Origin of the sequence: Nannocystis bainbridge (genome assembly GCF_028368995.1) — a bacterium.
Lineage (GTDB): Bacteria > Myxococcota_A > Polyangia > Nannocystales > Nannocystaceae > Nannocystis > Nannocystis bainbridge.
The window spans coordinates 1,843,940-1,901,610 of the sequence record NZ_JAQNDL010000003.1; the positions used below are offsets into that span (position 1 = coordinate 1,843,940).

30 protein-coding genes (2 of these 30 running past the window's edge) are annotated in these 57,671 nt (G+C 68.3%); 12 read left to right on the plus strand and 18 right to left on the minus strand.

What is annotated here, in order from left to right:
• Both POL25_RS45165 and POL25_RS32555 read left to right on the plus strand, forming a co-directional pair.
• Positions 1-675: the end of a M36 family metallopeptidase gene (locus tag POL25_RS45165; protein ID WP_308477907.1), read on the plus strand. It extends 798 nt beyond the left edge of the window; 675 of the gene's 1,473 nt are visible here — the last part of the coding sequence; its start codon lies off the left edge, out of view; its stop codon occupies positions 673-675.
• Between the two features lie 234 nt (positions 676-909).
• Entirely contained in the window at positions 910-1,095 is a 186-nt protein-coding gene (locus POL25_RS32555) for a hypothetical protein (RefSeq protein WP_272090188.1), read from the plus strand.
• A gap of 18 nt (positions 1,096-1,113) precedes the next feature.
• Here the strand turns inward: POL25_RS32555 and POL25_RS32560 are convergent, their stop codons facing one another.
• The 3 genes from POL25_RS32560 to POL25_RS32570 form a co-directional block, all read right to left on the minus strand.
• On the minus strand, positions 1,114-2,226 hold the full coding sequence (locus tag POL25_RS32560; protein WP_272090189.1) for an STAS domain-containing protein: 1,113 nt from the start codon (positions 2,224-2,226) through the stop codon (positions 1,114-1,116).
• A 1,350-nt stretch (positions 2,227-3,576) separates the two neighbouring features.
• Positions 3,577-4,746: an McrC family protein gene (locus POL25_RS32565; protein ID WP_272090190.1), complete on the minus strand. Its 1,170-nt coding sequence runs from the start codon at positions 4,744-4,746 to the stop codon at positions 3,577-3,579.
• 10 nt (positions 4,747-4,756) lie between these two features.
• Positions 4,757-6,823: an McrB family protein gene (locus tag POL25_RS32570; RefSeq protein WP_272090191.1), complete on the minus strand. Its 2,067-nt coding sequence runs from the start codon at positions 6,821-6,823 to the stop codon at positions 4,757-4,759.
• A gap of 307 nt (positions 6,824-7,130) precedes the next feature.
• Between POL25_RS32570 and POL25_RS44645 the strand changes: the two genes are divergently transcribed.
• On the plus strand, positions 7,131-12,728 hold the full coding sequence (locus tag POL25_RS44645) for an AAA family ATPase (protein WP_272090192.1): 5,598 nt from the start codon (positions 7,131-7,133) through the stop codon (positions 12,726-12,728).
• Positions 12,725-14,623, plus strand: a complete 1,899-nt coding sequence (locus POL25_RS32580; RefSeq protein ID WP_272090193.1) for a hypothetical protein — start codon at positions 12,725-12,727, stop codon at positions 14,621-14,623. Before POL25_RS44645 ends, POL25_RS32580 begins: the two co-directional genes overlap by 4 nt.
• A 74-nt stretch (positions 14,624-14,697) precedes the next feature.
• Here the strand turns inward: POL25_RS32580 and POL25_RS32585 are convergent, their stop codons facing one another.
• From POL25_RS32585 to POL25_RS32650, 14 genes are all read right to left on the minus strand, one after another.
• Positions 14,698-15,006, minus strand: coding sequence for a hypothetical protein (locus tag POL25_RS32585; RefSeq protein WP_272090194.1), 309 nt, complete (start codon positions 15,004-15,006; stop codon positions 14,698-14,700).
• Between the two features lie 217 nt (positions 15,007-15,223).
• Positions 15,224-18,001 carry a DEAD/DEAH box helicase gene (locus POL25_RS32590; protein ID WP_272090195.1) on the minus strand — a complete coding sequence of 926 codons (2,778 nt, stop codon included), beginning with the start codon at positions 17,999-18,001 and terminating at the stop codon, positions 15,224-15,226.
• Positions 18,002-18,004: 3 nt separating this feature from the next.
• Positions 18,005-20,968 carry a pentapeptide repeat-containing protein gene (locus POL25_RS32595; protein ID WP_272090196.1) on the minus strand — a complete coding sequence of 988 codons (2,964 nt, stop codon included), beginning with the start codon at positions 20,966-20,968 and terminating at the stop codon, positions 18,005-18,007.
• A gap of 3 nt (positions 20,969-20,971) precedes the next feature.
• Positions 20,972-22,336, minus strand: a complete 1,365-nt coding sequence (brxD, locus tag POL25_RS32600) for a BREX system ATP-binding protein BrxD (RefSeq protein ID WP_272090197.1) — start codon at positions 22,334-22,336, stop codon at positions 20,972-20,974.
• Positions 22,336-24,909, minus strand: a complete 2,574-nt coding sequence (gene pglZ, locus POL25_RS32605; RefSeq protein ID WP_272090198.1) for a BREX-2 system phosphatase PglZ — start codon at positions 24,907-24,909, stop codon at positions 22,336-22,338. Before pglZ ends, brxD begins: the two co-directional genes overlap by 1 nt.
• Positions 24,906-28,445, minus strand: coding sequence for a DUF6079 family protein (locus POL25_RS32610; protein ID WP_272090199.1), 3,540 nt, complete (start codon positions 28,443-28,445; stop codon positions 24,906-24,908). Before POL25_RS32610 ends, pglZ begins: the two co-directional genes overlap by 4 nt.
• Positions 28,442-32,035 carry a BREX-2 system adenine-specific DNA-methyltransferase PglX gene (gene pglX / locus POL25_RS32615; RefSeq protein ID WP_272090200.1) on the minus strand — a complete coding sequence of 1,198 codons (3,594 nt, stop codon included), beginning with the start codon at positions 32,033-32,035 and terminating at the stop codon, positions 28,442-28,444. The genes POL25_RS32610 and pglX overlap by 4 nt, the downstream gene beginning before the upstream one ends.
• The gene (locus tag POL25_RS32620) at positions 32,032-36,117 is read right to left on the minus strand and encodes a protein kinase domain-containing protein (RefSeq protein WP_272090201.1); all 4,086 of its coding nucleotides are present in this window, start codon (positions 36,115-36,117) and stop codon (positions 32,032-32,034) included. Before POL25_RS32620 ends, pglX begins: the two co-directional genes overlap by 4 nt.
• A gap of 3 nt (positions 36,118-36,120) precedes the next feature.
• Positions 36,121-36,867: a hypothetical protein gene (locus tag POL25_RS32625; RefSeq protein ID WP_272090203.1), complete on the minus strand. Its 747-nt coding sequence runs from the start codon at positions 36,865-36,867 to the stop codon at positions 36,121-36,123.
• 195 nt (positions 36,868-37,062) lie between these two features.
• Complete coding sequence (locus POL25_RS32630; RefSeq protein WP_272090204.1) at positions 37,063-40,296, minus strand: peptidoglycan DD-metalloendopeptidase family protein; 3,234 nt, start codon at positions 40,294-40,296, stop codon at positions 37,063-37,065.
• Positions 40,297-40,315: 19 nt separating this feature from the next.
• Positions 40,316-41,671 (minus strand): formylglycine-generating enzyme family protein, encoded by a 1,356-nt coding sequence (locus POL25_RS32635; RefSeq protein ID WP_272090205.1) that lies wholly within the window; start codon positions 41,669-41,671, stop codon positions 40,316-40,318.
• 240 nt (positions 41,672-41,911) lie between these two features.
• Positions 41,912-42,535, minus strand: a complete 624-nt coding sequence (locus POL25_RS32640; RefSeq protein WP_272090207.1) for a peptidoglycan-binding domain-containing protein — start codon at positions 42,533-42,535, stop codon at positions 41,912-41,914.
• 18 nt (positions 42,536-42,553) lie between these two features.
• Complete coding sequence (locus POL25_RS32645; protein WP_272090208.1) at positions 42,554-43,156, minus strand: hypothetical protein; 603 nt, start codon at positions 43,154-43,156, stop codon at positions 42,554-42,556.
• A 129-nt stretch (positions 43,157-43,285) separates the two neighbouring features.
• Positions 43,286-45,466, minus strand: a complete 2,181-nt coding sequence (locus POL25_RS32650) for a type VI secretion system Vgr family protein (protein WP_272090209.1) — start codon at positions 45,464-45,466, stop codon at positions 43,286-43,288.
• 337 nt (positions 45,467-45,803) lie between these two features.
• Here POL25_RS32650 and POL25_RS32655 point away from each other — a divergent pair, with 337 nt between their 5' ends.
• From POL25_RS32655 to POL25_RS32670, 4 genes are all read left to right on the plus strand, one after another.
• Positions 45,804-47,468, plus strand: a complete 1,665-nt coding sequence (locus POL25_RS32655) for a serine/threonine-protein kinase (protein WP_272090210.1) — start codon at positions 45,804-45,806, stop codon at positions 47,466-47,468.
• An 11-nt stretch (positions 47,469-47,479) separates the two neighbouring features.
• Positions 47,480-48,730: a vitamin K epoxide reductase family protein gene (locus POL25_RS32660; RefSeq protein WP_272090211.1), complete on the plus strand. Its 1,251-nt coding sequence runs from the start codon at positions 47,480-47,482 to the stop codon at positions 48,728-48,730.
• Between the two features lie 8 nt (positions 48,731-48,738).
• Positions 48,739-49,752: a hypothetical protein gene (locus POL25_RS32665; RefSeq protein ID WP_272090212.1), complete on the plus strand. Its 1,014-nt coding sequence runs from the start codon at positions 48,739-48,741 to the stop codon at positions 49,750-49,752.
• Positions 49,753-49,906: 154 nt separating this feature from the next.
• Entirely contained in the window at positions 49,907-51,130 is a 1,224-nt protein-coding gene (locus POL25_RS32670; protein WP_272090214.1) for a TlpA family protein disulfide reductase, read from the plus strand.
• Here the strand turns inward: POL25_RS32670 and POL25_RS32675 are convergent.
• Entirely contained in the window at positions 51,127-52,167 is a 1,041-nt protein-coding gene (locus POL25_RS32675) for a hypothetical protein (protein ID WP_272090215.1), read from the minus strand. The genes POL25_RS32670 and POL25_RS32675 overlap by 4 nt on opposite strands.
• 304 nt (positions 52,168-52,471) lie before the next feature.
• On the opposite strand from POL25_RS32675, the gene POL25_RS32680 reads away from it, so the two are divergent.
• From POL25_RS32680 to POL25_RS32695, 4 genes are all read left to right on the plus strand, one after another.
• Positions 52,472-54,019, plus strand: coding sequence for a DUF4215 domain-containing protein (locus tag POL25_RS32680; RefSeq protein ID WP_272091148.1), 1,548 nt, complete (start codon positions 52,472-52,474; stop codon positions 54,017-54,019).
• Between the two features lie 334 nt (positions 54,020-54,353).
• Positions 54,354-56,657 carry a serine/threonine-protein kinase gene (locus POL25_RS32685; protein WP_272090216.1) on the plus strand — a complete coding sequence of 768 codons (2,304 nt, stop codon included), beginning with the start codon at positions 54,354-54,356 and terminating at the stop codon, positions 56,655-56,657.
• A gap of 2 nt (positions 56,658-56,659) precedes the next feature.
• Positions 56,660-57,601, plus strand: coding sequence for a hypothetical protein (locus POL25_RS32690; protein WP_272090217.1), 942 nt, complete (start codon positions 56,660-56,662; stop codon positions 57,599-57,601).
• Positions 57,602-57,626: 25 nt separating this feature from the next.
• Positions 57,627-57,671 carry the 5' end (the start) of a hypothetical protein gene (locus tag POL25_RS32695; protein WP_272090218.1) on the plus strand. Its footprint extends 1,569 nt past the window's final position, so only the first 45 of its 1,614 coding nucleotides appear in the window; its start codon is at positions 57,627-57,629; its stop codon lies beyond the right edge, outside the window.

The following is a 57,671-nucleotide window of genomic DNA, read 5'->3' on the forward strand; positions in this document are numbered from 1 at the left end:
CTGCAGGAGCTCCACACCGACGACCTCGGGTTCGAGGCCGTGCGGTGCGACGAGGACGGCATCCTCGACGACGAGGAGACCGGTCGCGTCGCGTTCGAGGTCTACAACAGCGGCGCCGTGAAGATCGCCGCCGGAGCGACGGTCGAGATCGTCGATCCGCCGCCGGGCCTGGTGTTCCCCGACGGCCCCGTCGTCACCCTGCCCGAGCTCGCGCCGCAGCAGACGAGCGCGCATACGATCACCGTCACGCTGGACCCCAGCATCACCGAGCCGACGCGGGCGGCGCTGCGCGTGCGACTGACCACCCGGCGGGTGCGAGGGGCCGAGCCGGCGGTGTGGGCGCGCGAGCCCGCTCTATCCCGACGGGGACCCGCGCGCCGCCGCCCTGCTGGCCGCGGCCGCCGAACACGCGCCGCGCAGCCCGCGGGTCCGCGCGATCCAGGCGATCGTCGACGCCATGCGCGACGCCGGCCGCGAGCACCCGAACTTCGACGTCGGCCTGGTCGCCCTCGGCGCCGCGCTCGGCCTGCCCCCGCGCACCACCGTCGCCATCTTCGCCGTCGGCCGCGCCGCCGGCTGGCTGGCCCACGCCTTCGAGCAACGCGCCGCCGGCTTCCTCCTGCGCCCGCGCGCCCGCTACGTCGGGCCCTGATTTACAACATGCCCAAAAGGTAATGTTTATATAAACATGTTCTAAAACGCATGTCCTTCGCGACATGCTGGCGCTCGGGTGCAAGACGCGGCCCCCCGGACGATGACGCTGGCCCGACCCTGCCGAGATCGAAGCAAGCCTGCTCGCGCGCGAGAGGCGGCAGTACAGCTCCCCGGTGAGACGACGACGACGTGGCGGTCCGTATCGCCTCGATGCGCGCCGCTCGAAAGCTCACTTCGCCGCGCGCGGGCCCGGTTGTGCCCGCGAGGCCGTCGCGGCTACGCTCGGGCCCCGAGGAGCCGACGCAGGGCATCGAGTGCAACGCCGACCTCTGCGTCTGCCTCCTGGACGACGTCGACGTCGGCCAGTGCCCGTCGGACGGCGTGTGCATGGACGGCGGCGCCATCTTCGACAAGATGGCGAGCTGCTGCGACTTCGGCTGAGGCCGCGCGCGCGTCCCGTCACGCGCGGCGCTTCTGCTCGCCGAGTCGGGCGATGCAGTGCTGCAGCGCGTCGCGCAGCCGACCGTGGACGGTCACGTACGACAGGTCGACGCCGAGGGACACCATCGTCTGCGCGATCATCGGATGAATGCCGGTGACGACCCCCTCGGCGCCGAGCAGACCGATCGCGCGGATCATCGCAATCAAATGGCTGGCCGTGCCGGTGTCGACGACCTCGACGCCGGTGAGGTCGAGGATGGCGAAGCGGACCCGCAGGCGGCCGACCGCCTGCAGCAGGCTGTCCATGATCTCGGCGGTGCGCACGCTGTCGACGAGGCCGAGGATCGGCACGGTGATGATGCCGTCCCAGACCTCGATGATCGGGGTCGAGAGCTCGCGGATCACCTCCTGCTGCTTCTCGATCAGGTCGAGCTTGGCCTGCAGCTCGGCCTCGCGGCCGCGCGCCTCCGTCATGTCGAGCGAGACGGCGACCAGCGCGGCCTCGCCCGGACCGGCGTCCGCGACCGGGATGTACCAGTTCCTCCACGGCACCCCGAGCACCTCGACCTCCTCGCCGAGGCACGCCTCGCCCGCGAGCGCGCGCCGCACCCGGCCGTGGCCCGGGTGATCGCCGAACGCCTCGAAGATGCTCAGACCGACGAATTGCTGCGAGCGGAGCCCGGCCGCGCGCATGCCCTTGCCGTCCTGAAACAGATAGACCCCGTCCCGATCGAGCGCCCACACTGCGGTCTCGAGGTTCTCGATGATCACGCCGAGCATCTTCTCGGCCAGCGCCGCGCGGCGATGGGCGGCGACCCGCTCGCTGACGTCGTGGCCGTGGATCGTCGCGCCGGTCGCCTCGGCGTCGCCCGACAATTGCCACCACGCCTCGAACTGCAGCGCTCGTTCGCCGCGAGCCACCGCCAGCACCTGCGGCGTCTCGTTGTCCGCGACCAGCAGGCCGGACCAGCTGCCGGCGACCAGCGGCACGACCTCGCCGAGGTCCCGCCCCAGCACGTCCGCCTCCGTGGCCCCGAACACCTGCTCGGCGCGACGGCTCCAGCCGGTCACCCGCAGGACATCGTCCACTTCGATCACCACGTGCGGGGCGCGCTTGCTTCGTGCATCCATCGCCCCGTTTCTTATCATGCGCAGGAAACCCCGCGGCGACCGACAGGACCCCGTTTAAACGGTGTCCCGGATTTCCCGCACACACCGCCTCGCGGTCGTGGCACCCCGCCGCCCCCGGCCCCACATCGGCGGTGAAGTCTGTGTCGCCGTGCAACGCTCGGCTCGCCGATGCAGACAGCTCGCCTTCGCCCGCCCGTGGCGCCTGGCGAAAAGGACATGTCCACAACCACCGTAGATTCATGACATGTCCCTTCGGCCATCCTCACCCCGGCCGGAGACCTGCGCGAAGATGTCCTGATCGCCCCACGGTCAGCGCGGCAATTCCTCGCCGCAGCGCCGCAGCAGCGCGTCCGCCGGTGGCGTGCGAGTTTGTGGCTCGGCATCAGACGTTCCGGATCAAGGTGCTTGTGGACAAGGAACCGCCAGAGGGCGAGCGAGCTCCATCCTCGGCCGCTTGATCAAGTTCTTCCAGACACTCGTTGAGCTTCTCGGGGATGTCGGTGGCGGGGGGCGTGCTCCCCGCGGTCGTCGAGGACGTCTTGGTCGACGACACACCCGCGGGAGCTTCCTGGACGTGGGTACTGCTGTGCTTCCCGGCGTCGTTGTGGTCAGAGCTGCCGTGCCTCCACGGCTCGGCAGAACAGGAATCTGGCCGAGCGGGGGTGCAACGAGGGCAGGCTGGTTCGTCAGATGGCGCAGGAGCGGCCCCCAATCCCGGGGCAACCTATAGTGTGTGAACGGCTTGAGGATTGCGGGGACTGTGGACCGGCCTGACGTCTGGCAGCTCGTTGTCGACCTGCGCAACGCGGGGATCGACGCCCGGTCCGATCACAACGTCCCTGCGCCGCATGAGGGCTGGCCCCGGTGAATGGCATTCTCGCGCTCAATGGCGCGCAGAGCGGATCTAAACCACACGCACCGTATTGGCGATGTCGTCCGCGTACTGATTCCAGACCCTCGGTCGGACCTTGGACACCTGGTCGCTGTCGCGCAGACCTGGAGCGTCTCCACCAGCTCTCCAAGACACAGGTCGAAGCCCGCGAGTCCTGGGGACTCGCGGGCTCTCAAGTGTCAGCAGGATTTCTGTGCCAGGACGCGGGCTTGGGGCGAAAGGCGAGCGCGATCAGGTGGTTGGCAAAGTCCGTGTCCTACTGCTCGAAGCACTAATCAGCGGACTTTCTCAACCCTTTGATCGCACTCGCAATTTCGCCAAAGCCCGCGTAGATGTTCAAGAATTGGCTCCTGTCTCGAGAGCCCGCGAGTCCCCAAGGCTCGCGGGCTTCGACCTGTGTCGTGGAGACGTCGGGGAGACGCTCCAGGTCCACGCAAAGCCGCTCGGGCTGTCGGCACTCATCCAGCCGGGGCCCGGATCGTCTCCGCAAGCCTGTCGAGAGCGCCCTCGACCTCGCTCCAGGGCGCGCCGAGATCGAGCCCCTGTGTGGCGATCGCGTTGGCTCGATCATGCGTTAGGTGCTCCTGGATCCCCGCCGGGCGATCGGGAAACACCAACATCGCTCGTTGGACGCCGTAGCGACGCGCGTAGGCGAGGGCTTGAAAGGCGTCGTCCGACGCTGGCGCGCCACCGCGCCGGAGCTTGTACTTGGCGTCGATCACAGCCATCGCCTGGTCGTCGCGATACACGACGATGTCCGGCCGGATCTCTATCACCGCCGCCGTGTCCAGGCTGGTCCGTTCTTGCAGCGAGACCCGCCACGGCGGCCCCAGGCGCGCGCGGAGCGACGCCGACACGAAGCGCTCGAACAGCGGGGCCATCTCCACCACGAAGCTCGCGCCGGGCGCAGCGCCGTCGCCCAGCCCGAGCGCCGTGCCCTCGAGGATCAGCCGGCACAACGCGTGCACAGGCCGATACGGCTCGGTGAAGCGGTCATAGCGAAACTGGGCGATCTCGGGGGGGCGCAGCCGTGAGAGCGGTAAAGAGGCGAGGCGGTGACGCAGCTGCGACAGACGAACGGCGAGCGCCGGGCTGCGGCTGCGGCAGATCTCGGTGGTCTGCCTCAGTACGCCGTTAAACAGGGTATCGAACGTGTATTCCTCGTGACGGCAGCTGAGCTCCGTGACGAGCGCTTCGGGACGGCGCAGGTGGACCGGGAGGTCGAGGCGGCCGCGCAACGCGGCTAGCCGCTCGTGATGTTCGACGTAGTCACGCCGTAGACCGGCGGCGACGAGGGCCTCGGCGCGGCTCACGAACGCAGCGACGAGCAGGTCAGGCAGCGCGCCCTCGCCGAGCGTGGTTACGGGTTCAAGCAGGCGAGGCAACTCGGAGGCGGCGGCGAGCATCCGACACAGGTTGGCCACGGGGTACTTCGGGAGCAGCTCCAGCGTACCCTCGTGCAGCTCCAGGCGCCCGACGACGCCCTTGGGGCTCACGATCCACCGGCCTCCCGCGGCCGGGCGGACATCGACGAGGCGACCCAACTCGGCTAGGCGGCGCAGGGAGCTCTCCGAAAGCAACAGCGGCGCGCTGGGCGTCCATTCACGCAACCGAGCCAGCGTGCTCATCGCCCGCGCCCTATAACCCACTGACCAGGCGCGGCTCTACGAAGGCCTCGTAGTCGAACGCGCGGTGCAATTCTTCGCGCCCGTGCAGCAGCTCCTCGACCAGGGGGACGACGCTCGCGCGCCAGATCAACGCCAGGGCGTCCTCATCGAGACCAGGCCGCATAAAGTGACTGTGTCCGATCAGGCGCTCACGGCTCACTCCGTGGCGCCTAAGCTCTAGATTGAGCGCCCGCATCACGGCCGCGACGGACTTCATGCGCGGCGCGTGACGATCGAGCCAGCGCTCGAGCCGTTCGGGCTCGGGCTCGAGCTTGAAGAAGTGGAAGCGCCTCCGCAGCGCCATGTCCAGCGGGGCGATCGATTGGTCCGCGGTGTTCATGGTGCCCAAGAGCACGAGGTTATGCGGCACCCGCAAGACGCGCCGCGACTGCGACAGCGTGACGGGCTCGCCGCGCCGCTCAAGGGCGAACAGCAGCTCTCCGAAGATGCGGGGGAGGTTGCCGCGGTTGATCTCGTCGATCACGAGCACGTGCTCTCGCCCGAGATCGCTAGCCGCGCGCTCACAGAAGTTCAGGAACACGCCCGGGACCACCGGATAGGTCATCTGCCCGCCTACGGGGGTCGGGCGGATGCCTTCGATGAAATCCTCGTAGCCGTAGCTGGGATGGAATTGCACGACCTCGATCCGTGAGCGGTCGCCGCCGCTGCGCAGGCGGGCGAGGCGCTCGGCGATCCATGTCTTCCCCGTACCGGGGGGGCCGCAGAGCATGAGCTGTGACCGGTCATGCAGGAGGCGCTCCAGATCTGTCAGGTCGGCGTCCTCAAACAGGGTCTCGGCCAAAAACTGCGCGCGGTCGTAGGCTTCGGAGCCCGGGGGCGTCGGGGACTCGGCGTCGTCCGGCGTCGGGTCGGGCGAATCGACGTACTCCGGGTGGTCGGCGAAGTAAGCGACGATGTCCAGCCCGACGACCGGTAACTCGTGCTCCACGACGAGGGCCCGCAAGCGCTCGCACGCGCGGATGTACGAGGGGCCGTCAGTCGGCGCGACGCCGGTCAGGCGCACGTAGCCGCGGGCCAGCATGCCCGACTGCGCGGGGAACCAGCGCTCGGGAGCCTTGCAGTGCAGCACCATGGTCGGGAACGACATCCCGGCGTTGGACAGCGGGGAGTCCCTGCGCAGACGGTCGATGGTCGCGGCCGCGTCCGCGTCCGACTCGCAGGCCCACAAGGTATCGATCCAGTGGTTGGCTGCCTCGGCTTGGTCGACGATCCGGTTGCGCGAATGACCGCCCATCGCTTGGCCGAAGCGGGTCATGCGCTCGCGCCCATTCTCGAGGTCGGTGTTGAAAAGGCGCATCAGCTGGATCAGGTCCTCGGCGGACAACGAGCGCCTGTTGGCCGCGATGAGCTGCCGAGCCTCGGCCAGCGCCCGCTGCCGGACTTTGATTCGCGCGGGCGGAAGGTCTCGTCGAGCGCGTGCGATCACTGCCGTGATGTCCGGCTCCTCGCGGCGTCGAGTAGCCGGACGCGGCAGCGAGCGCCCGAGCTCCGTCTCGAGAGCGCCGAGGAAGCCAGGCGAGTGCGAGCGGTAGAACGAGGTGTCGCGTGACGCCGCCGCGGCGATGAACGCCTGCGAGGCCGCGCGGACCCGGGGCCACAGCGCCGCGACGTCCTCGGCCGGGAGGTAGAGCACCGCCGCCGGGCCGGTGGATTTGAAGGTCCACGTCCCCTTGAGGCGAGGCCCGAGCGCGGTCCGCGTCTCGTCATCGAGCCTGGCCGGATCGACCAAGAGAAACAACATCTCGTGCAAGATCACCCCCACATACACCAAGCCGACGTTGAGGGTTACGCGCTCCGTGAAGAGGGTGACGGCCCACTTGCGGTCCCCGTGTCCGTGAGCCGGTTCGATGAGCTCGGCGAACACTCGCAGGACCTCGATCCTCGACTCGGGATGCGGCAGCAGCCGCGCGACGATCTCGGTCGCCGCCGACGGGTCGTCGCGGTCCTTCGGGCTGGCGCTCGCGCGCTCGTGCTCCGCGACGGCCCCTGCGATGCGAGCTTCGAGCTCCGTCTCCATGGCAGTCATGATTAGCCGATGCGAAGCCCGGCCGTATATCAGGGCCGAAGGGCTGAGCGCTTCCGCGCGGCGCTCGCCGATGCGCGAACCTGGGCTCTTGCAGAAGTGCCCGGCCCTGTGAGCCCCGCCCGACCATGGCCGAGGCCGACCTCCGCGGCGGCACTGTCCCGCGGCGAGGGCTGATCGTCCCGAGCGACCCGAACTCGCCTGGTCATTCGGGGGGCGAATGCCGGGGCGAGAGACCCCCCCGATGAAGATCGCGTCAGAGCGCGACGCGAGGAGTGGTAGAGTCGGTATGGAGATCGAGGTGAGCGCGGAGCTTTCGTTCCCCTGGACGCAGCAGAACGGCCTGGCGGCGATCCTGGACGACGGCCAGTTGTGGGCCATGGTGCTCACGTTCGGCACCGCTCCGCAGCGCGTCCAGGACCTGCGCAAGGGCCTGAAGCAGTTGATGAAGCGTATCCGGCGCGGACGCATTGACGTCTCGGACGACGCGAGCTTCGGTCGCGCGATCGCCATGTCGCTTCGCTCCGCCCGCGATCGCCAGCGCCTCACCGACGAGATGTCGCGGGCCCACGCCGGGTCGCTGACCGACTTTCTCGGACGTCAACTGCTGGCGTGGCTGCTGTCGGACGCGCACCGCCACGACATGCTCGGGGCGATCGGCGATGAGCCGGCGCAGGTTGAGCAGGTCCTGCGCGCCGGGTCTATGGATGCCCGGCTGTGGCCCGTCGCCTGCTTCGCGGCCGCGCGGGCGCTGCTCGAGCCCTCGCGCGGGCGCGACTGGGCCGACGCGCTGCTCGCGGCGCATCCGCAGTTCGCGAAGTTCGTCGCGGCGGGGCAATCCGACGAGGACGGCGATGTCGGCGATGCCGCAGTCGATGATCCTCCGATCCAGGAGCCGGCGGTGCCGGCGGCGAGCGAGCCGGTCGAGGAGCGCGACGAGCGAGTGGAGGCGCTGCAGCGGCTGCTGCAGCGGTACAGCGAGTGGACGACGCGGATGTCGCCGGCGGAGCTCGAGCGCGCGCTCGAGTTGCTCGCCGGACTCGCCGAGGGCCCGCGCAGCGCCTTGCGCGACCTCGAGGCGGCCAGACAACGTTTGCAGAGGCAGATCGACGATCTGCCCGACCACCCGATTCTGCAGCTGCTGCGGCACGAGCTCCCCGGCGCGACAACGCAGCAGAGCTCGCTCGCCGCGCTGCGGGTGGGAATCGAGCGGCGCGCGGCGGCGCTCGCCAACGTGCGGCAGGCTGCCGACCGTATCGAGGTGCTGTGCGAGCGCCTCGCCGTCGAGCCGGAGTGGCCGACGATCCCGGGCGGCGTGCTCGACAGTCCGATCGACGAGCGGATCGCGGCACTCGAGCGGATCCTCGACGAGCTCGGCGGCGAACTACAGGCGAGGCTCGCGCGGGTCGACGCCGAGGAAGAGGCCGCCGACAGGTTGCTGTCCGAGTGGTCGCAGCTCGACCGCGGCGGCGAGCTGGCGCTCGATCTCGACGCCGAGCTCGCGCCGGCCCTGCACCTGTTGTTGCAGGGATGCTTGCGTACTCACCGACGCGAGCGGCTCGCGCCGCTCGTCGCCGATCGGAGGCTTCTGGTCGTGCTGTTCGCCGTGCTGGCGGCACGCGACCGCCCGGCGGCGTGCTCGTTGCTCGTCGAGCTGGCGCACGGGCTTCGCGCGGAGCTAGTCGCGCCGCTGCTCGCAGCGCTCGATGACGCCACTCTCCACGAACTCGCGGCTGATCCGAAGCTGCCGGTCGAACTCGGCGAGCGGCTGTTCTCGCTGGCGCTGACCTCGGGGCGCGGCGATCTGCTCGCGGAGCTCGCGCCGCACTTCCACGGCGAGCCGGCGATCACTGAACTGTTCCACGCGGTGCGCTTGCAGGCGCGCACGCGCGACCTCGCCGACATCGCGCGGCGGCTGGTGCAGCTCGCCCATGAGGTGTCGAAAGCCGCCAGCGATGATTCGCAGCAGCGGGTGCGCGAGCTGAAGCAGAACGTGATCGATCGATTGACGCTGCCACCGGGGATGACGCGGCTGCATCAGGAGCTGCGGGGATACGCGCAGCAGATCGTGCGTCGGGCGTTGAAGGTCGATGTCGAGGGCGACCATGCGGCGGCGGCGCTGACGGCGTTCACGCGAATCGGCACGCTCGACCACATGGTCCAAGTGGCGATCGATCAGCTCGATCCGGTGTCGGTGCGCAACCTCACCGAGATCCACCGCAAGAACACGCGTACGTTCCTCGCGGAGATCGAGCGCGACCTGCGGGCGTGGGTGACCGCGGCGACGCCCGCACCGGGCGATTCGTTGGCACCGGCGGTGCGCGGGCTGGCGGCCGCCGGGCGCCCGCGCGGCGAGGCGTTTCTCGGAGCGCTGCGGCGTCTGGGCGACGAGCCAACGATCCAGGCGCTGCTCGCCGGACCAGAGCTTGCCGACCCCGAGGGCGAGATCGAACCTGTCCATACAGCCAGCTTTATCGCGCTGTGCGACGGCCGGCCGGTAACGGCCGAGCTGTATGTCGCCGACCGCCTGCGGGTCGTGCTCGGGCGCGGGCCGGGGAGCAGCGCTGAGGCGGTCGACGAGCTGCTGCGCCGGCGCGTGCTGCACGCAGCTCGACTGGCGGCGGGCGACGATCCGGAGCTCCTGCGACGGGTCGACGCATCGGCCCAGCAGCGGCGCGAGGGGATCTTGCGCGAGCACGAGGGGTCGCTCGCCGAGGCCCGCGGCAGCGCACCGGACAGCGAGGAGATCGCCGTCCGCCTGCAGCTGTTCGAGGAGGCGCTAGGCGCCGAGGACTTCGAGAACGCCGAGTCGCTGGTGCGCGAGCTCGCCGACGATCTGCAGCGGCACCGGCTGCTGCAAGATCCCGAGCGGCGCTACGCGCTCGACTTCCTGCGCGACGCCGGCGGGTCGCCGGCGATCGACGAGCCGCTCGAGCAGCTGCAAGCGCGTGTCGGTGCGGTGCGGACCGCCAATGCGAGCCGGCGGATGCACATCGACTTCTTGCTGCACGCCTGTGACGACCCAGCCCTCGGCGCCGCGGTGCAGCCTCACTTCGCCCCGCTGGCGCGCCGGCTCGACCGGCTCTCGCACTGGCCGTCGGACAAGCTGGCGGAGAAGCTGGCCGACTCGATCCACGAGGTGAGCCGCTATCTGTTGACGCAGGTGACCTATCGAGCCGAACAACCGGAGACCGTCGATCATTTGCTCGAGGCGCTGCCGCGCTACGTCACAGACCGGCTGCAGACGCTAGTCGATGAGCGCGCGGCCGACCCGCTCGCTGAGCTGGTCGGTCTAATCCGCGCGTACCACCAGCCGAGCCGGATCCTGCAGTTCGTCGCGCCGCCGCGCCTGCCGAGCGTCGAGGCGGTTCGACCGGCCGCCCGCGCGCCACGGCAGGCCGTGTCGATCCAACGCGAGTCGGGCGGCGACGAGCTCGCGGCGCACATCCGGCGCTACCTCGCGCGCCTCGTCGAGCAGACGCCCGATCCGCGGGCGGATGGGCCGCGCACGGTCGACGAGGCGGTGCGCGCGAAGGACTGGCCAGCGCTGCGCCGGATCGCTGCCGGGCTTGTGCGCGCGCACGGCAGCGCGCCCGGGCAGAGCTCGCGGCTTCCGGTCGCCGAGGGGGTGTTCGCGTTCGCGCGCGCCCGCGAGAGCCTTACCGACCGCCCGACACCCGATGTCACGCTGATCTACGAGGTCGTCGCAGTGTTCTGGGCCAAGAGCGACCTGCAGCAGTTCGACCTCGCAGGCGAACTCGACCTGTTGATCGTCGAGGCGCTCGACGACTCCGCGAAGCGGAGCGGCGCCGACCTCGGGGCGCGCGGCGCCGCGCTGATCGCCGAGGTCGTCGCGGCGCGTCGCGACGACCCGAAGTACGCGTGGTCCGTCGAGCTGATGTGGGCGGCGGCCCAGGTGCAGGACCGCGACGTCCCGGCGAGCGCGCGGATCGCCGAGACGCTGTGGGAGCTGCTCAAGCCCCAGAACAACCCGAATCCACGCGCCGACCTGCTGCACTGGCTGTACCGGCTGCGCTGCGAGGAGGCGCTGCGGCAGCTCGCCAACCAGTCGCCGAACCCGAGCTTCGCGGTGCAGTGCATCCACGCGTTCACGCGGGCGGAGTCGGACCCGGACGTGCGGGCGCGTGCGCTGCAGATGTCGGCGGCTTTCCGCGAGCAGACGGCGCGGCGCAAGAACCGGCAGCCGTGGATCTTGTTGTTCTTGCGGCTCGAGTCGACGAGCGCGCAGGTCGACGTCGACGTGGCGCCGGTCGAGGTACAGGCGCTCGACCGCGTCGTGCAGGATCGCCACGGCGAGTTCGACCTCGCGGTGCTCGTCGAAGCGCGGCTGTCGGCCGACCCACCAGAGGCGCTCGCGTTGCGCTTCTTCGACGAGCCCGTGATCGAGCTGATCAGCGGCGACGACGACCTGCTGACCGCGCGGACGATTCACGCCAGGCTGCCGCTGCCGCCGCGGATCCGCGGCGGCGATCTGCTCGCCGTGCCGTTCACGATCACCGGGCGCACGTTCGGCGGGCGGACGTTCGAGGCGCGCGGGTCGCTCGACCTCGAGCTCGCGGGCGAGGCGACGAATCCGGTGCGCCGCGAGGAGGTCCTCGGCGCCTGGCCTGGCGCATCGGGCAGGCCGGTCCAGCACGACGAGGGCTTCTTCGGCCGCGAGGACGAGATCCGCCAGATTGATCTGCGGCTGCGCAGCGACCGTGGGCAGGGCAGCTTGATGCTGTTCGGCCAGCGCCGGGTCGGCAAGACATCGCTGCTGCTCGAGATGGTGCGGCTCTTGCCGCCGCGGCCAGGGCACGTCGCGGGGGTGTTCCTCGACGTGTCGAACCTCGACCTGCCGGACAACATGTCGATGTCGCAGCGGTTCTTCGCGGCGATCGTGCACGCGCTCGGAGACCCGCGCAACGCGGCGGTGCGCGAGCAGCTGGACGTCGAGGAGCGCAACATCCACCGGCTGTTCCGCGGCATCGACGCGTCGCTGTCGCTGTACACCGCACTGCACTCGCTTCGCGACCGCCTGCGCGAGCGATCGGGCGAGCGGATCTGCCGGCTCGCGTTCTTCGTCGACGAGTTCGACCGCTTCGTCGAGCCGCTGCTGCTCGGACACGAGGAGCAGGTCGACCGCATGATGTGGGACCTACGGCAGATCGTGCAGCAGTCGCGCGACATCTCGCTCGTGCTAGCCGGCTCGGGCTTGCAGAAGATGTTGACGCGCGACTACAGCCGGCCGCTGCACGGCAGCATCGACCAGATCGAGATCCGGCCGTTCGTCTGGGAGCGCGACCGCGAAGCGATCCTCGCCACATTCCTGCCGGAGTCGATCCGCGGGCGGCTGTGCCGGCCCGAGAACATCGACGCCGTCGCCCGCCACGCGGCAACTTTGTGCGGTGGCCACCCGTACTTTCTCGCGTTGGTCGGCCAGGCGGCGGGGCTGTCGGCCGACGGGCGCAGCGTCAACGTCCCGGTTGTTAACGACGCCGCGCGCCGGCTGATCGCCTCGAGCCTGCCCGAGCTCGTTCGGATCGACGAGCAGGTGTTTTACTCGCATATCTTCGACACGCTCAAGCGCGTGCCGGTGCGCGAGCGGTTGCTAGCGCAGATCCTACTCGTGCACATCGCGGTGCGTACCACCGAGACCGACCGCTGGCTCAACCTCGGTGACGCGCTCGAGGTGCCCGACCTGCTGCGGATCACCCGCGAGGCCGACCGCGAGCGCGCGCTACGGCTGCTCCTCGACGAGGGGGCGGTCGCGCAGGATCCAGCGCAACGGGTGCGAATCACCGTGCCTGTCACGGCGCTCGCGCTGCGACGCGGTGCGGCGCGCCTACGTCACGAGGCGCTCCAGCGGCTCTCCGCGTCGACTGGCGGACCGTCATGACCATAATCCAGACCCTCGACCTCGAACCTCTCGTCGCTGACGTCGTCGCTGACGTCCTGCACTCGACCGCGCCGGGCAGCGTCAATGTCGTCGTGCCGCCGGGCTTCGGCGACCGCATCGTTGGTTCGGCGATCGTCGAGCGGCTGCGCGAGGCCGCCGGTGGAGTGCCGGTCGCCGAGCTGACGATGGACGAGATCCCCGACGTCCGCACGTTCATCGCCCGCCTCGCCGCCGGGCTGTGTCGCCCGTTTGCGGCCGACGCCGCCGACTCCGACCTCGCGCTCAAGAGCTTGCTGCGTGCCGGCGAGCACCCAGCGATCTACGTTCTGCGCCGCTTCCACTGCACGCTCGACACGCTACCGCCGTGGATGCTCGCGTGCCTGCGTACCGCCGAGGAGGACAACCTCGCGCGCGCCGTGGTGATGGCCCCGGCCTCGCACCGCCGGCTCAAGCGACGGTGGGAGAAGAAAGGCCACCCCATGATCGCCAGCGACTACGGGAACAGCCATGACAAGCGGATCGTCCGCCTGCGTGGCGCAGCTGCGATCGCCACGCTACGCCCAAAGTCGGTGCCGCCCCACGTGTATGCGTACGCGCTCAAGCTGACCGGCGGTTATCCCGAAGTGCTGGCGCGGGTGCTTGGCGCGTGGGAGCGCGGAGGCGCTTCGATCAAGCTCGACCGCGTCTTGCAGCAGAAGCTGTGCGCGGAGGCGCTCGCCGGGCTCGTGCGGTTCGCCGAGTGGCTCGACCACGATGACGACGCGTTCTTTCAAGGCAAGGTGATCGACGTGTATCACCGCTTCGACCGCGACGACGCGGTCGAAGCGGTGCGGCAGCACGAGTTGCACGAGCTGATCCTCGACGGCGACGAGCTGCGGGCCGGGTCGCTCGGGCCGGCCGCGCTCCAGTGTCAGCGCGAGGCGCTGCTGCGCGAGGACCCGAACGGTCAGCGGCGGGCGCGGGTGCGCGCGCGGCAGCTGTATCTTCGTGCTGACTACTCAGAGGTGCTGCGGCTGCTCGCCGACGAACCGCGGCCGGCCGCGGCGACCGAGCTGCTGCGCCACCACGCGACGATCATGCACCTCCTCACCGACGTCGAACCGGGCCTTGACACCGACTGGCCGGCGCTGCTCAAGGCGATCGGCGAGGCGCAGCGCTGGCTCGATCGCAACGCCGAGGTCGATGAGACCGGCCAGCTGCGCCGCCGGTACGCCGACCTGTCGCAGATCGCGCGGACCATCCACGGCATTTCCGACGTGCGCATCGTCGACCGCCTCGGCGAGCCGGTCGCCGACGACGGCTTCGACCACGACCGCGTCCGCGCGGCGCTGTTCCTGCTGACGCTCCACTTCGACGGCGCCAACCGGCGCCGCGGCCCCGCCGGCGCGCTGCGCGACGGGCTCGCGCTGCCCGAACAGCTGCTGCGCGTGTGGGCACGCTGGCAGCTCGGGCTGGACTACTACCGCGCGCCGGTGCTCGACCCGGCGATCGTCGCCGCGTTGACGCAGGTGTGGGACAAGCCCGACAGCCCGCTGAAGCTGCCGACCGTCGGCGAGTCCTTCCCCAGCTTGTGGAGCTTCGCGCTGTACGCCGGCGCGCTGCTCGACGCGCGCGCGCTCGGCGAGCGCGCGCCCGAACGCAGCGCGCAGGAACTGATGAAGTCGCTGCAGTTCCTGGTCGCCCGCAACGACCCAGCACATGCACTGGCGACCGCGAAACGTGCCCTTCGGGACAGGTACCTCGAGCTGTGCGACCGCTGGCTCACCGCGGTTTTCGCCGTTGCACCCGCCGTCGGCGACCTCACCCGCGGTGAGCTACTGCGGATCCTCCTACCGCTGCCGCTGCTCGAGGATGGGTCGCTCGACTGGTCGCCGGCCGTCAGCGACGGCCGCTAAACGATGCACTTCGCGCGGAGGGAGATGTCAGACAGCATCGCGTGGTGAGTCGGGGTTGGTTGCTTCGCGGCTCGTCATGTTGCCTTGCTCTCCAGTTGCGCCCAGAGGGCGCCGATGACTTCGCGGCCGCCGAGTTGGTCGCCGACGAAGGTCTCCAGCAGCTCCCATTCGGGCTGGTGGGCACGGGCCTTGACGAGCTCGTCCCAGGTGTCGAAGTCCTGCACTGCAGTTGCGAAGATCAGGCCGACGCCGACCCGCATAGCCTCCTCCTTCATCATCTCGCTACGTTCCTCGTCCTGGTACTGCTCCTCCGTAACATGGAAGAAGGCGTAAGAATGGGTCGAGAAGCGCCGATGCACCGACGCTTCGTGGATCCCGCGCATGTCGAAATTAGAAGACAGCTTGGCCTCGAAGGTGATGACCTCGAGGATGTCATGGTTGATGAGCGGAAAATGCTTGATTCCAATAACGACGGCGTCGGGGCGGCTCCACTTGCCGGTCTTCTTGCAGGAGGCGAGTGTTGCCGATGCTCCGGCCGGTGGGGACGAGATGGAGGAAAGCTTGTTGCTCGGGGGTCAGGGCCATGGTGCGGGTTTCGAGTCAGGGGAGGTTGTAACGGGCATCGATCGAAAGTTGTGGTTCTTCGGCGCCTGCCCCAGCATCCCTTCCCAGCCGATCATGGAGCGCAAGCAGGAGCTCGGCGTCGAGGGCGGCGTAGCGGAGTTGCTCTTTGGAAAGGGGGCGGCGGCCCCACTCGGAGGTCTGTGCGGATTTGTCGACCTGGAGGCCGAGCTCGCGCTCGCAGACCACGGCAAGGCTGTGTCCGCCGAGGATCTTCGATCCTCGGACACGGCGGGATACCTCCATGGTGTCGAAGACGCCCTGGAGCGGGACACCGACCCGGCCGAGGACGCGGCGCTCGAAGCGGGCGTTGTGGATGACCTTGCGGGGGCGCGGGGCGTCGAAGACGGCTTGCAGGGGGCCGAGCTCGCCGACAGCGAAGGGGTCGATCAGGTATGTCCGGGTTCGGGTGGCAACCTGGATGAGGCAGAGGGTGCCGAAGTCGAGCGCCGTCTCGACATCGAGGCCAAGCACCTCCTCGGTGCGGAGCACGTCGCAGACGGTGCGCAGGGCGGCGGGCGTGTCGACCCAATGAACTTCGTTTTTGGGGGCGACGCTCGTCGGTTCGGTGGGAAGCCGCAGCTCGAGCGCGATGGGGCGACTCGGTTCGATGTCCACCAGGCGGGCGCCAAGCGGTCGTGTGAGCGCGCGAGCGCCTTCAACGGTGATGCCACCGAGGAACTGGAGTGCCCCCGCGAGGTCGAGCAGCCGCTCGGCGAGGAGACGGTCCTCGGCGTCCTCGGGCAGGCAGGGCTGGAACTTACTGACTATGCCGCGGGCCATGCCGCGGGCGGCGTTGGCGGCGGTCCTCTCCCAATTGACCTCGGCGAGCTCGCGCACTGCTTCGCGCGCGAGGGCGAGCGGGAGGTCTTTACAGCGCATGGAGAGATTGCCTGCGACCCAGCGCTTGCCGGACTTCGCCTCGAGGCCGGCGGCGAGGAGTCGGTTGACGGCGCCGCCGGCGAAGGTATGCCAAAGGACGCCGTCGGGCAGTTCTTCGAGCGGAGCGCTGCCCTCGGCGAGGATACCGGCGTAGGAACCGCGGAGCATCTGCAGTTCCTGGGCCGCCGCTTTCGTGAGCCAGGCGTCCTCCTCGCCCGCGCGCGCGAGCACGTCGCGCATCGCCTGGCAGAGCTGCATCGATAGCGTGCCTGGGAGCCCGAGCCAGCTCGGGACACGGCCGTGCTCGGCCGGCCGGACGTGCAAGACTCCCTTGGACCAGTCGACCGAGCCGACCTCCCACGCGCGCCCCGAGAGCCGGAAGCACAGCGGCCCCTGCTGGTGGTCGTGCATCGAGACGAAGAGCGCCTGGATATAGCCGACGTCGTCCTTGCCATGCTGGATGCGCATCACCGGCGGGGCGGTGAATACGGCATAAAGCTCGAAGAAGTTACGGCGGCCGTAGAGCTTCTCGCCGCGCTGGCCGAGCGACAGCAGGCCGTCCGATTCGTAGAGGATGTCGCGCTGGAGCATCGTGTCGACGAGCTCGTGTAGGCGCTCTGGGTGGACGCTCGAGAACGGATAGGCGGCTTCGATCCACGGCAGCAGCTGGTGGCGCGAGATGCCGCCCTCCTGCAGGACGAGCGCCATCACCTGATGCGCGAGCACGTGCATCGCTTGCGACGCGGGCTTCACGTCCTCGACCCAGCCCGATTGGGCGAGGCGCAACAGCGCGACCGACTGCAGGAGGGACTCTGGGCTCAGGCAGAAGAAGGTACAGTTGGCGCGGGTGTTGGCACGGCGGCCGGTGCGCCCGAGGCGCTGGAGGAACGAGGCGACCGAGCCCGGGGCGTCGACCTGAATCACCTGATCGAGGTCGCCCACGTCGATCCCGAGCTCCATCGTCGACGTGCAGACGATCGCGGTGTTCTGACCGCGGGCGAACTGCTCCTCGGCGAGCGCCCGGTCGGCACGGCTGACGGAGCTGTGATGAATGAACACCTCGACGCCTGAGCCGCCGAGGGCCTGGGCCACGCGCTCGGCCTTCGAGCGGCTCTCGACGAACACGAGGCTCTTCTTGTCGCGAGCGATCTGGGCGATGCCGAGGGCGGCGTGGCCGATGTCCTCGCAGTGCTCGACGCGGAGCTGCCGCTCGGCCGGGGGGCGCGGCGGGTCGACGAGCCGGAACGGGCGCCGGCTCGAGCCCTGGAGCCACTCGCCTATCACGAGCGGATTGCCGACCGTCGCGGACAGGCCGATCCGCTGGATGTCGCGCCCGCAGAACGCGCCGAGGCGCTCGAGCAGGGCGGCTAGGTGAGCGCCGCGGTCGTCGCCGGCGAAGGCGTGAACCTCGTCGATCACGACGGCGGACAGGCCCCGGAAGAGCGCGCGGGCGTCGGTGCGCTCGCTGATCATCATCACCTCGAGCGACTCGGGAGTCGTCATCAAGATGTGCGCGGGGGCGTCACGGAAGCGGTGCTTGCGAGCGTCGCCAACGTCGCCGTGCCACTTGAAGACCTCGAGGCCGACCATGCGCGCGTAGCTGGTGAGCCGCTCCTCCTGATTGTTGAGGAGAGCGCGGATCGGGCACACGTACAGGACCGAGACGGGTTGGAGGTTCTCGCTGAGGATCCGCGAGAGCAGCGGGAAGATCGCCGCTTCGGTCTTGCCGCCGGCGGTCGGGGCGAGCACCACCGCGTTGCAGCCGTCGAGCACGGCGTCAATCGTCAGTTCCTGGACCGGGCGCAGCGAGCGCCAGCCGAGATCGTGGACGATCGCGTGCTGGAGGTGAGGATGAAGGCGGTCGATGCCGGGCATCAGCTATTGGACATCCTGTGATCGGGCTGACGAACCAGGACCAGGCTCATCGTCGGTCCTGGCGTCAGAGGTAGCGCTTCCCTGGGCTTGCTGGTCGTGGACCTTCATATTGTTGTGTGTGGGCGCTTCAAACGAATCGCCGATCGATCTAATTGCCGACAGTGGAATAAAGCCGTCGGGCCATCGTGTGAAAGTGTCGAATCTTACCCGAGCGAGGTCTACGTGAAGGTGGAACACACCTGCGAGACTCGCGCCTTCGAAATTCACACCTTCGAGATTCGCGCCAAAGAGATTTGCTTCTTCAAGGTCGGCGCCTGCGAAATTTGCCTTCTGCAAGTCCGCGTTGGCAAAATTCGCATCAAAGAGGGTTGCGTTACAGAACTTTGCGCCATACAGGTTTGCGTCTTCGAGATCTGCATAAACGAGGTCCGCCTCACAAAGATCCGCACGAAGGAGGTCGGCTCGAATAAACGACACACTGTTGAGATTCGCCCCGTAGAAACTTGCCAGTCTGAGGTTCGCACCCGCGAGATGCGCACCCTTGAGATTTGCCCCCCTGAAATTTGTCCCTTCAAGGCTTGCACCGTCAAGATTCGCGCCTTCGAGGTGCGCGCCTTCGAAATTCGAGCCTTGGCCGACGAGGCCAAGAAGCAGCGACCCCGGTTTCACAATGACAACAGGAGCAAAAAACATCGGAGGTTTCTTTCTTACGATCGTCCACCATGTCGAAATCGTCAAGAGCACCGAGCCGTCTCCGATATCGAAACACTCGTCAAGGCGCTGGGCGAGATGACAGCCGATGGCGAGGGCTGCTTGCCGCACCAGTGTCCGCTGGTCATTGCGGAATGTAGGTCGACCATCGCTCGTGCGGACCGCTTCGTCTTCAACGGTCGCTCGGGCCCAGTCGAGAAGGCGTCGACGATCTTGTTCTCCCCACATGTCGAGACGCTCGCGCAGGAATAATAAGACCCTCGAATCGCTCTCCACGAGCGGGGCACCGGAGATGCCCTCCTCAAGTGCATCAAAATTGTGGCGGCCGGCAGTGAGTAATCGCCGTAACTGCCGCTCCCAGAACCGCGCGGCCGCGAACTCCAGGAACGAACGGTGACCGAAGAAAAATTGTGGACTTCCGCCAGCAAATTGCGCCTGCATGCCAAGCAAGAGTCCGATCCGCACCTGCTCGAGTGTTGACTCAGAGATGCCCAGATCGTTCTCGAGCACAGCCAAGATATGCCAGCGTGACAGGGCCAGACCTGAAAATTCACGCCGCATCGCCTCCCAGGCAACTCGATCCATTAGCAACCGAATTGCTTCAATGGCGGAACGTCGGCCCCCCTCCTCACCCTTCCACGGTGGCAACTCGCCCCGGCTGACCAAGGTCTCACGCGCTCGCTCGGCTGCTTCCTTGATCTGAGGGTGGACTTCGCCGCTGCGCTGGTATTTGCCGGTCGCCAGCGTATCAAAAAACGCTTCGTAGATCTGGACCTGGGGTATAATTCCCTCCTTCCGCGCATAGGTCGGCCACGTCAGCACAAGCATGAAAAGGAGAATCGGAATTTGTGCGAGGTCGGTAAGACCGTGCAATGCGATATTCTCGCGGGTAGGTCCTGCGTTCGGCCAGGCCCACAGCCACTCATCTATCTGCCTCTCGTCAAACCTCTGAAGCTTGACGTGCGGAATCACGTGTTCTCTGCTTTTGGCGTCAAGTTGAGACAACGCCTCGGGCCGCGAGAAAACAATGAAGCGCTGTTCGTCTGAGGCATAATCGAAGAGTTCCCGGAGCAAGTTTCGTGCTTGCTCCGTGTTCATCGCTAATTCGTCCAGGCCGTCCAGAAGGATCACGGCGTGTCCCTCCCGTGGTGGCGCAAACGCAGGATCGTCAACTCTTAGCGAAACCCCGATCGCTTCCGCGCTACGCTTAAGCGCGCGTCGGATAACGTCGTCCAGACTTTGATGGGCTATCGAGCTATCGGCGCAGCGGACATAAATTGGAAAAACCCGCTGACAACTTGGATCAATACTATTAGGATCGAGATACGCTGAAGCCCAACGCCATGCCAGCGTCCGAGCTGTCAATGATTTGCCCATTCCAAAATCGGCGCTAACACACACAACCTTATGTTGGCACAGCAACTCCGCGAGCAACGTGAGCACTGGTCCAGTGCGGGTCCCTTTGCCCAAATCATATTTAGCATTCGGTTCGACATACGACTGCTCGAGCGGCAGATCAGGAATTCCCTCTGAGGTGTCCACTCCGGCGAACACGTGCTTGTGCCGCCATGCGGCTATGTCGGTCACCAAGAGCCGGCGCAATGCTTCGCCGCGCGGCAGGCCGTCAGTCAGTAGGGTGCGCAGTTCAGCGTTGCCGCCGCGGGCCAACACCTCGCGGAAGGCGCGCGTGAAAGCGCGCTCGAACGTTTGTACGTCGCCATCTTGTTCGCGCGGCAGCAGCGGGGGGGCGTCAACGGTGACCGCGGGGTCGGTGAAGGCCGCCCACAGAGCTTGGTACATCGGGCTCGCAGTCGGCGTCTCCAGCCAGGTATCACGCGGCAGCGGAGATGGAGTGGCGCGTCCCAGCAGGTCCAGCGCGAACTTGATCGCAGCTTCGACCTCTTGCAGGCGACCGCGTACCCAGGTGGGGGCAAACCATTTGCCCCACTTGTTCGGGCGGCCAGCCATTTCGCCGCTTCCGCCCCAGTACACCGCGAGCGCCTCCCCGAAACATGCTACGTGAATGGCCCACAGGTGTACGGCTTGCTCGGGCCGAGCGGACGCCGGCGCGAGAGATTTGAAGAGGTCGCTGGCCTTTCCGATTACGTCCGCGCCGAGCCCGAGCAGTTTCGTCAGCCAGCCGAGCCGATCCTGGGTGGGGAACGTGGTCCAGCCGTCCCAGACGGACAATTTGCAGCCGCTTTCCAGCAGCTTGATCGACGACGTGACTAGCGCGAGCGTTACGGGGTCGGCCACGGACTATCCCTCAAGTCGGCGCGTTCTCGGCGCCGGGGCGGACTGTTGCTCCTTGGGCGCTTCGGCTTCGGGGGCCTCCGGAGGTTCGAACGAACGGCCGTGCTTCGCGGCCAGCTCCTCCGGCGTCAGCTTGCCGTCGTCGAGCTCTAGCTTGTAGTGCGCGGCGGGGGCGTATTGCTCGTGGAGGTCGACGCGATCCATCACGTCGATCAGCTCGCGCAGGAACAGCCGCGGCGCGAGGGCGACCTTGCCGCCGAAGCCGGCGGTGATCTGTGTGACAAGGGCGCCGAGGAAGCGGTCGTCCACCTTGGCAGCGACGCGGTCGGCGTGCTTCGCGGGGTACAGGTCGCGCACGCAGCGGCCGACGGTCAGCAGGCGCTCCGGCGTGAACGGCAGCAGGCGTACCTGGGTCGCTCGGAGGTTGTCCCATTGCGGGTCGTCGCCGAAGTTGACCTGGACGCGTTGGTATAGCGGAGCGAGAGCCTTGAGGCCCTTGTAGCCCTCGAAGAAGTCGCGGGTGCCGGTGACGACCAGGTACAGGCCCGGGAGTTCCTCCTTGGCGAGCATGTCCATGAGCTGCCGGAGGGCGTTGAGCGACTTCTCGCGGGTCTGCGCGTTCATGCGCTGAATCGTCTCGACCTCGTCGAGGACGACGACCAGGCCATCGTAGCCGGACTGGCGCAGAAGCTGCAGCAGGCCGGCGAGGAAGGTCAGCGACGCCTGACCGTCGACCTTGCCCTTGGTACCGGCGGCACGGAGGACCGAACGGTCGGTGTGCGGCTGGCCCGCGAGCCAGGCGAGCAGACCCTGCGCGGTCGAGAAGTCCCCCTCATGGGTCGCGCGGTGGTAGGCGCGGAGGATCTGGGCGAACGCAGGGTTGCGCCGCGAGAGGTCGGCGAGTTTGTCCTCGAGGCGCTGCTCGGTCGCGTCGGCGAAGTTGGGGTCGTCCTCGGTCATGCCGCGCAGGCGCATGACCTCCTCGCCGATCTGGTACAGCCAGCCCTCGACGACGGCCTGGAAGGCGTTGGGGCCGTCGGCCGCGGTCTCGAGCCGCTCGATCAGGCGGCGGTAAACGGTCTCCAAGTGGTGCAGCGGGGTGTCATTGATCGAGATCTGGACCTCGGCGGTCGCAAATCGGCGCTCGCGCGCCTTCGCGCATAGGTAGCGGGCGGCGAAAGTCTTGCCGGTGCCGTACTCGCCACGGATCCACTTGGCGAGGCCCTTACCGGTGGCGACGAAGTCGAGCTCTTCATTGACCGCGCCGAGCAACTTCTCGAGGCCGGTAGCGAAATGTCCGAGGCCCTGGGCGGGCACGAGGCCGCTGCGCAGGGCGTTGACGATCGTCGCCGACTCGTTGACTGCGGGCATCAGCGGTCCTTTCCTTGATAACGATACATGGTCTCACCGCTCGGCAGCTTCTCGTCGGTGAATAGCGTGTGGCCCGAAGCGTGGAGGGCTCGCTTGAGCGTGACCATCAGGCCGTTGAGGCGGCCGGGGTTCTTGCGCAGGCGCTCGGCGAGCTCGCTCGCGCGGGCCGAGCCGTTCTCGCGCAGGAGGACGAGGACGGACTTCTCGTCGTTGCCGAGCTTGGCCAGGAGCTCGGGCGGGAGGGGCAGCGCGTCGGCCCGCTCGGCGGGGTTGAAGAGGGTGAGCTGTGGTTTGGGCGCGGTCGGCAGCTTGTCCGAGGGCGTCTCGATCGGCAGCTCGACGGGGCGCGGCGGCGGGACGGGCTCGACGACCGAGCCCTGACCGAACCACCACGCGGGCTCGTCGGCGTGGAGGCCGTCGCGCTCGAGCCAGGCGAGGGGGACGACCATCTCCTCGAGGCTGCACCCGCCGTGGAAGCCGACCTGCGGGGAGCCGAGGTAGGCGCCGCTGCGCCATGCGAACGCGCGCCGCTCGGGCGGGCCCCCGAGGCCCCCGAGGTCGATCTCGATGAAGCTGTCCGGCGCGGCGTTCTTGCCGAGCGGGAGGAAGCGCGGCGCCCCTTTCCCGGCGCCGACCCGCAGCTTGTTTTCGACGTAGGGGCTGTGGCCGTGGTCGGCGGTGACGAGGATCTTCCGCCGCGACTTGAGGGCGACCTGCAAGCTCGGTTTGAAGGCGCTGATGTCCTCGGGCGAGAGGCGCACGGTCGAACCGGTGTTGACGGAGCCGATCTGGTCGTCGACGGCGTTGAACACCGCGGCGACGACGTCGAGCGACTCGTCGGCGAGCGCAGCGAGCAGCGCCTGCCCTCCGTCGGCGAGGTCGGCCTTGAGGAACAGACGGCGGTTGCGCCGCTCGAGGGCCTTGTTTTGGTTGAAGCGGGCCTTGTCGGTCTTCGCCTCTTGCTCGTCGCGGAAGACGGTCTCGGCGGCCAGCGGGTCCTGCGGGAGCTCTCCGAGGAAGATCGCGCCGCGCGCGTGGCTGGTGATGGTCGGCAGCGGCGAGAGCGCAGGAATGCCGGCGACACGGCCGTCCGCGTCGGGGCGGATCCCGATCGGGAAGGTGTTGTCCTGCGAGAGCGCGTGCAGGAGCTCGAGGAAGACGGGGTAGCTGCAACCGTCGAGCACGACGAGGAAGAGGCGCGCCCCGGGATCCTGCTGCCATACGGGGGCCACGGTGCGCTTCCACAGGCGATGCAGCGGCGTCAGCCCGGTGTGGTGCAGCGCGGCCTCGTAGCCAGCCGCCAGGGCCGCCGCGAACTGCTGGTTCTCCCGCTCGCGGCGCGCATAGGCGGCGGTGAGGACTGACTTTGCCTCGGCGTGGTGCGCGGCGCTGCTGGCGAGGGCGCGGCGGAGCTGCAGGATCGCCAGATCGGCGAACGCGCCGTTGCGCTGGTAGTCCTGCACCTGGGCGAGGATGTCGGTCGACGGCGTGAACGGCTGGTCGAGGTAGCGCGAGAGGCGGCCCATCGCCACGAGGACGGCCAGGCTGACGCGGTTGATGTTCGCGGAGCGATGGGCCGTGAGCCAGGAGATTTCCGCGAGGCTGATCGCCTTGCCGTCCGCGGCCTGCTTGGCGAGCGCGTGACAGCGGCTGGCGAACGCGAGCGGCAGCACGTGGCTGGTCTGGAGCTGCGCCGGAAGGAGACACTCGCGGCCGATCCGGTCGGCCTCGTCGAGGAGCGGCGTCGCCAGGTCGCCGAGGATCGCCAGCGTGTCCTCGGCGAGGCGGGTCAGCACGCGGCGCAGGATCCGGCGGTCCATCTCGAGCGGGGGTTCGGTCGCCGCCTGCCACAGCGGGCCCCAGACCGGCTTGCCGAGCTCCGGCACCTCGACGGTCAAGATCGCGCCGTGGATGACGAGTTGACGCAGGCGGCGCTCGGGCTGGGCGAGCGCCCACGAGAGCAGCCGGCCGTCGTCGCCGTGCATGGTCAGCAACGCGTCGCGCACGAGCTGGCTGACGCCAAGCGACCACTGCGGCGGCTCCTGCACCCACGCAGCGAGCAGTTGCGCCGGTGTCTGGGTGCGGACGCGCTCGCCGACGCTGACGTCGACCAGCATCTCGGTCAACAGCCGCCGGTCGATCACGGTCGGCAGGGTCCGGTGGCTCATCATCACGCCGAGCTTGTGGACATGCTCGAGCGCGAGCTTCTGCATGTACGGCGCGTCGGCGCCGACGACGCGGACGCCGAGGTGCGCCTCGAGCACGTCGTTGATCGTGAGCGCGTGGACTCGTTGATCCTGGGCGCGTCGCAGGATGTCCGGCGCCTTCTGGATCTGGAGCGCGACCGCCTCGGGCATCACGGCGATCAGCGGCGCTCCCTTGGCCCTCCAGAGCAGGTGTCGCAGGCCGAGCTCGGTGGCGATGCGGTGGACGCGATAGACGCCCTTGGGCGTCGTCATTTGCTCGGGCAGGTTCTCGAGGCCCTCACTGTCGATGACGAGCAAGAAGCCCTTCTCGTTGGCGCCGCCTGACTTTTCGAGCAGGCCACGCAGGAGCAGGTGAGCCGCGCTCACTCGGCATCCTCCTCACGTGCGAGGACGATCTGAATGCTCGCCTCGCTCTGGTTTGCCAGCGCCCGCCGCACCTGGGCGAGGAACGATGAGACGGCGTCGGGGTCGCCGGGGTTGAGGCGCTGCTTGAGGAGGATCTTGGCTTTCGTCGGCTCGGGTTGCGGCGGAGGCGGCGGCGGCGGTTTCGGTGTGATCGGCGGCTGGGCGATCAGGCGGTGGACGAGCTCCTGCGCGCGCTGGTTCCAGCCGAGGATCCACGTCTTCGTGATTGGCTGCTCGGCTTCGGCGGCGGCGATCCGGGCGTCGAGGGCGGCGAGGTGATCGCTGACTTCGACGCCGAGCGCCGGGTGATTGGCGCCCGCCTTCAGAGCGTCGCGTGCGTGTTCGTTGATCTCGACGAGCGCGTCGCGCAGAGCTTCGCACTGCTGAACGACGGCGCGGAGTCGGTCCGACGGGTCATCGGGCCACTGAGCGAGCAGCTCGCTCAGGACCTTGTGGCTGTCGGTGGTCGCCTGGGCGAGCGGGGCGAGCCGTGTGTTGGCAGCCGCGAGGTCCTCGAGGCGGGCGCCGGACTCGATACCGAGGTTGATCAGGCGCTGATGGAGGGCCTGCAGGACCGTGCGCCGGGCCTGCCCCTGCTGCTTGAGCGCGAGGGCGAAGCGATCCTGCGCCTGCAGCGAGCGGTGAGCGGGCGGGCGCTTGACTGCGAAGAGGTGGTCGCCGAGGTCGCGCAGTCGATGCCACTCGGCGGCGCCGACGAGCTTGCCGCGCTGCAGCCGCACGCGCGTGGTCGGCGGCATCCCGATCTTGACGTCGATCGGATCGCCGGTCAGCTCCTCAAGCGCCCGGTGGTCGCGCTGGCACAGGAAGCTGAGAAAGAGGTCGATGACGGGCGGCTGGAAGCCATAGGTGTCCCTGAGGTACTCGGCGACCGGGGCCCAGGAGACCGAGTCGTGGTCGGCGCGCTGGAGGACATCCTTGATGTAGCGCGAGTCGAGGCGCAGCGACGCCTTGGTCTGGCCGAGGTTGACGAGCTCGAGCGGCTTGCCGATCTTCTCGAGGATCTTGCCCTTGCTCTCGTCGTAGGGGACGGAGACGTTGGTCTCGCCGGCGGCGATCATCCATTCGAGCAAGCCGTCCAGTTCGGCCTTCTTGGGCTCCATGTCGAAGACCGGGTGCTGCGTATACCTGCGATCCATGAGCAGGGTGGCGATGCGCTTCAGGTTCTCGTGCAGCGTCTCGTACGGGCGGCTGCCGTCGATGTCGGAGATCAGGGCGAAGAACTCACCGTGGCGGATGTAGACCTCGACGAGCAGGGCGTCGATCTGGCCGGCGAGGTTGTTCGCCCGGATCTCCGCCTGCTCGATGATCTTCTTGCGATCCTGGGGACCGTAGGTCTCGAGCAATTCGGCCTGGCCGACCTCGGAGAGCAGGAAGCGGACGGCGGCGAGCTCGGTGAGGACGGCGAGCTCGCTGGTGCTCATGTGCCGGGGCAGCCAGCAGACCGTGTGCAGAAGACCCTGCTTCTTGCGCACGTTCGTGGCGCGCATGCGGTCCTCGTCGACGCTATGTCCGGGGTCGTCCCACGGGTAGTCGACGAGGATCTTGAACGTGCCCGGCGGCGGGTCGAAGTCCTCGTAGGACATTTCGCGCACGTTGCCGAGCTTGAGCCGGCCGCGGCGGGGGGTCTTGCGCCACTGGAGATCCCAGTCGCCCTCGGTGGAGCCCTCCTCGAAGCCCTTGAGCTTGTCGACGCCGAGGGCCTTCTTGAGGGCGGCCCACAGAATCTTGAAGCGCTGCTGCGGGCTGTCGACCTTCGAGCGGGCGCGGGTGAGGACGTCGGTGAGGCTGACTCGGCCGAGCACGTAACGCACGAGCGCGGACTTGCCCTGGCCGGCGATCTGGAGGTCGGGCAGGCTCTTCGACAGCGCGAGCAGGTCGGTCTCGGCGATCAGGACCAGCCCGCGGGGGGTGTCGCCGACGACGTCGGCGGAGTTGAACTGGACGAGGCGCTCGATGGTCAGGCCGCCCTGCTTGAGTCGCGGCGAGACCTCGGCGAGGAGGACCGTCTTGACGAACTGGTCGAGCGCGCGCTGGCGCTCCTCGTTGAGTTCGGGGTTTTCGCGGGCCAGCGCCTGGATCGCAGGGGCGAGTCGAAGGTAGTACTGATGATGGATGTCCTGCATCAGCTCGGCCTTCTTGCTGGCCTCGACGCCGGACTCGGGGAAGATGGCGGCGAAGGCGGAGCCGACCGGGAGGAACTCGCCGAGCTTCAGGTCCGGGTAGTGCAGGACGAGCAGCTCGTACAGCAGGCGCAGCGCCGAGCGCTCGCGCTGCATCAGCGAGGACACGTCGACCAGCATCTCGATCAGCGCCGGGTGGAACGGGTAGACGTCCTTGAGGTATTCGATGTCGCCGCCGGCCAGCAGCAGCGGCAGCGCCTTCTGGTGGCGCTCGACGAGGCTGCCGACGGCCCTGGCGATCGCGGCCGGGTCGCGGGGACGGAGGACGCGGCCCTTGACGATGTGGCGCAGCTCGACGTCGCGGAGCTCGGTGACCTCGAAGCGCTTAGCGTGGTGGTCGAGGTGCTCGTGGATCTTGCTCTCGTCGACGAGGTCGGGGAAGAACTCGCTCAGCTTGCGCTGGCGGGCGACGAACACGAACATCGGCGCGGGTCGCTGGCCGGTGTTGTGGTCGACGATCACGTTGAGGTTGTTGATCTCCTGGACGAACTCCTGGCCCGACTTCTCGGCGAGCCACAGCAGGAACTCGTCGAGCATCAGGACGACGCCGCCGAAGCCCTGCGCGCGGGCATGCTCGGTCATGCGCCGCAGGCCGTCGCTCCAGCGCGGGTCGATGCCGGCGGACGCGGGATCGCGGCCCTTGTGCTTGATCCAGGCCAGGGCGAAGCGCTCGCGCCCCGCGGGCGAGCCAGCGGCGAGCGCCTCGAAGTCCTCGCGCCCGCCGATGATCGAGGCGGTCTCGAGGCGCTTCCAGACGATGTCGCCGTACTCCTGGGCCTCGCGGCGGACCTCCTCGAAGATCGTGTCGACGTTGAGGAAGTTGAACGGCGCCATGCCGCGGCGCTTGAGGGCCTGGTTGAAGCCCTCGTAGACCGCGCGGTCGAGGCTGGTGGTCCGGCCGCGGACCGACAGCATGTGGATCCGGACGACGAGCAGATTGGCCCGCGGCAACCACTCCTCGTGCGCCCGCTGGCCGGCGAGCAGCGGGCGGAACTTGTCCCAGGCCGGCGCAGCGCCCTCGATCAGCAGCGAGAGCATCGTCATGAAGTGCGACTTGCCGCTGCCGAAGCTGCCGTGGATGAAGCGCCCATACTCCTCGCCGCGGTCGAAGACCTGCTTCATGTCAGTGAGGATCCGCGGGAGCTCCTTCTCGACCGCGGGGGTGATCACGTAGTCGTCGACGAGCTTCTTGACCTCGTCGGAGTCGGGCGCGGCCTCGCGCAGCTTGATGACGAAGCCCATCGCCCGGATGTCCTCCGGACTCGGGAGATCATAGGCGTCACGGATCGTGGTCATGCGTCGTCCTCTTCGTCCTGCTTGGCCTTGCGGGCGCGTGCGACGGTCTTCTTGGGAGGCTTGGGGGGCGGGAAACGCTTGCGCCAGTCCTCGAGCATCTCGCGGCTCGGGCCAGTCGGACCGACGAGGGCCTGCAGTTCGGCTTTCAAGCGGGCGGCTGCCTGGCCGTCTTCGCGGGCGACCTCGGGGAGCAGACGCCAGGCGCTGTCGAGCAGGGCGATGCGGTCGGCGAGGGATACACCGGCATCCTCACGATCCTCGTCGATAGCGAGGATGGCCTTGAGGCGCTGCAGCGGGGTCCAGCCGGCCCAGCCGTAGAGAGTTCCGGCATCAGTGGAGCCATGGACTTCGGTGAACGCGATGTATCGTTCGCGTGGCACGTCGAGCTTGCCGCGAAGCTCAAAGATCCGACGCGTGTTGAAATCTGGCTGGGCGTAGGTCGGGGGGACCGCGGGTGTCACCCTTTCGCCCGCGTCTTCACGGCGTTGATCCTCCCAGGTCTGCTCCCAGGCTTGATGCTTTACGAGACCTGACTTGCTGTATCGATGGAACGGATGGTTAGGCACTGCATCATCTGTAAGCAACTCCAAAACAAGTCGATCGTGACTATAATCGCAACGTGCCGTCATGAGTTCAGCAAGCATCGAGAAGCGGGGCTCCTCTTGCAGGTCCGCGGCGATACGCCCGAGATCGAAAGGAACGTTCCGCTTGCGAGCTGCAAATTCGACCAGATCGCTCAGCAAGAGGCGGAGTCGGTCACCGAGGCGATCAGCGAAGGTCTCGACCCTTCCGGCCAGATGTTTCGGAGTCAACAGCCATCGCCGCTTATAGCTCTCATGTTCAATCAACGCGAGCGCTGGCGAGCGCTCGACGGCAAGCATCCTCTCTGTCCAGACTTTGGCGATACGCTCGTCTAGATCCGAAGGTAAATCTTTCATGAGCAACTGCCCGTCGACCCCATACGCCCTTCCTGACCGAGCTTGAAGGACTTCGAACGGACGAGCCCCGAGGGGCGCCCCCGAAGTCCGTTCAATGTGATCCGGAGAAATCCTCGGAAGGTTCTCGACGAGACCATATAGATGGTACACGGACCAGTCGATCTCCTCCTGCAGGACAATCTGCTGACGCAAAATCTGACTCTCGCGCGATTCTGCCTCCTCAAGGAGGGCCCGAATTTCATGGCTCGGAAAGGGTTCAAGAGTTCGAATGTCAGGAAGTGCAGCAATCAGCACGCCAGCGCGCTCGGCTGCGAGTTTGTCCAACCGCCGAGCACATTCTAGCAATACTTCTCGACAAGGCCCCACATCCGGGAAAGGGAACTCCTGAAGACCGGTTACCGTAAAGTCGTAGGCAATCTTCGCGGCATCAGACTGCCATTTTCCTGCGGACGTTCCGCCCCCCTTGTTGTGGAAGACCTGCTTCATCCAGAAGCAACCCGCAGACGAATTCAGCACGCCAAGCGCCGAATAATACTCGGCCTCCGTCGCAGCGCGAGGGAGCTTTATCACCGGCGCGCTTCGATTAAATGCCTTGCCGCCACGATCGAGGATAAAGTGATTATGAGTCGCAATGAAAGCAAATGCGATAGCCAGGGGGGTCCGGAAGCGCTCCTTCGTTATTTGGCCGTGATCCCACCACGGGCGCCCTGCAGTTCGGAAAGTGTCGCCTCCGAAGACCGCCCTCTCTTCGAGTAGCCTGCGAAAGCGCCAAAGGAATCGTTCCACGCCAGTATTTTCAGGCAATGGCCGAAGCTCAAGGTCATCGTTATACGGAAAAATAACCGCAGGACCGCCAATGATGGTCCAATCCCGCAGCATATCTCCGTTTCCGAATAGCTTAAGCCAACTCGAATCACACCCGTGCCGCTCAAAGGTCGAAAACTCTTGGACAAACACTTCATCCTGCTTAGTAATGCACATGTAACCGATGGACTCAACCTGATCAGCAAGGCGCCCGAGCGAACGGCTTTCAATTCGAACTTTTAGCTCAGCCGCGCCTCCTCCGCCAAGGCTCCAAGGATGCTTCGAGAGTGTTGCACGCGGCACAGCAGACACGCTCACAAAGTCATTTTCGAATCCGACTCGACACCATCCCTCCTCAATGGAGGACCACACCAACGCCTTCGCTGGCTCCGCAGGAATCCCGCTCTCGCCGCGCTTGCTCATGACAACGCGTACGTCTTCACCGAAAGCGCGACTATTTCTAGCGAAGAGCAACACGGTCGGGGTGCCGTGGCCGGGGATAAATGCCTGCGAAGTATCGACGACAAGCGTCAGGTCGAGGTTGCTCAGGATCTTCTCAATGAGCGGCTCACCGAACTCCCGTTTCATGAAATTATTACTGGTTATGATCCCGACGAATCCCTCTTTTTCGGCGAGTTGAAAGGAGCGCTCAGTGAACGGCGAACCCAGCGAATACTCCCGGTAGGCTGAAACGTAGCGCTGTGCCTTTCCAATTTTCTCGCGGTGATACGCCTTGCTCGCCGGGTCTCGCTCGGTGATGTAGGGCGGGTTCGCCACTACGGCATGGAATTTCGCCGTCAGCACCGGGCGGAGGGCAGCGCGCACATCGGCGCGCGTAAACGTCGGGCGCGGCTTCTCTGCGGACTTTGCGCTCTCGAAGAGGCCGAATTGCTCGCTCGGCTTGCTCTCATCGCGTTCGACTTGCTCGAGCCCGTCGGCCCAGTATACGTGGGGATGGAACTTCGCGGCGTCAGCGAGCGCCGTCACGCCCGCGAGTTCGGCGGCGGTCATCACGAGGCGAGCGCGTGCGAGAGCGCAGGCGTAGTCGTTGAGGTCCATGCCGACCACGCGGCCGAGGGCATGGAGGGCGAGTTGCTCGCGCGACCAGTCCTTGTGCTGCACCGCGGTGGCCTCGAAGATGCGCTTGAGGCCGTCGATCAAAAAGTGTCCGGAGCCGCAAGCGGGGTCGAGCAGCCGGACCTGGTCGGCGCCGAAGGTCTCGATCGCCGGGGTCAGCGTCCGGTCGAGGATGAAGGAGCGGACGAAATCGGGGGTCTGGCACAGGGCGAACCTGTCCTTTACGACAGGGTCGAGCTCCTGGTACAGGTCGCCCATCAGCTCGCCCTCGAAGCGCTCCTCGGCGAAGCTCCACTGGGCGGCGGTGTCGGCGTCGCGATGACGCCAGAAGGCGATCAGCGCGCGCGAGCGCTCGTCCGAGGGCAGCGCGAGCTCGGCGGGCTGGACGCTGAACAGCTCCGGCAGGCCGCCATTCGGGCTGGCGAGGTCGTGGTAGATCCAGCCCAGGAAGGCGGTCTCGCCGAGGTTGGGGGCGAGGCGCTCGAAGAGTTGCTGGGCTTCGGGGTCGAGGAGGCGGCCGGGCGCGAGCAGGCCGCGGTCCTCGAGCACGCGGACGTAGACCGACTTGAGCACCCACAGGACGGCGGCGCGGCGCGACAGGAGGTCGGTCCAGACGTCGAAGTCCTCGCCGACGCGTTCGTCGGTGTGGAGCTGGCGGGCGCGCTCGCGGGTGGGCCCGGGCTCGCGCATCCTGGCCCGGAGGTCGGCGGCGATAGCGGCGACGTGTTCGCGGAGGGCGGCGGTCAGGCGGGCGCGGTCGGCTTGCTTCATGGTGAGAGCGGATGGAGGAGCGGGAGCGTGGCACCCTCGAGGTGCCACATGGCGGGGCCTTCGTTGAAGCGCGGCTGGCGGTTGTGGATCACGCCGGGGACGATGAGCACCCAGAAGCCACGGCTGCCGGAGAGGGTCTCATCGTACAGGCGGCGCGGGAGATCAAGCGCCTCGCACAGGCCGAGCAGCGCCGTGTCGCCGAGGACGAGGATCCGCCCGGGTTCGCCGTGCTCGTCGAGCAGGCGGAACAGGGTCTCCTCGGCGGCGTCGGTCAGCGCGCCGCGCTGGGCGGCGAAGCGCTCGGCGCGCTCAAGCATCGACAACGAGGCGCCGTGGTCGGCGAAGAAGGCGTCATCGAACGAGATCCAGGCGCCGCCGATCGCCGCGGCGACGGAGCGGCCGATCTCGGCGTGACGCTCAGGCGGGGTGACGAGCATGCGGAAGCCGCGTGACTTCGATGCGTCGCGGAGCATGTCGCGCACGACCTCCTCGGGGCCGCGCTCGGCGCGGAGGAGCGGCGGCAGCGCGTCGGGCGCGAGCGCGGGCGTGGCGACGACCGAAGCTGTCTTTCCGGGCAGGATCATCTCGCCCTGCACCTGGCACTCGAGGCCGTGGAGGAGGCCGAGCAGGTGGTCGGGGTCGGGGTACGGGGTGTCCTTGCCGAAGGTCCGCCGGACCTGCCGCTCGAGGTCGTCGAAGGCGATCGGCTCGCGGGCCTGGTCGAGCACGAAGCCGATGCTCTGCCGCGGCTCGAGCGGGCCGATGAACAGGTGGCCGGTCTCGGCGAGCTGCGCGTCGTCGCAGAGGCGGACGCCGAGTTCGCTCGGGTCGCCGTCGTAGTGCGGGAGCAGGCCGGTGAGGGTCCGGCGGGCGGCGTCGGGCTCGATCGGCGGCCACTGTCCGGCGATCCGCAGGACCTCGCCGGCGAAGGCGCGCAGGGTTTCGCGGTCGAACAGCGGTCGGGCGACGAGCGGCTGGTCGGCGCCGTCGATCTCGAAGCAGTGGATCCGGCCGGCGGAGACGCGGGCGAGCAGGCGCACGATGCCAGCGCCCGAGACGACGCCGGCGGGCCACTCCTCCTCGAAGCGCGCGCCGAGCTCGTCGAGCCGGGCGATCCCGCCGAAGCCGTCCAGGACGGTGTCGAGCGCGGTGCTCAGGTCGGCGAGGATGGAGAGGTCGAGGCGCTCGAGGCCCTTCGCCAGCTCGACGCTGACGTTCGGCTGGCTGCGGGCGAGGTCGCCGGCAATGTCGCTCTGGGCCTCGGGCGCGCCGGTGATGCCGATTGCGCGCTCGACGATGATGCGCTGAATGTCGCTTAGCGTGCGCGCGGCGAGCTCCCACAGGCGATCGAGGGTGTGCGCGCCGTCCTCGCTGCCGGCACTGTGATCCCGGAATTGGTGGAGCGCCTCGACGACCTTGGCGAGCCGCGTCGGGCCGATCCCTGGGACCTGGAGCAGCTCGGAGCGGGTCAGCAAGGCGACGGCGCCGACAGTCGGGAGCTGGGCCTGTTCGAGGGCGCTCCGCAGGGCCGGCGGCAGCGGGAGCTTGTGGACCGGCTCCGGCGAGTCGATGAGGTCGGGGACGAGCGGCGGGTCGACGCGGATCGGCGCGGCGGTGGCGACGATGCCGCGAGCCCGCAGGGTTTCCTGGAAGGCGAGGATGTCGTTGGCGGTCTTGGTGCCGATCGTGTGGATCTTGCGCACGTGGGCCGGCGAGAGCGCGAGGAGCTCGCCGGTCGTGTGGACCTGGTTACGCGCGAGGATGTTGATCGCGCGGCGCGGGAGGCCGGTCAGCCGGAGGGGCGTGGTCGCGTCGATGTCCGCCGGTGGTGCGACGACGGCCTCGGGGACCGAGAGATCGTCGCCGAGGGCGACGAGCAGGGCGTCGCGCATCGTACGAGCGGACGGGTAACGCTTCTCCGGGACGGGATCGAGGGCCTTCTCGAAGAATTTGGCGAGGCCGGGCGGGTCGATGTCCTCGGCGCGCATGGCCGGCGCCTGCCCCGGCTCGGGGACCTTGCCCTCGAAGGCGTGGCGGCCGGCATAGAGCTCGAACAGGCACAGCGCGGCGGCGAAGCGGTCGGTCGAATGCGTCCAGCGGGCGCTGCTCGGGTCGCGGTAGAGCGCGGTGCCGCCGTAGGGCGCTTCCTCGGGGACGGCCGCGAGGCTGAAGTCGATGATCGTCAGGCGGCCGTCGTTGACGAGCAGGTTGTCGGGCTTGAGGTCCTTGTGCGTGACGCCCTGTTGCTCGAGATAGTCGAGGCCGGCGAGCAAGTCCTCGGCGAGGCGTCGCTGGGTGTTCGGCTCGAGCGAGGGGTGCGCGGCGAGCCACTGGCGCAGGTTCTCGTTGCCGACCCGCTCCATGATCAGGGTCAGCCGACCCTCGACCATCTTCGTCAGGTCGATGACCTTGACGATGTTGGCGTGGTCGAGGCGGGAGAGCACCTGATACTCCCCACGCAACGCCTCCTCGGCGGCGTCCTCCGGGCGGGAGATCTTGAGGGCGCGAGTGCGGCCGCTAACGAGGTGGCGCGCGGCGTAGACGACCGACATGCCGCCCTGGCCGAGACGCCGGTCGATCTCGTAGTCCGTGCCGACCCGCGTGCCTTGTTCGAGGTTCTCGGGGTCGAGTGCGGCGCGGCGCTCGGGTGGCATGCCCGGGAGGACGCGTTTCTCGGGCTCGCGGCCAAAGCGCACGGCGACGATTGCCTGCGCGAGCGAGGGATAGCGATCGGTCGGGCGCATCTCGAGCATGCGCCCGACGGCTTCGTCAAGGCTGAGCGGAATCTGCCGGGCCATGTCGCGCACGCGCCGCATCAGGCGGCGGGCGGCCATGAGGTGCCGGGTGCTTTCGAACAGCGGCTTGCCCGTCAGCAGGAGCGCCAACAGGGCGCCGAGGCTGAACTGGTCCGACGCCGGCTCGGCGCTGCTGAAGGCGTTGATAACCTCGGGGGCGGCGAAGATCAGGCGATCGTCGCTGATGCTCGTGACGGCGATCGAGGTGTCAACCGTAAGCTGCTTGGCGAGGTCGAAGCCGGTGATGCGGATCTGTCTCGGGTCGGAAAGGTCCTCGACGAAAATCACATCGGGGCGGAGCAGCCGGTGGACGACGCCCTGGCAGTGGGCCTCCTCGAGGGTCTCGGCGAGTCGGATCCACAAGTTTGTGCGCGCAGGCAGGTCGGCCTTTTTGTGCTTGCCGCGCGCCTCAGGACCGTAGCGCTCGAGCCAGGTCGTCAGCGTGATCCCCGGGAAGTTCTCGAGGGGAAGTACGATGCCGGCCTCGTCGGTGAAGGGCGGATCGGCGGTCAGGATCCCGTCGCTGCGGCCGAGCCGGCCGAGGACCTGGGCCTCCCAGCGGGCGCGCTCGATGACACGCTCGCGCTGAGGTTCGGTAGCGAGCGGAGGAATGCTGTAGATCCGCAGCACACGCTCGGCGGCGGAGAGGGTGTTGCGGCCCAGGAGCTCGGTATACGTGTCGTGGTGATCGAGCGTGTCGACGATCTCGTACTCACGGACGCGCCGAACTGGCCTCGGGCCACTCTGCTGGACGCCGGTGAACAGCCGGAGGATGTCGGCCTCGGCCGGCGCGGTCGGGGTCTGCGTTCTGCCCCCGCTCAAGCGCTCGATCAGCGCGGGGTCCTGTAGCGCGGCGAGGATCGTCTTCTTTGTGTGGATCCGGCTCTGGCTCGCCGGGCCACGCACGCCGCAGTCGGTCGTCGCCGACAGGAAGACGAGGCCCTCGACCCAGAGCTGCCCGGCCTGGTGGCTCTCGCGCTTGAGCTGGCTCTTGAGCGCCTGGGCGGTGATCCGGTTGAGGCGCAGCGGGCTCGGGATCGGGTGCGGGATGTACCAGTCGTGGTCGGTGCCCTCGATCCGGCCGCGGTAAGACTTGATCTCGACGACGAAGACGGCGTGCGGGGCAACCACGACGGCGTCGAGCTCGTAGATGACGCCGCCGCGCTCGACCAGCCAGGCGTTGCCATAGACGGTGTACTCGGCGGGCAGGCCGTCGACGAGGAAGCGCAGGGCCTGCCGCTCCGGGTCGTGCGCCGATTCGCCGATCGGGATGAACTTCGCGGGCATCGATTACACCAAAAGGACCTTGGCGGTGGAGAACCAGGAAGCGAGCTGGTTCTCGTACTGGTAGAGACCGCCCTTGTCCGGGTGCAGGCCGACGACAAAATCGAAGTTGCGCTGGCGCAGCGGCGTGTCCGGCTGGAAGTCGCCCGGCTCGCCCCTGATGACGAAGTCGGTGTGCGGGGCGCCGAGGTCGAGCGCGACGATGCCGGCGAGCGTGAACTCCTGCCAGGAGCCGCAGGCGACGACGAAGTTGCCCTGGAGCGTGACGTCGCCTTGTGTCGAGACGATGTGGTGCGCGAGCTGGCCGCCGGTGCCCGGGAGCTCGAGGACCTTGTGGTGCGACTTGACGACGTGTAGCTCGGAGCGTGCCAAGCGCGTCGGCAGGCCGAGGAGTTTGGCCTGCTCGGTGATGTAGTCGGCGCTCGGGGTCTTGAGGTCGGCGGTCTGGAGGGCCCCGAGCCATCCAGCGGCGACCGCCGCGGGGAGCTGCGGGAGCCTGAAAGAGCCGCCGACCGCGGCGGGGTCGAACGGGACGCGGTGCAGGACCGCGGCGTCCTCGAAGACCAACGCGACGAGGTCGGTGGCGGTCAGCCGGCCGCGGAAGCGGTTCCAGGTGGCGAGGCCAGGTTCGGTGACACGCGCAGCACGCCGCCCGGCGGCCTCGTCGCGTGCGAGCGCGTGCAGGAGCGCGGCCGACCAGATGCCGGTGGCGCGCTGTTCGGAAGGGAGGCCGGCGAGGTCGAACGACGCCATCAGCAGGTACCTGTCGGCGCTGTCGCGCGGGTGTCCGGGAAGGTCTCCGGGGGCATGGGGCCACAGTCTCACTCAGGCGGGCGCCAGCGTCTAGGGATGCGAACGTTGTTTTTCGAGACCGACGACATGAGAAGGCTGCGACGAGCACGGCGAGCAAGAGCTGCGCCGGGGCCCGCCCACCCGTGCTCGTCGCCGTCAGATCGTCACCTCCGTCATTGGCTGCCGGGCGTCGAGGTCGAGCTTGTGGCTCCCGAGCACGAGCTTGTACTCGCCGCGGTCGATCCGGAAGGCCGTCTTCCCGGAGACATCGGTGGTGAATGTATGCTGGAGCTTGCCCTTCTTGTTGAACACGGCGCCAGCGGTGCGCACGCCCCCGTCGTCGTAATAGACGACGACGTCGCTCCACGGGCGCGGGACCGTGACCCTCGCCTTCGCTTGCTTCTTGCCGTCGTACTTGATGAACTCGTTGATCTCGACGCGATCCTCCGCGTCGGCCGGCTCCTTCGGGTAGACGATGTGCAGGTGATATTCGCCGGCCTGCAGATCGTCGAACACCGCCGTCGACTTCTTGCCGACCCGGAGCTCCCCGAATTCGCGGTCCAGGTTCGGCCCCTGGATCGTGACTGCGGCGCCCACGGCCGCGCCGCCGATCGCCTTGCGCACCCACACGGTGAGCTGGCCGCGCGTCTCTGGTTGGCCCTCGAGCTGGGTCTCGAGCAAAACCTCTCGGTCCCAGTAGCCCCCGACGTGGGTCGGTTGTCCGACTCCCTCGACCTCCTGCAGGTAGACCTCATAATCGCCGACCGGGAGCTTGTCGAAGCGGGCCACGCCGCCCTTGTCGGTCTCCTGCCAGTCGCCGACGCCCTCCTCGTTCGACACGACGACGGTCACGGTCTGCTTCGGTGGCATCCCGTTGGCGCCGACGACGTGGACGATGAGCTTGCCGTACGTCGCCGGGTCCAGCGGTTTGGCCGGCGGTTCGGATCCCGGCTCCGGCGCCGGCGGCGGCTTCATGCTGTCGAGGATCTCCTGATAGACGCGGAAGAACTCGATCGGGTTGTAGTGCCAGACGTGGTTTACGTCGGGCAGCACGTCGCGGGCCCGGTCCCACCATTGATAGGGCTCGAGCGCCTCTGTCAGGCCCATGGTGTTGAATTGTAGCTCGTCGAGCCGGGCGAGCGTCTGGTCGAGGTCGAGGTTCCACTCGCTGCGGAATCGGCACGCGGTGCGCCGGAGCGGGCGGCAGTCCTCGCTCTGATAGAACATGAAGATCTCGGGCGCGGTCACGATCTTGTCGGGCACGAGGTCGACTCGCTCCATCAGCGTCGCCGGGAGGTCGGCGTGGAGGTCGTCGTCCTCATCGTCGATTACGTCCCAGCCAGAGAGCAGGAGCTCCTCGGAGAAGACCTCCCAGTGGATCTCTTGGCGGAATCCGTCCTCGCCGGCCTCGTTGAAGCTGGCGGCGCGGCCGGACTTCCACAGCGGCTCGCCTCCCGTGACCCGGATGTCGAGGCCCGACACGACCTCCGCGAGCCCGAACCGGTCGAGTTTCGCCACCGCGGCCGCGAACGCCGGGTCGATCGCGTCGGCCTTCTTGGCGCTTGCCGGCGCGGCCTGATCCTGGGCGGCGAGCTCGAACGCGGTCTTGCGCAGGAACTCGTCGGTCTTCCCGCCCCTCGACACGATCCCGTCGCAGTTCGCGGGCTTGGTCGGCCACGGGTGCTCGGCCTGAAACGCCTTGATCGCCGCGTCGAGGTCGAGATCCGCGACGCCCGTCGGCTCGCTGCGCGTCTTCAGGAAGCCGAGGGTGATCAGGCGCCGCTCGACCCATTCGATGTCGGCCGTATTGGTCGACCCGAGCGCCACGTCGTGCTTGATCCGGTGCGATTCGGCCTCCTCGCGGTCGCGCAGGTCCTCCTTCGGCGCCTCCTCCTCGACTGGAGCCTCCGTGGGCGCGTCGGTCGCCAGCTTGACCTTCTCGATCCACTTGATGTCGGCCGCGAGCGCCTCCTTGAGCGTGAGCGGCTGGAGGTGCATGAGGAGGACATAAATCGTGCGGTTGGGATCGGTGGCGGGCTTCTGCGGCTCCGCCGGCGCGTCGCTCGCCCCCTCGGGAGGGAAGAGGTGGCTCCACGTGTGGCCCGGGATGTCGATGACACCGTCCGGCCACTTCTCCGGGTATTTCTTGTAGGGGTTGGGGATCGTCCGCTGAAACGCCTTGATCGCGTCGCCGAGCGCGGGCTCGACCTCGCCGTCGCTCAGCCGGGCGGGATCCTCAGGGGTGTAGTGTCCGAGCTCGTGCAGCCGCGCCTTGGCCCTGTTGACCGCCGCGGGATCGGTGACCTTGCACCCGACCGCGATCTTGCCGCTATAGGTCTTCGCCGGCTGCGGGCCCGGCTTCGGCGCGTCGGGGCCCTGCTGCATGCGCTCGTAGACCGACTGCGGGACCTCGTGGCGGATCAGGATGAAGCTCGTGTGCCCGAAGGTCCAGGTGCCGGACGTCTCGGTCGGCGCGAGCCGGACGGCGACGATCGTGCCGTCGCAGGGGGCGTGGATCAGGCTGCCCTCGGCAGCCGGCAGATGCACGCCGCCGTGCCAGAAGTTGTTCGCCCCCAACGGGTAGTAGCCGCCGTAGGACTCGACCTCGACCTGGTAGTGACGACGCTCGGTGACCTCTGCGTCGAGCTTCTCGCCCAGGGGCTCGAAGACTTGCCGGGGCCCCCAGGGGCCGAGTTGCTCGAGAACTTCGAGGGGATCGCGCCGCGGGCTCTCCTTCGTGTTCCCGAGCTCGCGCTCCCAGGACTCCCCGCCGACGACTCGGTGGTGCTTCGGGCTCCCCGTCTTGGGGTCTCTCGGTGAATCAATGACCTCGAAGTGAAGGTGGGGCGCGCCTGCCTTTCCGGTGTTGCCGACCCTGGCGATGATTTGCCCCTCTACGACCTCGTCGCCCAGCTTGACCGTGATGGACCCTTTCTCGCAATGCGCGTACCAGAACAGGCGCTCGCCATCTCGGTCGTAGATCGCCACGGAGGTCCCGTAGCCGCTGGACTTGTCGTTCCACTCCTGGGTATGCACGACTTTCCCGTTCGTGACGGACACGATCGGCATGCCCGCCGCGCCTTCCTTCCCCGGGAAGCTCTTGACCCCCGGCGCGAGCCACCCGAGGTCGATGCCCTGGTGGAAATGAAAGTACTTGTCGCTGAGCTTGCGCGGATAGAGGAACGCTCCCCCCTCGCACCCGTTGCCCCCCTTGTTGGGGCACGTGAACTTGACCCCCTTCGTCTGGATCGCGCGGTACTTGTTGCGGCAGGTGCTGCCGACGAGCTTGTTCGGGTCGAGCGTCGCCGGGTCGAGGTCGATGCACGGCAAGGGCCGCTTCATCACGGTCCCCGGCACCGGGTTGCGATAGATGACCCTTTTCGGCGGCATAGTGGTCTCCCCCGTCACCTCAGCCCCGCGCCGGGGCGGCGCTCACTTCGCGCGCGCAGCGGAACCCGCGCCCCTCGCGCTGCCTTCTCTTCTCGCAGCCCCGAGGCAAAAACGGCGGAAACCAGGCGTCGTCCCACCCCGACCCGCGAATCACTACGTTGTCTGGGCAATCGCTCTCGTCGGACCGTCCGGGCACGTCCGCGTGAATTGCGAGCTCGCCGACGTTGGTCATCATGTCGCATAGCCCCTGCTCTGTATTGTCATCCGGGAAGCTACAGACGCTCTTCGTGTCCTTCCCCGAGAAGGATTTGGAGCGATCACAAACCAGCTCTCGATCGAGCCCGCCGCCCCAGGAGCAGGCGAACTCGGGTTTTCGGCTCCTGGCTGCAAACTCCCACTCGACGTCAGTCGGGAGACGCTTCCCCACCCATTCGCAGTATTTCTTCGCCTCCCAGCCCGCGACGCAATTCGCCGGGTAATTCTCACGACCCGGCTTCGGCGTGTGCAGGCCTTGAGAGAACTCGACGTTGCACAAATGGCGATTCGCGCTGCTCGGCAACCGAGTGCCCCCTGAGAGCACGGGTTCGTTACCGCAGAACCCGGCCTTGTAGCACGCGTGGTACTGCTCCGCCGTGACCTCGGTGCGGTCGATGTCAAAGGTCTCGACGTCCACCTCGTAGGTCTTGATCTCCGGCCACCCCTCGATGTGCTCGAGGTTTCCGACCTCTGTTTGAAAGTTCGGGTTGTAGTGATCGGGCCCCGGCGGCCCGATGCGGAAGTGGCCGCCGGCGATCCGCACCATGTCGGGCCCGGGCGCCAGGCTCAGCTCGCGGACGAACGACTTGCCGGCCTCGAACTCGATGTCCTCCACGAAGCCCCCAAGGCCCTCGGGAGCGACGACCCGCAGGCGCAGCTTGCACGCCGGGATCGCGGTCGGCTGGGCGGCCGCGCCCGGCACCTCCCAGTCCCCGAGGAATACGGCCGGGTTCGCGGGCTTCCGCTCGGGCGTCCTGGCGATTACGGTCAGCTGCGCGACCTTCAGTCCCGCGAACTGCGGCGCGCTCACGGTGGTGAGCGCGCCGGCCGCGGCCTCCACCGTGGCGCTCGCCTTCCCGCACGGGCCGTCGATCTCGAGCGTGTGCTTGCCCGGCGCGACGACGAGCGGCTCCTGCGACGTCTTCCCCCGCGGCTTGCCGTCGACGCTGACGGCGAGCCCGGGCGGAACGTCGAGCGCCAGGCGGGTCTCGGCGGAGCCCGTCGGCCCGGCGGTGCCGGACTTCGCCTCACCGGTCGACCCCGCGTCCGAGCGTTGCACGCAACCTCCCAGGGTCAGGAGGGCGAGGAGAATGGGCGTTCGAGCGTTGAAATCATGCATGCCTGACCTCCTGGTGCGTCGTGCGCGGGATGGATCGCTTGTGTCGATCGCCAGAACCGGAAATAGTGGCCGCGATGCCGGAGCCGCAAGACGCAGAGCCCAGCGAAGATTCGCACGAGCCCGAGCCCACGGAACCCCGGCTCATCGGGACCTTCGCGGCAGCCCGCTCGGACCGCGAGCGGGAAACGTTCAACACGCTCGAGGTCGGGCCGCGCTGGACGTTCTCTTCCTGACCTCGCTTCAGCACCCGTGGGCCTCCTGCAGGGCGGCGATCGTCGGCCCGTCCAGCGCCCCCGTCACCTCGAGGCCGCGCAACGCCTGAAACCGGCGCAGGGCCCGCTGGAAGCCATCGTCCGGCGTCGAGGGCTCAGCGCCGTACAGGCCGAGGCTTCGCAGGCGCTGGGCGGCGCCTCGCCAGTGGTCCGCGGGTTCGAGGTGCCCCACCTTGAACTCGTACTTCTCGCCACGCTCCGGGAGCACCAGCGTCGCCCACGTCACGTCAGCCGGGAGCGCGACCTCGAGGCGTCCCTCGTCGTCCGCCGTGCCCTCGAGCGTCAGGCCGCCCATCGTAAGCGCATAGGGCTCGCTCGCCAGGGGGTTGCCGTTGCGCTGGAGTCGCAGGCGAAACATCGCCCTGGGACGCTTCACGCGGAAGCAGTGCGCGCCGTCGACTCCGACCTCGAAGGTGCGCGGACCTGGCTCGGGCAGCGAGACCTCGTCGCCGGGCGCGAGGACGTTGGGATCGCGCCTGGCCTCTCGCAGGGGGTCGTTGCCCGGGTCGTTCCAGATCCTGTCGAGAGGAAGCCAGGTGCGCTCGGCGAGGGAGCTGATGCACTCGCCTGGCTTGATCTTGTGGGTCGGCATGAGTGAATGCTCGGGTGGTCATCCAGCGACAGCGGCGTCACGCGGGCCCGGCCTCGCCACCAGCTCGCAGACGCTGCCGTCGAGGTCCGGAAAGGACACACGGCAGATACCGGCCGGAAGACGAGTGATTCGCGCCGATCCGAGCGAATCGGTGTAGCCGCGATGCTGTTGCCCGCCGGGGTCGATGATGAGATAGCGCTGACCGGGGATCACCGCATCGTCGTCATCGACGAGGCGGATCTCGATCCAGTGGGTCGCGTCGACGGACGGCTCCAGCAAGCGATCGTCGTCATCGTTTTCCGGTCGCTCTGCGCGCCGCACCGACGAACAACCCCACTGCCGCGGCGGGTCGACACGGACCAGGACGAGCCGACCGGAGTCGATGGCCGCGACGAGCCGCGCGACCACCTCGCGGTCTCCTCGCGGCGACGCCACGGACGCGAACTCAGCGGCGAGGAGGCGCAGCGTCCTCGCGTCGAGCGCGTCAGCGAAAAGCGGCGCGAGCAGAGCCGACGCTCGCGGACCACGGGCCGTAAGGCGCGGCGCGTCCGCAGGGACCGCACTCGCAGCCACGAGCATGAAGCTCTCGCCTTGGCTGCGGAACGGTCGGTGAAGCGGCATATCGTGAAGCTAGCGGGTTCTGACGGGTGTGCCAAGCGGCGGAGCGCGCCGCCGCACGCGAGCTCGGGACGAGCATCGGGGCGGAAGAAAACGCGGCTTGTCTGGGTTCGCGCTCACCGCCCCGGCCTCTCAGTTGAGCTTGATCTTCGACCCCTTGATCGCGACCTCGCCGCTCGCCTTGACGCTCAGCTTCTTGGCCTGGATCGTGACCTCGCCGTTCTTCTTCATCGTGATCGTCGCGTCGCCGCACTGCAGTACGAGCTTGTCGGCGGCGACGACCGCCGCGTTCTTGCCCGAGGCGAGGTTGATGTTCTGGCCCGCGGTGACGTTGACGTGCTTGCCGGCGCTGAGCGCGATGTTCTCGCCCGCGCTCTCGGTGATGTTCTCGACCGCGCTGACGCTCTTGCCGCCGCCGACCTGCTCGGAGCTGTCCTTTCCGACAGCCACGAACTTGATGAGGCCGACTTCCTCCAGCTTGGCCAGGCCGACCGACTCGTTCATCGCGCCGATGACCGAGATCTGGTACGCCCCTCCGACCTCGAGCACGCTGGCGAGCGCGACCGACTCGTGCTTGGTCGCGCCGATCGTCTCGGTCGAGCTGCCCGCGACGGCATGAGACGCGTCGCCGCCGACGCTCTCGATCAGGTTGGCGCCGACCGACAGGTTCATGGTCCGGCCAATCGCCTCCGTGTGATCGTTGCCGACGCGGACCCGCTTGTCCTTGGCGATCGACTCCTCGTGATCGCCGCCGATCACCTCGCTGCGGTCGTGGCCGACCTGGAGCGCGACGTCGTGGCCGATCTGCTGCGACTTGTCGTGCTCGACGACGATGTTCCAGTCCTTCTGGCCGTGGAGGTAGATTTCCTCTCTCCCCTTGGCGTCCTCGAAGCGGAGCTCGTTCGACCCGCCGCCGCCAGGCGTGGACTCGGACTTGATCCCGCTCTTGGTCTTCTCATCCGGCAGGGAGTACGGCGGGGTGTTGAACCCGGTGTAGACGCGACCGGTAATGAGCGGACGGTTGGGGTCGCCCTCGAGGAACTCGACGACCACCTCGTGCCCGATCCGTGGGATGAACATCGCCCCGAAGCCGCTGCCGGCCCAGGCCTGACTGACGCGGACCCAGCACGAACTGCCCTCGTCGTGTGCACCGCGGCGGTCCCAGTGGAACTGGACCTTCACGCGGCCGTGCTCGTCGACGAACACCTCCTCGCCGCCCGGACCGACCACGGTCGCCGTCTGCGCCCCGTGGACGACGGGGCTCGGCGTGACCCGTGGCGCCCGATACGGGATCCGCTTGTCGGCGCACTCGAACTGGTTGCCGTAATGAAAATGGCCGGCCGCGCCCTCGTCGAGCGCCTGGGGCTGCTCACCGCGGTGGACGACGCCGATGATTCGGTAGTCGCCCTCGAGGTGCGTTCGAGTGGCGTCCGCCAGCGTGAACGCGAGCCCTGGCGTCAATCGTGGGCTGTCGCTGGTGCCGCTCCCGCGCCTGCGGGTCGCCTGCAGCGCCTCGAGGCGGAGACGCGCCTGCTGGTCGCCCTTGTGCGGAGCGTCCTTGCCGAGCTCGGTGAAGGCGCCCGGGTACTCGTAGATCTCACTGTCCGCACCGGCTCCCGCGGTCGCCTCCATCGGCTGTCCGGGTTGGTGCAGGCTCTTGTCGCGCACCGTCACCCGCCGGGGGCGAACGCTCTCCGTCAGGCGGAACTGAAGAATACGCTCCTGCTCGTCCTCGGCGGTAAGGCGCAACGTGGCGTCGCCCGGGATGGGAGCGGCGAAGTCACCGTGGTCCGTCATCGTCACGACGTGCTTGTCTTCGCGGTGCTCGAAATAATAGAAGATCCCCGACTGCTCCATCAGCCGGCTGATGAAATCGAAGTCGCTCTCGCGGTATTGAGCGCAGTAGCCATGAGGGACGTAGTTGGCCCGCAGGTCGAAGCGAAAGTCGGAGCGAGCGATCCCAGCGGTCTCGAGCACCTTCGCAAGGATCTGCGGCGTCGTGAGCTCCTGAAAGATCCGGCAGCCGACGCGCTGGAGCAGGCGCCAGATCGCAGGCACGAGCTTCAACTCGCAGAGGGTATAGCTCGACGACTCGCCGATATACCCGGCCTCACAGATGAACGCATGAATGTGGCGCGTCGCGTGCAGTCCTTCGATCGACAAGACCGCGAAACGACCAGCCAGGGCGTCGAGCGGCAGCGTCGGCGAGGCGATCTCGACGACAAACTCGAACAGCGAGGAGATAGCTTCATGTCCGCTGAAGCGAACGACGCGCAGCTCCTCGTCGCAGCCCTTGACCGTGAGTGTGAACATCGCCCGATTGCCCAATAACGACGATGGCCTGGCCGAAGACACGGTGTTGGGGCCATATCACGCACCTTGCGGACGGGACAAGCGTCTGTGTGGGCTCGCTATCGCGCAGGCTGTCACGAGCGGTCATATAGGCAGGAAGATCGGGCGCATGGGAGTTCGCTGGCGCTGTCCGGGGACCCGCAGTTGGCCATCGAACATGGCTGCCTGGCCCTTGCGCCCTTTCGCGCTCAGAGCGTTCCAAAGATCGTTCGCGGAAGTGAGAGTCGGTCGGCCACGGGCCCGAGGGCCGCCTCCCGGGCTCCTTTACGGGGCGTGGCCTCACGGTTAGCCTCCTCAGGTGAAGTTCACCGAGGAGCAGCTCGACGAGGTCGAGCCGACGGAGGCGCACGAGACCTCCACCGTGCACCAACCGTCGCGGGCGGATACACGGGCCGGGCTCCTGATCGCCGAGCGCTACCGAATCATGGAGCGCCTGGGCAAGGGTGGAATGGCGGCTGTGTATCGTGCTGTCGACCGCGAGTCGGGCGTGGAGTACGCGGTAAAATTCCTCGACCGTCGATTCACGGCCGACCCCGGCATGGGGCGACGCTGTCAGCGCGAAGCGCGGACCATGGCTGAGATCGAGAGTCGCCACGTGCCTCGTGCCTTCGTGGTCGGGACTACGCCGGATAACGAAATCTACTTCGTGTTGGAGTTCCTGCGCGGGAGCGATCTCGAGCAAGTGCTCATGCGCCAGGGCCCACTTCCGTGGCGCCGGGCCGCGGCGATCGGACTCCAGCTGTGCGAGGCTTTGGCGGCGGCTCATGCCCGCAACATTATCCACCGCGACGTCAAGCCGTCGAACTGCTTCCTCGTCGAAGGCGGTGACGCAGCCGACGATTTCGTGAAGTTGATCGACTTCGGGATCGCCAAGGACCTCGACGCGAGCGGCGAGCAGACCGGCCTCGGGCTGGTACTCGGGACGCCGGGTTACGTGGCTCCTGAGCTGCTCGCAGGCGAGGCGCGGCCATCGCCGGGGACCGATGTGTATGGCCTCGGCGTGACGATCTACAAGTTGATGACCGGACGGCTACCCTGGCAGCCGGGTAGCGCGGGCGATGTGACGTTTGCGCAGATGCACGAGTCGCCGCGGCCGCTCCACGAGCACGTGCGCGGGGCGCTGCCGCCGCCGGTCGAGGCGGCGGTGATGCAGGCGTTCGAGCGCGATCCGTCGCGGCGCTTCCGCTCGGTCGACGAGGTGATGGCTGCCCTGCGGCTGGCGCTCGATGAGCCGCGCGCGGTGCCGCCGAGCGGCTCGGTGCTGCGGGAGGCGCCGGTGCCGGTGTCTGCGCCAGCGCCTGGGTGGCGTCGTGAGACGGCGATCGTGATGGTGACGGCTGCGGCGCTGTTCGGAGGGGCGTGGTCCCTGGCGCCGACGGAGAAGCCGGGACATGGCGGATCTGGTCGGGTGCTGCTGTCCGCCGTGCGGCCGACGCCGACGCACCAGTTGCTCGTGCGCGAGGCGACAATCGCCGGGGACAGAATGCGCAAGCCTGTGGTGAACGCGGCGGATGAGGCGGCGCGTGGTGAGGTGGAGCGCGTCGAGGCCCCGGGCGAAGGTCTGGCGCGTGAAGCTCCGCCAGCGCCGGTGGCGGAGGTCGCGGCTCCGGCTGCTTCGCCGCCCCAAGAGCCGGCGCAGGTGCCGGCGCGGCCTTTCTCGGCCAGCAAGGTGCGAGCGCAGCTCGATCGGCGCCTCGCTGATCTGCGGGTGTGCGCGATGCCGGGCACGGACCGACTGCGCTTCACGTTAAAAGTGAGTCCGGAAGGGTCGGTCCACGAGGTGCAGGCGTCGCCGGCGTCGTATCGTCAGTGCGTGCTCGATCAGCTCGCCGGTGCGGTGTTCCTGGCGACCGATGACGGCGGAGAGCTGACGTACACGTTCACGGCCAAGGACGCGCCGAAGAGCAAGAATCCGTCGAAGGGCGATCCGACGGACGACCTCCTGCCGGTGGGGCAAAAGTGACGGCGCCGACGATGGTCGCTCCTCCCGAGCTCCCTCGACGGGTCCGCATCGGGGCGGGTTTAACGCTCATTTCCGGGGTCGTCGGGCTCGGCGTCAGCGCGTGGCTCGTTCGGCTCAAGTTCGGCGCCGACTACCTGTGCGACGCGAGCGGATGCACCGGCGGCGACGACGGGCCGTCATGCACCGAGGCGCTGAGTAGCGCGTGGTCGGAGCTGCTCGGGCTGCCGCTCGGAGTGTGGTCGATCGGACATGTTCTCACGACCATGGTGCTCGCGGCGGCTCTGCTGCGCGGGCGCGGTCCGCTGGCCGAGGTCGCTCCACGCGGGCTGCTGGGGCTCGGCGCGTTCGGGATCACGGCGTCGGCGGTGCTGGGGACCTATGCGTTCACCCAGTTCACGCACATGTGCCCGTTCTGCATGACGCTGTACGCGACGTTGACGTGTGCGTTCGTCGGCGCGTGGCTGGTTCATGGGACTTCGACCGCGAGCGCCGGCGGGCCGCGGATCCGCGGGACGTTCTGGGCGACGATGATCTGGGTGCTGACGACCGGCGGGCTCGCGGTCGGCTATCAGCTCGCGGCGCGCAGGGCGAGCTGCCCGCCCCCGCCGCCCAATCCGCCGCCGGTCACGCTCGCAGCGACGGTCGACGCGCCGCGCACCGCGGTGATGCTGTTCGTCGACCCGACATGCCCCCTATGTCGGCGAGAGCTGCACTACTTGCAGCAATCGCTGCCGCGGTTGCGCGCGCACGGGGCCGAGCTGTGGGTGTACATGTTCCCACGCGCGAGCTGTGACGAGCGGTTCCTGCCGTCGCACGAGTTCGTCGACACCGAGGGAAGGCCGCAGGCGCACGGCGAGGCGCGCGGGAACAACGCGTGCCTCGGGGCGCTGGCGGCGTTGTGCGCGGAGCAGCTGGCTCCCGGGCGTGGGCTCGAGGCGCTCGCGGCGCTGTTCGACCTGCAGGACACGGAGGCGCCGCGGTTCACGATCGAGAAGGTGGAGCGAGCGCTCGGCGAGGTCACGGAGACGCTGGGGCCGGGCGGGAAGCTGCGCACGTGCGTCGACGGTGAGGATGCGGCGGCGACGCTGGCGGCCCAGCAGCGCTACTTGCTCTCGTGGGTGAAGGCGCGAGGCGGACGGGTGAGCGTTCCGCAGGCGTTCGTGGTCCCCATCGTCGATGAGGCGCTGCACCTCGACGACGCGATGCCGGCGACGAGCGCAGGGAAGCTCCTCAAGCTCGTCGAAGCGCCTGGATCGAAGTGAGGATGACGATGTCGATCGATCTGACGACCAGGGCCTTGATCGTGCTGACGACTGCGATCTGGGTGATGGTGTTGCTCGTGCTCTATCCGGTATTCTTTCTGCCGACGATGGTCGTCGACGAGGGCGAAGGAGCGCGGGTTTGCGATCCGCGCCGGCCGGACGAGGAGCAATGTCCCGAGGGGCAGTGGTGTGTTCATGGACAGTGCACGCCTCACGAAGAGCCGCAGGTGGCGCAGCGAGGCGAGCAGTGCCGCGATTGTCCGTGCGACGTCGGTTTGCAGTGCGGCGCGGATCTTCGCTGCCGGCCGCGCAACGAGACGGAGGCGCCCGCGCCGACGTGCGGCGATCCGGCCGTCGAGGCGGCGGTCGCGCGACTGACGCAAACGTGCCTGCAGCGCCGGCACAGTGTGCAGGACCAGGTCGAGGGCGGACAGGGATGCAGCGCCGACGAATGGCGGGCGCTGCTCGCCGACGACGAGCAGATGAACACGCTGTTGGCTGCGTTCCCGGATCGGCTGGCGATGTTCTTCCCGTCGGGTGAACCGCGCGCCCGACAGGCGTGGCCCGATCCCCAGACGCGGGCGCACATGGCCGGCGAGCTGGCGCGCCACGCCGAGGCGCTGCGCGAGGCGAAGATGTTGTTCGTGCTCGGCCGCGCGAGCCCCGACGGCAACCCGGCCGACGACTACGCACTCGCTCTGCGGCGGATCAATGCGGTCGAGCGGCTGATCGACGTCGCGCTCGGTCGCGAGAAGCCGAGCGAGCGCAGTGCCGGCCCGATGCTCATCGGCTCGGGCGCGCCTAGCGATCGGCCGGTCGCGCTCGAGGCGTTCGTTCATAACTATGCGGGGACGCAGGCGCCGATCGCTACTTCCCGGGCGGAGAGCGAGCGCCTCGCCGCCGCGTTCGCGGCGATCCGCGCCGGCGAACCGGTGCCGGGCCGACGCTCGCTCGAGCGCGATGTCAACCGCGTGGTCCTGGTGATCCCGGTGCCGTGCGACGGCACGAAGGAGGCCCGATGACGGCTCGAGCGGCTCGACGTGTGTTGTTGGCGGCAGCGCTCGCGGCGACGGTGGCGGTGTTCGCCGCAGCCGTCGGCATCTGGCATCTCAGGCAGCTCGAGGACAGGTTCTCGGGGACACGCCGCGCGTGCGAGTGCTGTGAGGAGTCGGAGCGGTGAAGACGACACCGCTGCCGTCCGAGGCCGGGGCGCCGCACGCGTGGGTGTGGGGGGCGTTCGTGCTCTTGATTTCGGTCGGCGTGCTCTCCGCCCTGACGCTCGTGCTGACCTGGCGGATCGCCGAGCGGACCGAGGCCCTCGAGAAGTTGCGGGCGCGTGCAGCCTCGTGCCCCGCGCCCGTGCGCTTGCCGTCCGAGCGTCACGTCGAAGTCGAGGAAGCGCCCCCGCCGCCTCCCAGCGCGCCGCTCGGGTCCGGCTCCTACGTCGCGGCGGGTGTCGACCTCGGGCCGCTGATGCGCCTGCGACTTGAGCGCGTGCGCCAGGGATCGCCGGCGGGTACGGTGCGCTTTGGCTCGTCGGAGGTGCTGTCGCCGCGGGCGGTGCACGTGATCAGCCTGTGGGCACCATGGTGCGTCGCCTGCAAGGAGGTCCTGCCGGACCTGCGCGAGCTGTTCGAGCGGCGCGGCGCGAGCTGGGGCGACTCGGTGCGGTTCCTGCCGGTCCAGGTGCTCGACCCGACCGCGCCCGAGGACGCGATCCGTACGTGGGGGCCGCTCATGCCCGCCAGTCATGTGCAGGTCGCCGACCGCTCGCTCGCGGACAGCTTCGTCGCCGCGCTACGCGACGACTCGCGCCGTCTCTACCAGGGGACGTTGCCGGTGACGCTGGCGCTCGACTGCAACCGACGTGTCCGATGGGCCAGGATCGGCGTGCCCGGGGAGACCGAGCTGAAGGAGCTCGAGGACTGGCTCGACACCTTCCGCGCCGAGATCACCGACGGCGATCCGCGCTGCCGGCAGATCTGGTGCGGGAACGGCCGCTGCGAGGCCGGCGAGACCGGGCGCTGCGAGGAAGACTGCGGCACACCCGCCGAAACGGCGCCGAGCGAGCGCGTGGTGTCGGGACCCACCGAGGTCGCGGTCGTCGGGCCGAACGAGATCGCCGCGGATGATCCCGCCAAGCGTCCCTCCAAGCGGAAGCCGTGCCCACAAGAGTGCCCTCGCTGCGATGAGAAGGGCCGGTGCTTGACGCTATGGGGCGGGTCGGAGGCGCCGGCGACCACGGCCCCCGTATTCACCTGCGGCGATGGTCACTGCGATCCTCGCGAGGACCAGAAGACGTGTTGCCGTGACTGCGGCTGCAAGGGCTCTCTGCAATGCCGGCGCGCCGAAGGCGGGCGCGACGTCTGCGTGCCCGCGAACGGACTGTGGTCGGACTAAAACCGGCCCTCGACGACAAGGGCGCCACCGCCGACGCGGACTTGTGGTCCCGCCGACACGAGGAAGCGGCCGCTCCGATCGAGCATCAGGCCCGTGATTGCGCTGGCCAGAGCGCCGGCGCCGAGGCCCAGGAACGTGGCGCCGGTCGTGTGCGCCGCGCTGGCGCCGTTGATCGCGCGGCGATCGTCGTCTGTCCAGGGGGACGGGTCGTTGTGCCGGCCGGATGCCTGGGCGCCGAGGCCGAGGGCGACCGCGCCACCGATCGTCGACAGGCCGCCGACCGAGGCGGCGATGATCCAGCCGATCCGGCGCTTGCGAGGCTCCTTGACCCGGGCGACCAGGCCTCCGACCAGCGCGCCGGCACCGACGCCGAGCACGGCGGCGCCCGACGCTCGCAACGTCCCGGCCGCATCGAGCTCGCGACGGCACGCCTCGACGGGAAAAAGCGAATCGTCGGACTGGCACGCCTCCACAGGTCCGTTGAGCCGCGACGACCATCGGCCCTGCCCGATGCCGAGCAGGGTCCCGCCGACGACCATCCCGGCGACGCCGGCGCCGCTCCAGCCGAGTGTGAAACGTCGGAGCGCGCGAGCGTCCTGGCGCAGCCGGAGATCCAGGACCGCCGGGGTCGTCGTGGACGCCTCGACCCGGATTTCGTGCGTGATGGGCTCGAAGCGCGGATCGTCGACGCGGATCTTCCACCCGCCCGGGTCGAGCGAGAGGACGGTGTGCTCGCCCGGGCGGACCGTGATGGTGAGATCCGGTCGAACATCGGACGCGAAGGCGGAGACGAACGTGAGGGTAACGGAGAGCGGAGCGTCGAGCGGGCGCTGCGTTCGCAGCTCGAGCGGCACCGGCCTGGTCTCCGCCCGGGCGGTCCGCAGGAGGGCCGTCGCCTCCTCGCGCTGGGCGGCGGTCAGACCAGGTAGCGCGAGCAGGGCCTCGAGATGCACGACGACGTGGGCGTGGTGACTGAGGGCGACACGCGAGACTGCTGCATTGAACAGGTCGGCTGCCCCATGTCCTTCGCGCCACAACGCCTCGAACTCCAGCGCGGCCTCGCCGAAGTGACCGTGCTCGAACGCCGTGCGGGCCCGACCGCGGCGCTCGCTCCCGGGGTCGCTCGTGCCTGCGGCTGGCGACGCCGAGCCGGCGGGGACGGATGGCGTCAGGAGCAGGAGAGCGGCCAGGAGGACGCAGACCATGGGCCCGGGAGTGTACGGAAAACGAGCGACGAACGCGAGGCCCAACCGGAGTTGGGACCCCCAACCCGGATTGGGGGCGCATGCGCACGTGCGAGGCGTTGATCGCCCGAGATCCCTGTTTTAGAGTCTGCTGGTGATGCGCGTTGACGTGCGACTCGGCCTCCTGCTCGCCCTCGGCGGTCTGAGCTGCCTCAAGATCGATTTTCCGCCCGCGGACGATCCGTACTGGCAGTGCAACGAGGACCACGTGTGCGACGCGGACGAGAATCAGGTCGTCTGCCCGTCGGACTGCGTGTGGAGGGACGAGACGGGCGAGGGCCCCGCGGCGGCGGTGTGCGACGCGCAGGAGAACTGGACCTTCGTCCAGGCGTGTCTGGGCACGTGCGGGAACGGGCAAGAGGACGAGACGGCGGAGACGTGCCCCCGCGACTTCCCAGGTCCGGGCTGCGGCGACGGCGTGTGCGCGCCCAACGAGGACCCCGCGCGCTGCCCGATCGAGTGTCACGCCGGGAGCTGCGGCGACGGGACGTGCGAGCTGCACGAGAACGCCGCCATCTGCGCCGAGGACTGCACGCCCGGGTGCGGCGACGGGGTGTGTCAAGCGGACGAGGAGTCCACGTGCGGGCGAGACTGCGTCCCCTGCACCGGCGATTCATGTGTCTGCGGGGACATGGTCTGCGGGACAGGCGAGTCGATGATGAGCTGCCCGCAGGACTGCACCGAGCCCTTCTGCGGCAACGGGGCGGTGGAAGAGGGCGAGCCGTGCGACGACGGGAACGACGTCGACACCGACGCCTGCACCAATAACTGCGCCATGGCGACCTGCGGCGACGGCATCGTGTGGACCAGCGAAGAGCAGTGCGACGACGGCCCCGACAATGGCCCTGGCAAGGCGTGCAGCGCGATGTGCGAGGCCAGCACTTGTGGCGACGGCGACGTCGGTCCCGGTGAGACGTGCGACGACGGGAACGCGGACGACACCGATGATTGCGTAGCCTGCCAGGATGCGTCGTGCGGCGACGGACTGGTCCAGGCGGGTGTGGAGGGGTGCGACGACGGGAATGACGTCGACACCGACACCTGCACGAACGATTGCGAGTCGGCGAAGTGCGGGGACAGCATTGTCCAGGACGGCGTGGAGGAGTGCGACGACGGGAATCAGGTCGACGGCGACGGTTGCTTCGAGTGCAAGAAGCCGCGGCGAGTGATCTTCGTGACGAGCGCCGTGTTCAGTGGCAACCTCGGGGGCCTAAGCGGCGCGGACGTGAAGTGCGTGACGGCCGCGACCGGTGCCGGGCTAGCGAATGAAGCGAGCTTCAAGGCTTGGCTGTCGAGCCAGCTAAACGGGCCCGCGAGCCGGATCGACACCCAGTACCTGGGGATGTACGTGCTGACCGACGGGACCCCGGTGGCCGAGAACGGCTGGGCCGACCTGACCGATGGCGAGCTCGCGCATGCCGTCGACCTGACCGAGGCGAAGGTGAAGGTGAACTCGGCCCCGTGGACGAACACGAGGACCGACGGAACCCCCGGCGAGAACCACTGCGACGGCTGGAACGACTCGACGCCCCAGGTCTCCGGCGGTTTCGGTTTTACGAACGTGACCGATCCGACCTGGACCGACGCGATGAGCACGGCCCCGTGCTCCAGCTCTGCCCCCATCTACTGCATCGAGGACCCGTGAAAGCGGCGTGAGCACGGTCGGGCGGACCTGACTGACGGGACTCTCTTGCACGCCATTGAAGAGAAATGAAAACGATCTGCCGATGGGTCGGCGGCCGCCCGGCGGGGCGCGCAGCGTGTAGGGCCGGTGGCGTTGGAGGGCGTGGTGTTGAGGAGGCGCTTCAGGTCCAGATCGTGCCCGGGGCCTAACGCAACAGAGTAGGTCCATCCCGACTCCCCGAGAAGTATAAGTGCATGTAAACAAGCCCGACATGAGATTGAGGACGACGTTCGGCGAGGGAACGTGAATTTGCCCTTGCCTTTTTGAGATACGCCCTCCTTATACGGCGAGACGCATGACACGCTCGCCTATCAGCCCGACACCTGTGCCGGCCACAACCCCTCCCGAGGCGTTGAAGCACGCGAAGGGCTGGACGCTCCACGCTGAGGCGAGCCGCGAGATGGTCGGCGTGCTGTTCGGCGAGCGCTTCGAGGTCCAGGAGCCGATCGGGGCCGGCGGGATGGCCTCGGTGTACGTCTGCAAGGACCGGGCGCTGCACGGCCTGGCGGCGGTGAAGGTGCTGCGCGACGACAACGCCGATACGCGCCGGCGGTTCGCCTACGAGTCGCGCCTGCTCGCCAACCTGCGGCACCCGCACATGGTCCAGGTGCTCGCGGTCGGGGAGACGGCGGATGGGGCGCTGTACATGGCGCTCGAGTACCTGCCCGGGCAGAGCCTCGACGAGCGGTTGATCCGGCGCGGGCCGCTGCCGTGGCGCGAGGTCGTCGAGCTGGCGGCGCAGGTGGCTGGCGCGCTCGAGGCGCTCCACCGGGTCGGGGTGATCCACCGCGACGTGAAGCCCAGCAACATCGTGCAGATCGACAGCGCGGCGGGGCGGCCGGTCGTGAAGCTGATCGACCTGGGGATCGCCAAGATCCACGACTGGGCGCGCGTGCAGGCCGGCGGGTTCACGCCAGTGCCGCGGCACAAGACCGAGGTCGGGAAGGTGGTCGGGACGCCCGGCTTCTACCCGCCCGAGGTGGCACTGGTCGAGGCGGACCCACGCTTCGACACCTACGCGCTCGGGGTGACGATCTATCAGCTCTGCACAGGTGTCTTCCCGACGCCTGGGGAGTACCGGCCGATGGTCGAGGTGAGACCAGCGTGCAAGGTGACGCCGGAGCTTGAGGCGCTGGTGGCCGCGGCGCTTGCGGTCCTGCCGGAGGACCGAGTGGCGACCGCCGAGGAGTTCCAACGGCGGCTCGAGACGATCCGCACCGCGCACGCCGAGGACGCGGAACCGTTCCTGTTCGACGGATGCTACGAGCTGATCGAGGTGCTCGGGGTCGGGGCCAAGGCCGAGGTCTACCGCGCGTATCACCGCGACGCGGCCCGCTACGTGGCGCTCAAGTTGCTCAGCGCGAGGTCGAAGGCCAACTTCGAGGAGCGCGTGCGGTTCGCCCGCGAGGCACGGGTGCTCAGCGCGGTCAGTCATCCGGCCTTGCCCAAGTTGATCGACTGCCGAACGGCGACGAACCGGAAGCAACCGTTCATCGCCATGGCGCTGGCGAAGGGGAAGCGGGCGGGCGAATTCTGCATCGCCGGTCAGACGCTCGGGTCGGCCGACTTGATCGCGGTCGGGAGGCAGCTCGCGGGGGCGCTGGCCGCGTTGCACGACCGCGGGATCTTGCACCGCGACCTCAACACGTCGAACATCCTGATCGACCTCGGGCGCGAGACGACGGCGACGCTGATCGACGTCGGGATGGCTGACCTTACGGACAGGTTCTATGCCGTGGTCGAGCAGCGCTACCCGACGCCGCCCGAGTCGCGGCTCAAGCTCGGCACCGGCGGGCTTGAGATGCTCGAGTGGACGGCGCCCGAAGCCCGCGACGGCAAGGGCTGGACGGCGAAGAGCGACGTCTACTCGCTTGGTCTGCTGCTGTACAAGATGCTGACCGGCAAACGCCCGTTCACGGGAGATTCGACGGAGATGGTCTCGCCACGGACGCTTGTGCCGGGGTGTCCCAGGGCGCTCGAGGCGGCCCTCCGCTGGGCGCTGCATCAAGACCCGGATGAGCGGATCGACGCGAGTGAGCTGCTCGCGCAGCTCGACGAGGCGCTCGAGGAGATGAACGAGGACGCGGCCGATGCAGGCGCGCCCGAGGCACACCTCGGCGGGGCCACTCCAACGAAAGCAACGACGGCGGTTCGGGAGCGCCCACGGCGGACTCTGTGGTTCATCGGCGGCATGCTCGTCGCGGCGGCCGTCATGCTCGCGTGGTGGGGTGGCCGCATGACGGCGCCGACGCTGCCTCCGTTCGCCACGCCCACGACTTCGGTCGTTGTGCCGCCCGCGGCGCCGGAACCGGCTCCGCTGGCCGTCCCTGAAGCATCGGGCCCTGCGAACCCGGCGCCCTTGCCGGAGATGCGTGAGGCGCTGAAGACGGCCGCCGAGGAGTTACGGCGCTGTGCGTCGCTCTCCGGCGGCTCGCTCCTCGTCGAGTTCGAGACCGCGGCTGGGAACGAGATTTTCGTCGCAGCGAAGGTGATCGGCCCGCACGAGGAGCGCGTCGGCCGATGCGTCCGTGAAGCGGCCGACTCGATCCGCTTCGAGCCCACCGCCACGCAGACCTTCGCGGAGGTATACAATCCATGAGCATGATCGCCTGCTTCCTCGCCGTCCTGCTCGCCGTGGAGGGACCCGCGCCTGCAACGACCTCGGACGAGTCGAGCTGCGACGTCGCCGACAACCGCTGTAAGGCCAAGGGCTTCGAGCGACAGGCCGCACAGGTGTCGTCGGCGTCGCAGCGCGCGCTGTACTTGCAGGCGGCCTATCGCTCTTACATCGGGCTGTTCAAAGAGACAGGTGAAACGCGTGATCTCTGCGAGGCGCGGCGGGTCTTCGAGAAGAGCCTCGCGGTCAAGGACCTGCCCGCGAGCCAGCGCACCAGCTTCGAGGCGGGACGCGTGGAGCTGGAGTCGCGCGAGCGACAGGTCAACGCGCGGTGCAGTAGCTCGGCGAAGCGGGCGCGGGTGCCGGCGCCGCAACGCGCAGAGGACCCGGCGCCGCTCATGGCGGTCTCGGCCGCCAAGCCCGAGACGCCTAGACGTGCATCCGATGGGCCGCTCGACCTGCTTCCCGTGAGCTCCAAGAATAGGCGTTCGCCGCGCCCGCAAGTGGCGGTTGCGGTCCGACCTGAAGAACGATCGCGGCCGTCGCTAGCGCCGGTCGCTGCGCCTCCGCGACACGGTCGTCCTCTCGTGATCGCGGGGAGCGTGACACTGGGTCTCGGACTCTCGCTCGCCGGTGTCGCGGGTTACGCGGGAGGTCGCGCGCTCGAGGCACACCGCGAAGGCGTTGAACTGCACAACGAGGTGCAGGGACCTCCCGACGACGCGGCCCGTGCCGCGGATGCCGCCCTGGAGCGGGAGTACCGAAGGATGGGTTCTCTGGCCCTCGGAACAGCCGTCGCGGGTGGCGCGGCGGTAGTCGTCGGCACCGCGCTGGTTGCGGTGGGCGGACAACGACTCGCCCGAACAGCATCGAGCACAGCGCTGGTGCCCTTCCCCGGGGGCCTTGCTTTTCGTGCGCGTTTTTGAGCGAATACCGGAGGAGCTCATGCCCGTGGCCTTCCGTCTCCTTCCCTCGTTCGCCCTCGCGTTGCTGACC

What these genes read in the sequence shown, in the direction of transcription:
- POL25_RS32560 (WP_272090189.1), bottom strand. Translation starts at nt 2,226, where the DNA reads ATGGATGCACGAAGCAAGCGCGCCCCGCACGTGGTGATCGAAGTGGAC.
- POL25_RS32565 (WP_272090190.1), bottom strand. Translation starts at nt 4,746, where the DNA reads ATGAGCACGCTGGCTCGGTTGCGTGAATGGACGCCCAGCGCGCCGCTG.
- POL25_RS32570 (WP_272090191.1), bottom strand. Translation starts at nt 6,823, where the DNA reads ATGGAGACGGAGCTCGAAGCTCGCATCGCAGGGGCCGTCGCGGAGCAC.
- POL25_RS32580 (WP_272090193.1), top strand. Translation starts at nt 12,725, where the DNA reads ATGACCATAATCCAGACCCTCGACCTCGAACCTCTCGTCGCTGACGTC.
- POL25_RS32585 (WP_272090194.1), bottom strand. Translation starts at nt 15,006, where the DNA reads ATGCGCGGGATCCACGAAGCGTCGGTGCATCGGCGCTTCTCGACCCAT.
- POL25_RS32590 (WP_272090195.1), bottom strand. Translation starts at nt 18,001, where the DNA reads ATGCCCGGCATCGACCGCCTTCATCCTCACCTCCAGCACGCGATCGTC.
- brxD (WP_272090197.1), bottom strand. Translation starts at nt 22,336, where the DNA reads ATGCCCGCAGTCAACGAGTCGGCGACGATCGTCAACGCCCTGCGCAGC.
- POL25_RS32610 (WP_272090199.1), bottom strand. Translation starts at nt 28,445, where the DNA reads ATGACCACGATCCGTGACGCCTATGATCTCCCGAGTCCGGAGGACATC.
- pglX (WP_272090200.1), bottom strand. Translation starts at nt 32,035, where the DNA reads ATGAAGCAAGCCGACCGCGCCCGCCTGACCGCCGCCCTCCGCGAACAC.
- POL25_RS32620 (WP_272090201.1), bottom strand. Translation starts at nt 36,117, where the DNA reads ATGCCCGCGAAGTTCATCCCGATCGGCGAATCGGCGCACGACCCGGAG.
- POL25_RS32625 (WP_272090203.1), bottom strand. Translation starts at nt 36,867, where the DNA reads ATGGCGTCGTTCGACCTCGCCGGCCTCCCTTCCGAACAGCGCGCCACC.
- POL25_RS32630 (WP_272090204.1), bottom strand. Translation starts at nt 40,296, where the DNA reads ATGCCGCCGAAAAGGGTCATCTATCGCAACCCGGTGCCGGGGACCGTG.
- POL25_RS32635 (WP_272090205.1), bottom strand. Translation starts at nt 41,671, where the DNA reads ATGCATGATTTCAACGCTCGAACGCCCATTCTCCTCGCCCTCCTGACC.
- POL25_RS32640 (WP_272090207.1), bottom strand. Translation starts at nt 42,535, where the DNA reads ATGCCGACCCACAAGATCAAGCCAGGCGAGTGCATCAGCTCCCTCGCC.
- POL25_RS32645 (WP_272090208.1), bottom strand. Translation starts at nt 43,156, where the DNA reads ATGCCGCTTCACCGACCGTTCCGCAGCCAAGGCGAGAGCTTCATGCTC.
- POL25_RS32650 (WP_272090209.1), bottom strand. Translation starts at nt 45,466, where the DNA reads ATGTTCACACTCACGGTCAAGGGCTGCGACGAGGAGCTGCGCGTCGTT.
- POL25_RS32660 (WP_272090211.1), top strand. Translation starts at nt 47,480, where the DNA reads ATGGTCGCTCCTCCCGAGCTCCCTCGACGGGTCCGCATCGGGGCGGGT.
- POL25_RS32665 (WP_272090212.1), top strand. Translation starts at nt 48,739, where the DNA reads ATGTCGATCGATCTGACGACCAGGGCCTTGATCGTGCTGACGACTGCG.
- POL25_RS32680 (WP_272091148.1), top strand. Translation starts at nt 52,472, where the DNA reads ATGCGCGTTGACGTGCGACTCGGCCTCCTGCTCGCCCTCGGCGGTCTG.
- POL25_RS32685 (WP_272090216.1), top strand. Translation starts at nt 54,354, where the DNA reads ATGACACGCTCGCCTATCAGCCCGACACCTGTGCCGGCCACAACCCCT.
- POL25_RS32690 (WP_272090217.1), top strand. Translation starts at nt 56,660, where the DNA reads ATGATCGCCTGCTTCCTCGCCGTCCTGCTCGCCGTGGAGGGACCCGCG.